Below are 57,671 nucleotides of genomic sequence, written 5' to 3' on the forward strand. Positions count from 1 at the left end.
TCAATAACACCGCGATTAAAAGCAGCACTGAAATGTTTTTGTATATTTTTATCAGCATGAATATCAGGAGTAGAAGAAACATCTTCTGCTAATACACCTTTTGCTTCGAGTATTTCTGGAGTAGTTGGTTTATCACTAATCATACCTACAACGCCATTGGCGTTTGTAAAAATAAATTCGTTATCACTATTTACGCTTCCGATCCAAAAACCAGCTTCACCGATACTTAAATTTAAGTCTTCATTTCTGTACTTAGCCCATACTGCATCTACATACGTTCCAAAATAATCACTATATGCACCACCTTCTTGAAATTCACTGGTTTTAGAAGGTGCTTCAATAATGCCTAAATCTGTATTTAAACAAGCTAAAAACGCATCAGGAACTCTAGCTGTCCATTCATCTAAAATTTCTTGATGTGTTTTTAATTCTCCAACTTTTTTATAGAAACCATCTTCTCCCCAAACTTCTAAGCCCATAGGATATTGATAGGCATCTACTCGAGTCGTATTAGTCCAAAGTCCGTTGTCTCCGTAGGTAAGTTCAATCATTTCGTATCTTATGTTCTGGTTAGGATCCGAGTCATTAGATATTGCAGGAGCAGAATAACCTCCATTTCCGCCAAAAAAATAAAGATATAATTGTTCTTCAAAAGCTATAAAAATACGTACCGCATAAATTTGTGGTATTTGTATGGTTTTGTTAGGAATATCAGATAGTTTTGTAAAGCAATCGGCATACTTAGCATTGTTTCCAGGACCATTGTTTCCATTATAAGATGGTCCGTCAATAGTATTATCTGTAACCAACATTGGATTTATGGTACTGGTAGATAAATCCATCCATACATCCTCTCCATCATTAATTTTACCAACTAAGCCTACATAGATTTCACTATCTTCATAGGTTGAAGAATTTACAATTTCATAAGGTAATGGAAATGTTTGTGCATTTAATTTAGTTATACTTATAAGAATAAAAGAGGATATAAGTATAAACTGTATTGTTTTGTGTAGGTGTTTTGTGTTAATTTTTTTCATAATCTTGTAAGTAGGGTTTGAGGCAGCAATATTTAGTTTATTGCTAAGGTTTTTAATTTATTTTTATAATGTTCAAATTTTTTTAAATCGGCTCGTTAATCTGACTAACCAGATTGGTTTACCAATTAAAAAAGAGCCCAAAGGTAAATAAAAATCTTGAATAAAAAAGACCATTTTTAAAGTTAATAAGTTAGTTTTTCCATTATTGTTTTTTTTAAAATTGGTAGTATGTAAAAAACAAAAAGTGCATGTGGATTTTTTAATCACATGCACTTTCTGTTTAAACCTGAGTTCGACGTAAGGATCGTAGATAAAAGTCAATAAATATGCTAGATTCAACTTATAATTATCATAGACTAGCTAGCTTATGATAATTTAAGGAAGAAGATGGTATATTTATTGATTTTTAGCTTGAAACTAATAGATTTGAATATGTTTCAGATATCTAAAACTCACTTTGTTAATATAAACATTTGATAAACAGTTTTTTGTGAAAACAGCCTCATTTTCCTTACGTCGAACTCAGGTTTTAAAGAAAAAGTAATTACTTTTTAATAAGTTTTTGGACTTTTATGGTTTGTGTATTAGTGTTTATTATTTGTAAGAAGTAAAGCCCTTTAGCTAAGTTGTCAAGGTTATCTAAAGAAGCATTAGAATTTATCGTTTTTTCTTTAATGGTCTTACCAACTAAGTCAACTAGTTTTAAAATAATAGTATCATTCGTATCTGTGGTTATATTAATTGTATTAGAAAAAGGATTCGGATATGCTTTAAATTCTAATACAGCAGGACTGTTAGAAACGATTTTTTTTGTATCAGTTTTAGCAGTACTTGTACCTGCACAAATAATTTCAAAATCAGCAATAGATACCCATGTTCCTGTATAGCTATTAGCGCCTGTAATGGTAAGTTTTACATAACGTGCTTCTTGCGAAGAGAAAGTCTCATTAATAGGACCATCGTCTGTATTATTACTAGCATCCACTAAAGTAGAAAAACCAGAGTTCGCAGAAGTTGTAGAGCCTTCTACAGTAAATTGATAATCTCTATCATTATAAGTTGCTAAGTTAACTTCATTTACACTATAGCTATCTCCTAAATCAATTACGGCGTATTGAGGAAACCCAGAAGCAGACCATCTATTGGTGTCATTCCCATCAATAATATTTAAAACCGTGTTGGTAGTATTTTCTTGTGTACTAAAATCGACGATTGTCGCATTTAAAGATAAGTTTGTTCCAGAACTACAAGATGTAGAACTACCTTCTCCTTCATATACTTCTACTTCTGCTAATGAAAGAGGTGTACTGGTTAAATTATTTACAATTTTAATGGTATTTCCAAAAACTCCACCAGCATTAACAGTTACAGAAGAGTTTGGTGCTTCAGTAATAGTTTGGCTAAAAACTTGATTGTTGCTACTATCGTAAACATAAACAGTGAAATTAGATAATCTGTTTATACAACAAGAATCTGTTCTATTGTAGATCGTGATATCTCCAATATTTGTTTGCGAATTAAGAACCACTTGCCACCAAGAGCCTGTTATAGAAGAAGTGTGAGTTACGGATCCGCTAGAGTAGCTTCCGTTAGTGTTTCCGTCAATAGCACGGGAAGCTACACCATTATAAGCTGTAGTAGATTGTGAAGCCGTTCCATTTATAGCTAAATTATCGGAAGGAGTAACAGTTGTACCGCTTTGAGTAACAGAAACAGTACGAGTAATATTTCCACCCGAAATGGTAATAGAAGCAGATCTAGTTGAAGTGGCTGTGTTAGCACTAGCTGTAACGGAAACAGTACCGTTATTAGAACCGCTAGTTGTGTTTACAGAAATCCAAGAACTACTTTCAGAAACAGTCCAACTTACATTAGAGCTTACTGTAATTGTTTGAGAGCCACCATTAGCAGAAAATTGACTTAGTGAGTTTGTTGTTAGATAGTTTGGTGTAGATCCGTTACAGTCTGTTAAGTTATTTCCTTCTGCGCCTATAAAACAAGCTCCAATACCATTACCTACCATGCTATCAGTAGTAGGTTCATAACCATTCAAATTGGCTCCTTTACCTGATGCACCTGATATATTATAAATTTCTCCATTATTAGAAGCGTTTAAAGAGGCTACCGAAAAACCATTTACTGCCTCAGAACTAGTAGTTCCTAAACTAGCTACATTATAAACATTTCCGCTGTAAGATAGTGCTGTGCCCATGCTTGAATAAGAACTCGTGGTATCACCAGAAATAATGTCTGTTAAATTTGAAGCGCCTTGATCAAAATAAATTAAGTTATTAGAACATGTTCCAGTGACATTAGTTGAACCTTTATCAGTATTATAAAACAAAGGGGCATTTGTGTTAACAATGGTGTTATTTGAAACAACAATATCTTGTGATATTTGATAGCCATTTGAAACACTTGTAGAAGTACAGTTATCTACAGAACTATCGCCACCTCCTATAAAAGTGATACCATTATTCCACTTGGCTTGGTCAACAACTGTAATGCAATCTTGAATATAATTGTTAGTAATTGTATGGTCGCTATCAACAATTCTAATGCCTCCTGTACCATCTACATCTTCACCTAAAAAAATATTTCCATCTACCGTTGCACCAGAACCATGACGTAATACTAAAGAACCTCTACATCTTCTAAATGTATTATTAACATATATATTATTATCACTCTTATTAGTAATAATTTCGTTTTCGCCATCAGCTTCTACAAAGTAATTATTACTTACCGTAGTTGCACAATTTACATTTTGAAATTCACTAGTACCTACTCGAATAGTTTCACTATCTCCAGCATTAGTTAATGAGGTATCAATCTTATCATATTTATAAAAGTAATTATTACTAATTGTATGTCCTACTTCAGTACATCTATTGGCTTCGGCGTTATATTCAAGTTCAACTAAAATCGTAGCTCCAGCGTTAGATTTATTCATGAAGGAACAGTTTATTACATTGTTATAATTTCCATACAACACAACCCACCTGTGTTTAACACTAGTTCCAGACTCCAAATCATCGGGACTAACAGTTAAACCGTTAATGGCACAGTTTTTAATGGTACAATTCTGAGCATATGTTGTCCCATTTCTAAATTGAATAAAGTTACTAGCTCCATATCCACCATTCCAATAAAATCCATCAACAACAAGGTAGCTCCCTGCTATATCCATTTGTAAACCACCAGTAAATATAACGCCACCAGGAGTTTCTGGTTTAAACGTAATTGGGTTATTAGAAGTGCCTGTTCCTAAAAATTGAATTCTTTCATCTGATGAATATGTGCCGTTAGCCAAAATAACTTCATCTCCAGCTGAAAGTGATAAATTTGTAAGATCTTCTGGGTCATTAATATTATGAGTAGTTTGACCTATCATAGGGGTAAACGCGAGTAATATTAAAATTACTAAGTAATTGTGTTTTTTCATAATCTTATAGTATAGTTTAGAGTCAGCAATGTTTAGTTTATTGCTAAGGTTTTATCTATATTATAATGATCAATTTTTTGAAATCGGTTTACCAGATTGATTAATTAAATTGGATAACCAAATTGGTTTACCAATTACACAAAACGAAAATAAACAAAAAAAATGAATAAAAATGATAATTAGTTAGTATTTTGTGTATATGAATATGTATTTGTTATTTAGTAGTGTGTTTTGTTAATATTTTGATATTTGTTAAATAGGCTTGTTTTTGAGAAATTTATACTTTGAATGGGTTATTGTAAAAAACATCATTAAAAACGAAACCTCAAAAATAACATTTTAAAGAAGCCTACAAAAACAAACCTTTAACCTCCTAGTGGCAGAAATTCAATAAACTCATAGACAAAACCACACTATATGGTTATAATGTGGCTTCGCTTTTTCTTACCTACTCGATACGACACTTGGTTACAGCCAAATTGCTAGTACACGAGTAATAGTAGAGGGTAATAGTTGTTTGTACTTATCTATATAATGAGAGATCGGCATAAATATCGTTGTCTCCAGTACCTATCGCATATAAGCCAACGTACCCTTGACTGCCCCATGTTATACTTATGGCATAATATCCATCTACAAGAGCGGTTATATAATATGCTAAAGGATCATCAACATACCAAAAAAAAGGCATAGAACCGTTGCTGTCAGGGCCTACATAATTACCATCAGAGTCCTTCACAACATAGACACGAGTGCCACCTGTACCACTTGAAGTATCTTCAATTTCATAGCTATAGCTTTGAGCAAATAATGTTCCAGCACCCATAAGTAAAACAAAAAGGAGTACTAAAGATGTTTTTGTTTTTATAAAAGATTGTGTTTTCATAATGTTGAATATTTTAATTAAAATTTATTTAATGATATTTTTTAAATGATATTATAGCTTTTACCCTTCCCAAAATGGAAAGATACAATCCTTAACTAAGGAGGTATTAAAGTTGGTAATTCCTGAGCCTTAGCAATTTTAAAAGCGAACACAAGAAATACAAGTGTTAAAAATCGTATATTCATAAGGGGCTATTAAAGATTGTCTTGTGTTTATAAAACTATGAAATATTTTTATAAAAATGCTAAGGTTTTACCTTAGCATTAATAAGGTAAAACCTTAGTTTTTAATGAAGTAATTTTCATTGTAAATCATACATAAACCCTTAATTTTATTAAAAATTCGGCTATTTCTTTTAATTTTTAAGCAGGAAAAAACTTATGAATTTGTCATTTTGTAAAACGCTATAAGTCGCTAAAAAGGGAAATGATTTTTTGGTAATTAAGTTTTATCTCAATTTGGAGCAAACATTAAATTAAGTATATCGGCATGATGCTATCCAAAAAGACAAAATAAGGGCTAAGCTCTGACTTACATTGTTAAGAAAGAGGGGCATTCGCCAGTGCAAATAAGAGAAATTTCCAAAAGTGAAAATATTCTACAAAAATTTTTGGAAAGCATGATGTTTACATTTGGAAACAGTTTAAATTTTATCCTTTAGTTTCTTTTGTCGTCCTAAGCCCTTATTCTGCAGGAAAATTTCTTTAAATAGCAATGCTATTCGCATTTATTTTGAGTTGACTGAGATCGTAATCCACCTAAACTAATTCCAAAAATAAAAACTTAAACAGTTTCTTAGAAAATCAGGTTTTTAGGTTCAAAAAAGGGCAAGCATGGTGGGTATTATTTGCGACAAGAACCTTCAGATATTTTAATGACCGATGTGATGCGTGAACTAAAAGATCCTATTGCTATGGTGCCATGCGTGATTTAAATTACTACGAAAAGTGTAATGACTGTCCAGACGAGTATAAATGCAGCGTGCATAAACTCATGATTCGGGTACGCGATAGTATATTTAAAGCATTTAGAAATGTCTCTTTAGCAGATTTATCTGGTTCTTGAATGTGATGATTTACTAAAATTTCTCGATTTTTTTATTTTTTCTGAAACGATGCTCACAAAAACATGTCATTAATCTAAAAAACTGTTAATTATGTTTGTCATATTGAAAAAAGTATTACTTTTGTAATTCCTATTAAATCGATAGGATTAATATAACACAACAACAAATGATAGCCCAAATGTTATTAAAAAATAAAGAAAAGTCTACATATAAAGAAGATAGTGTTGGTGAAAAACCTATTCGAAGCGTTGCTAAAGCGCTTAGTTGGAGGGTTGTAGGTACTTTGGATACCTTGGCTGTTTCTTTTGTTTTGGCAAAAGATATTAAACTCGCTGCCTCTATAGCTTCTGTAGATTTTATAACAAAATTGGTGTTATATTTTTTCCATGAACGCGTTTGGAATGTTATTAAGTGGGGAAAATAAATAGTATAGAACGATGTTTACAGAAAATCAAATACAAGAATTGAATGAGGCATTTAAAGATGCATCACCAGCAGAAATCATTAAAAAAGCATTTGAGCTTAATAATGAAACGGTAGTGACTACTAATTTTAGGCCTTACGAAGCGGCTATTTTACACGCTGTTAATTCGGTAGAAAATAAGACCCCAGTAGTTTGGTGTGATACAGGTTATAATACACCACAAACTTACAAACATGCAGAACAGGTTATCAAAGATTTAGATTTAAATGTGTTTTTGTATGTGCCAAAACAAACATCGTCTCATAGAGACGTGGTTATGGGAATTCCAAGTGTGGATGCTCCTGACCATGCTTTATTTACAGAACAAGTAAAGTTAGAGCCTTTTAAAAGAGCCATGGAGGAACATAAGCCAAAAGTATGGTTTACAAATTTACGACAGGGACAAACAGCATTTAGAGATAGTATTGGTGTTTTTAGTGTGAGTAAAGATGGTGTGTTAAAAGTGAGTCCATTTTATTATTGGTCTGATGAAAAATTAGATGCCTATTTAGAAGAAAATAATTTACCAAACGAATTTAAATATTTCGATCCAACAAAAGCATTAGAAAATAGAGAATGCGGTTTGCATGGATAATTAGTAAACGATCATTAATATGTAGTTAACAGAAAGTTTTGAAAGTTAATTAAGCATATAGAATAAAATAATAATAACAAAACTCTTAATTCGCCCGAGTAAGAGTTCTCCCTTCGGGGGTTAGCGGGCTAAAAATTATGAACAAAGATACATCACATATCAACTCGTTAGAAAATGAAGCGATATACATCATGAGAGAAGTAGCAGCACAGTTTGAAAAACCAGTGTTGTTATTTTCAGGAGGAAAAGATTCGATCACTTTGGTAAGATTAGCGGTAAAAGCATTCTATCCAGCAAAAGTGCCGTTTCCTTTAATGCATATTGATACAGGTCATAATTTTCCTGAAACGATTGAATTTAGAGACCGTTTGGTTGAAGAATTAGGATTGGAATTGATTGTTAGAAATGTACAAGATTCTATCGATCAAGGAAAAGTAAAAGAAGAATCTGGACGTTATGCAAGCAGAAATATGTTGCAAACAACCACGCTTTTAGATGCTATTGAAGAATTTAAATTTGATGCATGTATTGGAGGAGCGCGTCGTGATGAAGAAAAAGCAAGAGCTAAAGAGCGTATTTTTTCGGTACGTGATGATTTCGGACAATGGGATGAGAAAAACCAACGCCCAGAGTTATTCGATATGCTAAATGGTGATATTGAACATGGACAAAATGTGCGTGTGTTTCCAATTTCTAATTGGACAGAATTAGATGTGTGGTCTTATATAGAAAGAGAGGCTATTGAGATTCCTTCCATCTATTTTGCGCACAAACGTAAAGTGTTTTTAAGAGATGGTATGATATGGTCTGCAGAAGATGGTGTGGTTTATAGGGATGAAAGCGAAGAAGTCATAGAAGAGCTTGTACGTTTTAGAACCGTTGGAGATATGAGTTGTACAGCAGCAGTACTATCTGATGCCGTATCTATTTCTAAGGTTGTACAAGAAATTAGAGAAAGTACGATTTCAGAACGTGGTGCGCGTATTGACGATAAACGATCTGAAGCGGCTATGGAGAAACGTAAACAACAAGGGTATTTCTAGAATACCAATTTTTGTCATTTCCGCGAAGGCGGAAATCTTTTAAAAAGAATACAAATTCAGGCTTGAAGTAAACTAGTAGAAGGCCGACATTACAATATAGAAATGGAAGTATTAAAAATTGCAACAGCAGGAAGTGTAGATGATGGTAAAAGTACCTTGATAGGACGTATTCTATACGATACAAAATCATTAACCACAGATAAGTTAGAAGCTATTGAAAAAACAAGTAAGCAAAGAGGTTACGATTATTTAGATTTTTCTTTAGCAACAGATGGTTTAGTAGCAGAGAGAGAGCAAGGAATCACGATAGATGTCGCCCATATTTACTTCTCAACAGCTAAGAAAAGTTACATTATAGCAGATACTCCAGGTCACGTAGAATATACACGTAACATGGTAACAGGAGCTTCAACATCTCAAGCATCCATCATTTTAATTGATGCCAGAAAAGGTGTTATCGAACAAACGAATCGTCACTTTTTTATCAATAACTTATTGAGAGTTAAAGATGTTGTTGTTGCCATTAATAAAATGGATTTAGTTGATTATTCTGAAGAAACATATAATAAAATCAAAGCTGATTTTTCAGAGTTGATGAGTAAAAGAGATTATCAAGATCAAAAAATAACGTTTATTCCAGTTAGTGCTTTAAAAGGAGATAATGTTGTAAATAAAACAGATAAGATGCCTTGGTACGAAGGTCAGACTTTATTAGAGCATTTAGAGGAAATAGATAAATCAGATATTTTTAATGTTGGGACTCCAAGGTTTCCAGTACAATACGTAATACGCCCAAAAACAGAAGATTTTCACGACTATAGAGGGTATGCAGGAAAAGTGTATGGAGGTAATTTAAGTGTTGGAGATGATATCGTGGTATTGCCGTCGCAAACAAAATCTAAAATAAAAGATATTTATTTCTATGATGAAAAGTATGAAACGGCTTCAAGACGTTCGTCGGTAACCATCACTTTAGAAAATGATATCAATGTGAGCAGAGGAGATATGATTGTAAAAGATGGCGATTTGCCAACTATAGAGAAGCAATTTACGGCCAATGTATGCTGGATGGACTCAAGCCAATTAACACCAGGAGGTAAATATGTAGTACAGCATGGTGTGAATAAAGTACTAGCTAAAGTTGATAGAATTAATCATAAAATTAATCCAGATTATTCTGGAATAGAAGAAAATGTTACTGGTTTAAATGTTAATGATATTGCTTCGGTAACTTTTAAATTAAATAAGCCAATTTTTTACGATCAGTTTAAAAACCACAGAACAAATGGTTCGTTTATCTTAATTGATACACAAAACAATAATACTGTTGGGGCTGGCTTCATTCAATAAATCCCTCTAGTCCCCGAAGAGGGAACTGGCAGGTTTGTGAAAAAAAGAATAAGTTTTTCTATAAGGGTTTTAAAACCTTGTAGGGTATGAGAAAATAAATTAATAACAATATTCTTACTTCACCCGAGTAAGAATGCCTCTCCTTCGGGGAGGTTAGGAGGGACTTGTGTATGCAAAGTTTTAGAACAGAAATAGAAAATCCAATTGTCGAAAATGACATTATAGAATTAGCTAATAAAATTCAGCTTTTTCATAATGGTAAAATAGATGAAGAGAAATTTAGAAGCCTTCGTTTAGCACGTGGTGTTTACGGACAGCGTCAAGAAGGTGTACAAATGATTCGTATAAAATTGCCTTATGGAAAAGTTAAGAGCAATCAATTACGAAGAATTTCTGAGGTGTCCGATGAGTATTCTCGTGGTCGTTTACATATTACCACACGTCAGGATATTCAAATTCACTATGTTGATCTAAACAGAACTCCAGAACTTTGGGCCGAGTTAGAACGTGATGATGTCACCCTTAGAGAAGCTTGTGGTAATACAGTAAGAAATGTAACCGCTTCAGAAACTGCAGGTATAGACGTGAATGAACCGTTTGATGTATCGCCCTATGCAGATGCGCTATTTCGTTTCTTCTTAAGAAACCCTATTTGTCAGGAAATGGGACGTAAGTTTAAGGTGTCTTTTTCATCTTCAGATGAAGATACTGGTTTATCGTACATGCACGATTTAGGTTTTATAGCGAAGATTGAAAATGGTGTACGTGGATTTAAAGTACTCCTTGGTGGTGGATTAGGTTCTCAACCACGTCATGCCGATGTATTATATGATTTTTTAGAAACAGATAAGATCATTCCCGTAATGGAAGGCGTTTTAAGAATCTTTGATCGTCATGGTGAGCGTAAAAGCCGTGCCAAAGCGCGTATGAAATTCTTAATAAAAGATATAGGCTTAGAGGCTTTTAAGGCATTAGTTGAAGAAGAGCAAGATGCTATTGAGTTTAAAACAGTTGCTATTGATGCAGATGCATACGAGGTTTCAAAACCAGTAGATGTTGAGGTACCATTAGTAGACATTAAAGATCAAAAGGCATTCGAAATATGGAAGTCTACAAACCTGATTCCTCAAAAACAAGAAGGTTATGTGGCTATTGGAATTAAAGTGCTTTTAGGCGATTTTTATACAGACAAAGCGAGATTGTTAGCCGATTTAGTTGATAATTATGCAGCTGGTGAAATAAGATTGTCATTACGTCAAAACATTGTAATTCCTTTTGTGAAAAGAGAATTAGTACCGTTTTTCTATAATGAATTAGAAAAATTAGGTTTTGTAGAAGCAGGTTATAATAAAGCTGTTGATATTACCGCATGTCCAGGTACAGATACTTGTAATTTAGGAATTGCAAGTAGTACTGGAATTGCAGATGAATTGGAACGTGTTATTAAATCGGAATACCCACAGTACCTAAGTAACGAAGATTTAGTTATTAAAATTAGTGGTTGTATGAATGCCTGCGGACAACATAATATGGCAAATATTGGTTTCCAGGGCATGTCTGTTCGTACACCAGATAAATTAGTAGCACCTGCATTACAAGTATTATTAGGTGGTGGTAACTTAGGAGGTGGTAATGGTGCCTTTGCTGATAAAGTAGTTAAAGTACCAAGCAAAAGAGGACCAGAAGCATTACGAAGAATTTTAAATGATTTTGAAGCGAATGCAAACGGGAAACAATTTGTTACTTATTATAAAGAAAAAGGAGAGAAGTATTTCTATAATTTTTTAAACGATCTGCAAGATGTTACTAGTTTAACACAAGATGATTTTATCGATTGGGGTGAAGAAGAGAAATATGTTAAAGAAATTGGTATTGGTGAATGCGCTGGTGTTGTTATCGATTTAATTGCAACCTTATTTTTAGAAAGTGAAGAAAAGATTGAAAATGCTAGAAAATCTTTCGATGAAAAAGTGTATTCAAGTGCTATTTATCATGCTTATAGTTCTTTAGTTAATTCGGCTAAAGCCTTATTATTAGCAGAAAATAAGAAAACAAATACCCATGCAGGCATTATAAGTCAATTTGATGAATTGTTTGTAGCAAGCGGAAATATAGATTTAGGAACATCTTTCTCAGAATTGATCTATCAAATTAATAAATTTGCACCAACAGAAGATTTTGCATTAAGGTATATTGATAATGCAAATCTGTTTTTAGATAAAGTAAGAACATTTAGAGAAACAGAAAACCCTGTAACTCCTAAAGGAGGAAAAGTAACAGTTTAAAAACTGTTTTTAGTAAAGAATAATGAATAAAGAAAAAAGTATAGATAATAAAGCTGCGAGTTCAATCCCCTCTTCGGGAAGTAAGGGGCGCTTAACTGTTGTAGGAGCTGGACCAGGCGATGTAGATTTAATAACGCTCAAAGCTATTAAATCTATTGAATCTGCAGATGTTATTCTGTACGATGCTCTTATTAATGAGGCATTACTAAAATATGCATCAAGCAGTGCGGAACTCATTTTTGTGGGTAAACGTAAGGGGTGTTATGCGTTTCAGCAAGAACAAATAAATGAACTTATAGTTAGTAAAGCCAAAAACCACGGGCATGTTGTGAGATTGAAAGGTGGCGATCCATTTATATTTGGAAGAGGCGCAGAAGAGATTGATTATGCAAGGCAATTTGGTTTAGAGACTTTTGTAGTCCCTGGCATATCATCGGCTGTTGCAGTACCAGCATATCTGGGGATTCCTTTAACTAAACGAAATGCTTCAGAAAGTTTTTGGGTGATTACAGGAACAACAAAAAATCATCAGTTATCATCAGATGTTGCTTTGGCTGCAAAATCAACAGCAACTGTAGTTATTTTAATGGGGATGGGTAAGTTGAGCGAAATTGTTCGTATTTTTTCAGAAGAAAACAAACAAGACACAGCTATTGCAATTATTCAAAATGGTACGAAAGAAAATGAAAATGCAGGGATTGGTACTATTGAAACAATTAGCGATATTGTAGCTGAAAAAGAATTAAAAAATCCCGCTATTATCGTTATTGGTGATGTGGTTAAAAAACGTGCTGTATTAACATCCATTTATAAAGAAGTTAATCAGGAATTGTAATATGATAGCCAAGGACGACGATAAAATAAATATATCGAATTCAGTTTCCCCTTCGGAGGCAGAAAGGAATAATTTATATCCTATTTTTTTAAAGACTAAAAACTTAAACGTACTTATTGTAGGTGGCGGTTTTGTAGCTGAAGAAAAATTAACGTTCCTATTAAAATCAAGTCCAGATGCACATGTTACCATGGTGTCGCCTATATTTAGAGATGGCACTGTAGCACTTGCAAATAAAGGTGATGTTACGCTGATTAAAGATGCTTATAATAAAAGTTATTTAAAGGGAAAGCATATTGTTGTAGCTACGACAGATATCCCAGAAGTAAATGTGGAGGTTTGGAAAGATTGTAGAGCAGAAGCTAAATTAGTGAACGTTGCCGATAACCCACCATATTGTGATTTTTATATGGGTGGCATTGTAACAAAAGGTCATGTGAAAGTAGCGATTTCAACAAATGGAAAATCGCCAACAACAGCCAAAAGATTACGTCAGTTTTTCGAGGATGTGATTCCAGAAAACATAGATGATTTGGTTAAAAACTTAAACGAATACAGAAAGACAATAAAAGGTGATTTCGAGGAAAAAGTCGAAAAATTAAACGAATTCACAAAAGGATTAATTGAAAAATAAAAGTAAAGAAGCATATAATGATTAAAACAGATATACTTATAATAGGCGCGGGTCCAACTGGGTTATTCGCGGTTTTTGAAGCAGGTTTATTAAAACTTAAATGTCATTTAATAGATGCATTGCCACAACCAGGCGGACAATGTTCGGAAATTTATCCTAAAAAACCTATTTATGATATTCCTGGTTTTCCTGAAATATTGGCTGGTGATTTAACTAAAAATTTACTAGAACAAGGAAAACAGTTTGAACCAGGGTTTACTTTAGGTGAGCGTGCAGAAACAATAGAAAAACAAGAAGATGGTTCATTTATTGTAACAACTAATAAAGGTACGCAACACCAGGCACCCGTAGTTGCTATTGCTGGAGGATTAGGATCTTTCGAGCCTAGAAAACCAGCTATAGATGGTATTGTAGATTATGAAGATAAAGGAGTTGAATATATTATTAAAGACCCAGAATTTTATAGAGATAAAAAAGTAGTGATTTCTGGTGGAGGTGATTCTGCATTAGATTGGAGTATCTTTTTAACCGATGTCGCTTCAGAAGTGACTTTAATTCATAGAAGAAATGAATTTAGAGGAGCTTTGGATTCTGTTGAAAAAGTTGGAGAATTAACTAAACTTGGTAAAATTAATTTAATTACACCAGCAGAAGTTAAAGGGGTACATGGTAATGGTAAAATAGAAACACTTACTGTTGTTAAAGATGGTGAAACTTCTCAAATTGAAACAGACCACTTTATTCCATTATTTGGATTGTCACCTAAGTTAGGACCTATTGGAAATTGGGGATTAGATATTGAAAAGAATGCTATAAAAGTTGATAATTCATTAAACTATCAAACCAATATTCCTGGTGTTTTTGCTATAGGTGATGTAAATACATATCCAGAGAAATTAAAATTAATTTTGTGTGGATTCCATGAGGCAACATTAATGTGTCAAGCGGCATACAGAATTATCAATCCTGGTAAAAAATATGTTTTAAAATATACAACCGTTAGTGGAATTGATGGCTTTGACGGAACAAGAAAAGAAGCACCTAAAGCAGTTGTTCAAGCTATTAATTAATTTTTAGTTTGATTAATAATAAAACAATCCTGCAAGGTTTAAGCGCTAAACTTTGCAGGGTTTGTTTTTTACAGAAAACATGAATATTAAGCGATATTAGTTTTATTTTTATAAGCTTAATTTCTAATACTATTTAAAACTAAAAGGAGTGATAATTGGGATAAGCCCTGCCAAACAAATAATACATGAAAAGCTATAATGTTTGTTTAAAAGACACAGTCAAAAAATTTACCAAAAGATTGTTTTATGCGTTGTTCGATAGTGAACAGGAAGAAGCTTATGGAGAATATTTAGAGAAAACATTTCTAAAAATAACATCTAAACTAGATATAGATAACGGTAAAGCTATATGGGAAAGTTTTAAATCCGAACTTCCAGAGATTAGAAAAATATTAGATTTGGATGCTATTGCATTCGAAAATAATGATCCAGCATCGCATTGTTTAGATGAGATTTATATGGCATATCCAGGGTTTCATGCTATCTCAATTTATAGATTAAGTCATGCGCTTTATAAGCGAGACGTGTATATTTTACCAAGAATGATGAGTGAATACATTCATGGCATTACAGGTATCGACATTCACCCGGGGGCTACTATTGGTGAATCATTTTATATTGATCATGGTACAGGAATTGTAATAGGAGAGTCTTCAATAATAAAAAGCAATGTTAAAATTTATCAAGGGGTAACCTTAGGGGGAATTCAGGTTTCTAAAGATTTGGCATCAACAAAAAGACATCCAACCATAGATGATAATGTAACAATTTATGCCAATGCCACTATTTTAGGAGGCGATATCGTTATTGGTAAAGACAGTATAATTGGCGCAAATGTTTGGATTACACAATCGGTTCCAGAAAACTCGTTAGTTACTTATCAGACAGAAATTAAAATCAGACCTAAAAAAAATGGGATACGGTAAAAGCATATTAGATGACATTGGTAATACACCAATAGTTGAAGCAAGTCATATTATAAAAAATAAAAAGGTTCGATTATTTTTAAAACTGGAGGGTAATAACCCTGGTGGTAGTGTTAAAGATCGTGCTGCTTTTAATATGATTAATGAAGCATTAAAAAGAGGCGATATAGAAAAAGGAGGTACTTTGGTTGAAGCTACAAGTGGAAACACAGGCATTGCTTTGGCTTTCATTGCGCAATTGTTAGGATTGAATATGGTGTTGATTATGCCAGAGAACTCCACCGAAGAACGCGTTAAAACCATGCGTGCATATGGGGCTGAGGTTATTTTAACACCAGCAGATGTAGGTATTGAAGGTTCCAGAGATCTCGCTTTTAAATTAAGAGACGAAAAAGGGTACACGCTTTTAAATCAGTTTGAAAATAATGATAACTGGAAGGCGCATTATAAAACCACAGGACCAGAAATATGGAGAGATACCGAGGGTGAAATAACACACTTTGTATCTGCCATGGGAACTACGGGAACCATTATGGGAACTTCCACATTTTTAAAGGAGAAAAATAAAAACATACAAATAGTTGGAGCACAACCAGCTGATGGTTCTAGAATACCTGGTATTCGAAAATGGTCGCCCGATTATGTGCCTAAGTTTTTCGATCGTTCAAAAGTAGACCAAGTTATCGATGTAAGTGATGTTCAAGCTAAAGCGATGACGCAACGTTTAGCTAAAGAAGAAGGCATTTTTGCAGGGATGAGTAGTGGTGGCGCTGTGTATTGTGCTTTAAAAATAGCAGAATCTATTGATGAAGGTGTTGTAGTTGCTGTTATTTGTGATAGAGGCGATAGGTATTTATCCTCCACTTTATTCGAATAGTGCAATTTTTATCAATTTAATGTGGATAAAAAAAATATAGTTAGTACTTTTGCTCACTAGTTCATTAACGTATTAATGTTATCAAGAAAGGTAGAGGGAATAGACCCGTTGAAGCCTTGGCAACCCTTTAACTTTAAAGAAGGTGCTACGTTCTACTAATGTTTAAAAAAATATTGGAAAGATAACGAAAAGTGTTTCTTTTACTTTTCTTGATGACATATAGATAAAAAATATCAAAATGTCGAACATAAAACAAGCTTTACAAGACCGTATTTTAGTACTAGATGGTGCTATGGGTACTATGTTGCAGGCCTATAAATTTACAGAAGAAGATTTTAGAGGCGATCGTTTTAAAGATTACCCAACGCCGTTGCAGGGTAATAACGATTTGCTGTCTATCACGCAGCCAAAAGCAATTAAAGAAATACACGCTAAGTATTTTGAAGTAGGTGCAGATATTGTAGAAACGAATACGTTTTCTGGCACAACAATCGCCATGGCAGATTATCAAATGGAAGATTTAGTTTACGAACTTAATTACCAGTCTGCAAAAATAGCAAAGGAAGTAGCCGATGAATTTACAGCCAAAGAACCACATAAACCTCGTTTTGTAGCAGGATCCATTGGACCAACAAACCGTACAGCAAGTATGTCGCCAGATGTAAACGATCCTGGCTATAGGGCTGTAACGTTTGATGAATTACGGATAGCTTATAAGCAGCAAGTAGAAGCTTTAGTTGATGGTGGTTCAGATCTACTTTTAGTAGAAACCGTTTTTGATACCCTGAATGCTAAAGCTGCATTATTTGCTATAGAAGAAGTTAAAGAAGCACGCAATATAGACATTCCTGTTATGCTTAGTGGCACAATTACCGATGCGTCAGGGAGAACACTTTCTGGTCAAACAGCAGAAGCTTTTTTGATCTCAGTATCACATATTCCATTATTATCTGTTGGTTTTAATTGTGCTTTAGGAGCTAATTTATTGCAACCACATTTAGAAGCTATTGCTTCTAAAACAGATTTTGCAATTTCTGCCCATCCCAATGCTGGATTGCCAAATGCCTTTGGTGAGTATGATGAAACACCAGAAGAGATGGGAGAGCAAATAGAAGAATATTTAAAAAAGGATTTAATAAATATTATTGGAGGCTGTTGTGGTACAAGCCCAGAGCATATTAAAGTTATTGCAGATATAGCCGCTAAATATAAACCAAGACATCATTCTGAACTTGTTTCAGAATCACATTAAGTTAAAGTTATGATACTCGAAGTTGCCATCTTAAATATTAAAAAAGGGCTTTCTGCAGATTTTGAAAAAGTTTTTCAAGAAGCGCAACGTATCATTTCCTCTATGAAGGGTTACATATCACACGAATTAAAAAAGTGTGTTGAGCAAGAAGATAAATATATATTATTAGTGAATTGGGAGACGATTGAAGATCATGAGATCGGATTTAGAAAATCGAGTGAATATCAAAAATGGAAAGCATTATTACACCATTTTTATGAGCCATTTCCAATTGTAGAACATTATAAATAATGAAAGCTAACCAAACAAAATATATGAGACTTTCAGGATTAGAACCACTAATCCTAAACGAAAACAGCAATTTTATCAATGTTGGTGAACGTACCAATGTTGCTGGTTCTCGTAAGTTCTTAAGATTAATAAAAGAAGAAAAATTTGATGAGGCCTTAGATATAGCACGACATCAAGTAGACGGAGGTGCGCAAATAATAGATATCAATATGGACGACGGTCTTATTGATGGTAAAGAATCGATGGTTCGTTTCTTAAATTTAATTGCAGCCGAACCAGATATTTGCCGTGTGCCTATTATGATAGATAGTTCTAAATGGGAAATTATTGAGGCAGGACTTCAAGTCGTGCAAGGTAAATGTGTCGTAAATTCTATTTCCTTAAAAGAAGGCGAAGAAAAGTTTATTTGGGAAGCAAAGCAGGTTAAACGATACGGAGCAGCTGTTATTGTGATGGCTTTTGATGAGGTTGGACAAGCAGATAATTACGAAAGACGTATCGAAATAGCAGAACGCTCATACCGTGTTTTAGTTGATAAAGTAGGATTTCCATCAGAAGATATAATTTTCGATCTAAATATATTCCCTGTAGCAACAGGTATGGAAGAACACCGCAAAAATGCGATCGATTTTATTGAAGCCACACGTTGGGTACGGGAAAATCTGCCAAATGTGAGTGTTAGTGGTGGTGTGAGTAATGTGTCGTTTTCATTTAGAGGAAATGATAGGGTTCGTGAAGCGATGCACTCGGTGTTTTTATACTATGCCATTCAAGCAGGGATGAATATGGGGATTGTAAACCCAGCACTTTTAGAGGTGTATGATGACATTCCTAAAGACTTGTTAGAACATGTAGAAGACGTTATTTTAGATAGAAGAGACGATGCTACCGAACGATTATTGGATTTCGCCGAAACAGTTAAAGGTTCTAAAAAAGAAAAAACTGTTGACTTGTCATGGAGAGAAAATTCACTTCAAGAGCGTATAACTCATGCGCTTGTAAAAGGAATTGATGCATACATTATTGAAGATGTAGAACAAGCAAGACAGGAAGCTAAAAAACCAATTGAGGTTATTGAGGGGCATTTAATGATTGGAATGAATGTGGTTGGTGATTTATTTGGTGCTGGTAAAATGTTTCTACCCCAAGTAGTAAAATCAGCAAGGGTTATGAAAAAGGCGGTTGGTTATTTAAACCCTTTTATTGAAGCCGAAAAAGGTGAAAAACAAGAAGCTTTAGGTAAGGTGTTAATGGCTACCGTAAAAGGCGATGTACATGATATTGGTAAAAATATTGTGAGTGTTGTTTTAGGGTGTAATAACTACGAAATTGTTGATCTAGGGGTTATGGTGCCACCTGAAAAAGTTATTTCAGAAGCCAAAGAACATAACGTAGATGCCATTGGTTTGTCTGGTTTAATTACGCCATCTTTAGACGAAATGGTGTATCTGGCTAAAGAAATGGAGCGTCAAAATTTTTCTGTGCCTTTGCTTATTGGTGGAGCAACAACATCGAAAGCGCATACCGCAGTGAAAATTGATCCTCAGTATAAAAATGCTGTAGTTCACGTTAATGACGCTTCCAGAGCGGTGACAGTCGTTGGAGATTTATTAAATAAAAAGACCTCTAATGAGTATGTAGCAAAACTTAAAAAAGATTACGATGAATTTCGTGAGAAGTTTTTAAAACGAGGTAAAGAGAAATCATATATTTCGATAGCAGAAGCGCGTCGTAAAAAATATACTATAGATTGGGAAACATCAGACATTGTAAAACCTAATGAATTAGGAATTCAAAGATTAAAACAATTAAGCTTGAAAGAGTTGTTACCCTTTATAGATTGGAAACCTTTCTTTATTTCGTGGGATTTGCATGGTAAATTCCCAGAGATATTAACAGATGATGTTGTGGGAGAACAAGCAACACAATTGTATGAGGATGCCCAAGAAATGATTAAACAAATTATTGCGAAACAGTTATTAAAACCAAAAGGAGTCTTTGGTTTATTTGAGGCTAATACTATAAATGAAGATGACATTTCTATTCAGAAAAAAGGAAATGAGATTGCTGTGTTTAGGACGTTACGTCAACAATTAAAGAAAAGAGATGGCATTCCAAATATTGCTTTGTCTGATTTTATAGCGCCAAAAGAAACAGGTAAAACCGATTATATGGGGGCATTCTGTGTGGGTATTTTTGGAGCGCAAGAACTAGCAACTTTTTACAAGGACAAAGAAGATGATTATAACTCGATAATGGCACAAGCCATTGCAGATAGATTTGCTGAAGCGTTTGCAGAATACTTACACAAGCAAGTGAGAATGAAGCACTGGGGGTATGCGGCAGATGAAGATTTATCTAATGAAGATTTAATAAAAGAAACCTATAAAGGGATTCGTCCAGCACCTGGTTACCCAGCATGTCCAGATCATTTAGAGAAAGAGACCATTTGGGAGTTGTTGGATGTAGAAGAGTTAATAGGAGTTACCCTTACTGAAAGTTTAGCCATGTGGCCAGCAGCTGCAGTATCAGGATATTATTTTGGAAATCCAGAAGCAAAATATTTTGGCTTAGGTAAAATTACTGATGACCAAGTCACTGATTATGCCACTAGAAAAGGCATTGGAAAAGATAAAGCTAGAAAGTGGTTGCATCCTAATTTGGCAGAGGAGTAATCCCTACCGACCTTCTCTGAAGGGGAGGCACAAGTATTATTGGATGCAATTAAAATTAAAAATAAATTAAATACGACCCATTAAAAACCCTTCTTTGGAGGGATTGGAAAGGCACATGAAAGTAACAGATCATATAAAGAAAGCTAACGGGAAAACATTGTTTTCGTTTGAAATTATTCCACCACAAAAAGGTAGAAACATTCAAGAATTATATAATAATATAGACCCTTTAATGGAGTTTGAACCACCATTTATTGATGTAACAACTTCTAGGGAACAATATATTTATATTGATAAAGGTGAAGGCTTATTAGATAGAAAAATAACACGTATGCGACCAGGTACTGTTGGTATTTGTGCAGCAATAAAACATAAATACAATGTGGATACCGTTCCGCATGTATTATGTGGCGGTTTTACAAAAGAAGAAACAGAATACTTGTTGGTGGATTGCCATTATTTAGGTATCGATAACGTTATGGCGTTACGTGGTGATGCTATGAGCCATCAAAAATATTTTCAACCTTCTAAAGGAGGTAATGCATATGCAACAGACTTAGTAGCTCAAATTCAGAATTTAAATTGTGGAAAGTATTTACACGAAGTTATAGAATCAGATCATAAATCTAATTTTTGTATTGGTGTAGCTGGTTATCCTGAAAAACATATGGAAGCCCCTTCTTTGCAAGCGGATTTAAGACGTCTTAAAGAAAAAGTAGAAGCTGGAGCAGATTATGTAGTCACGCAAATGTTTTTTGATAATGAGAAATACTTTGAGTTTGTAGACCAGGCAAAAAAGGCAGGTATTGATGTGCCTATCATTCCTGGCATAAAACCTTTAGCGGTTAAACGTCATTTACAAGTACTACCTCAGGTCTTTAAAATAGATTTACCAGAAATTTTAGTTAATGAAGTTGAAAAATGCAAAGATAATAAACAGGTAAGGCAAGTAGGTGTTGAGTGGGCTATAAAACAATCTGAAGAGCTTAAAAAAGCAGGTGTACCTGTATTGCATTATTACTCAATGGGTAAAAGTGATAATATAAAAGCCATTGCATCTCATATGTTTTAATATTTCTGTTATTTTTGCCCTTTATTTAGGTAAACCTACTTTAATGAAGTTATTTTTAGTCTGTGTTTTTTGTGCTATTGTCAACTGTTCATTCTCCCAGGAAAAAGAACACACATCTTATATGGATGTTAATTATATTAACGGAAATATAGCTTTACATAATACCGATATTCTGCATTTAATAAAAGGACGCCCAGAAGGTTTTATTTTAAGTTGGAATAAAAAAAACTATGGATTTAAAGATTGGGAGCAACGCTACAACTATCCAGATCATGGTGTGTCTTTTATCTATCAAGACTTAAAAAATGATGTTTTAGGCAACGTTGCTTCATTATATGCGCATTACAATTTTTATTTTTTAAAACGGAATGTGATGTTACGTATAGGTCAAGGTTTAACTTACTCAAATAAACCTTATGATAAAGTAGAGAATTTTAGAAATATAGCCTTTGGTTCCAAAATAATGGGTACTGCTTACTTGATGCTTAATTATAAAAAAGAACATATTATAAATAGGTTTGGTTTACAAGCAGGCCTGTCATTTATTCATTATTCTAATGCTAGTGTAAAATCGCCTAATACAAGTATAAATGTTATAGCCCTAAACGTTGGGATGACTTATAATTTAGATGATAAAGCGCCAGAATTTAAATCTACCTTAGATGAAAATGATGGTAAGTTTACCCAACCTATAAAATATAATATAGCATTTAGAGCAGGGATTAATGAAAGTGATGTTATTGGTAGCGGACAATTCCCTTTTTACATTTTTTCTGCTTATGCAGATAAGCGTATTAATAGAAAAAGTGCATTCCAGTTAGGGACGGATGTTTTCTTTTCAAATTTTTTAAAAGAGTATATTTATTATAGATCGGTTGCTTTTCCAGGAGATAATTTATCTGGAAATGAAGATTATAAGAGAGTCGGTGTTTTTGCTGGTCATGAATTATTTATTAATAAAATGTCAGTTATCACACAGTTAGGATATTATGTTTATTATCCGTTTGATTTTGAAGGACGCACGTATTTTAGAGTAGGTTTAAAACATTATTTTGGTGATAAATGGTTTGGAGCTATAACGCTAAAAACACATGTTGCAAAAGCGGAAGCGGTAGAATTTGGAATAGGCGTTAGATTATAATTCCTATAAAGATGGGAATCTTTTATATTGAAACATAAAAATAATAATAGGTTTATACTTGCGTAATTTGACTGCGCTCAGTGTAACATGCAGGAATAACAACATATGAAAAGAATAGTTCACATATTTGTTTTGTTTTTAATAATAGCTTGTGATAGTGAAAATGCAGGTAATTGTTTTCAAAAAACAGGAGATATTATTCAACAAGAAGTTGTTGTAGATTCTTTTACTAAAATTTTTGTAAATCGCGATATTGAGTTAATAATTAAAGAAGGTGCGACACACAAAGTTATTATTGAAACTGGCGAAAATCTATTAAATGATGTTTCTGCTATTGTTCTTGATGGCAAATTAACGTTGACCGATAATAATACCTGTAATTATGTGCGCGATTATGGGATTACTAAAGTATATGTAACATCCCCAAATATTACAGAAATAAGAAGTTCTACACAGTATGATATAAGTTCCGATGGGATTTTAAGGTACCCAAGTTTAACGATCTTATCAGAAGATTATGGAGAACCAGATACTTTTACAAATGCTGATTTTAGATTAGAGATTGATAATAACTTATTTGTGGTGGTCTTTAATAATATATCTAATTGCTTTATTTCTGGAAAAACAGAAAGCCTGAACCTTACATTTGCATCAGGAGCCTCACGTTTTGAGGGTCGGGATCTTATCGCTCAAAAAGTGCAATTATGGAACCGAGGATCAAACGATATGTTTGTAAACCCGCAACAAGAAATAAAAGGAACTATTTCTGGAACTGGCAACGTGATCTCTGTAAACCAACCGTTAATAGTTGAGGTTGACGAATTATATAAAGGACGTTTGGTTTTTGAATAACCGAACGGCTTGTTTCGCTATTTCTAATTCTTCATTAGTTGGAATCACTAAAATTTTAACCTTAGAATCCTCTTTGCTAATAACATGCAAACCTTTAGACCTCGTATTATTTTTTTCAAAATCTAAATGAATACCTAAAAAGTCAAGATCTTTAGAAACGAGTTCTCTTATTAATTGTGAATTCTCTCCAATACCTGCCGTAAATACTATAGCATCTAATCCGTTCAGAATAGCCGTATAACTACCAATATATTTTTTTATACGGTACACGTTCATTTCTAAAGCCAATTGACAAGCTTTATTACCTTGGGCTGCTTGTTCTTGAATATCTCTTAAATCACTCAAACCTGTTAAACCTAACATACCACTCTTTTTTTGTAGCAAGGTGTTAATTTCGTCTAAACTGAAATTTAATTTGTTTGCTAAATGAAAGATGATAGCAGGATCGATATCCCCGGAACGAGTTCCCATTATTAAACCACTTACAGGAGAAAACCCTAAGGAATGATCGATGCTTTTTCCATTTTTAATAGCTGTCATGCTACAACCATTTCCTAAATGAATGGTGATAATCTTAGACTCTTTTTTGTTTAAATAGTCAATAGCTTTTTCTGAAACATATTTATGACTCGTGCCATGAAAACCGTATAAACGAATATGGTGCTCGTCTAAAAAAATATTAGGAATAGCATATTTATAAGCATGTTCTGGTATAGATTGATGGAAAGCTGTATCAAAAACAGCGACTTGCTTTGCGTTCGAAAATATATCTTCGGCGACCTCGATCCCTTCAAGGTTAGCTGGATTATGCAAAGGAGCTAATGATGCTAGTTCCTTTATTTTTTCTTTTACAAGACCAGTGATTTCTGTAGTTTCTTTAAAATGAATACCACCATGAACCACTCTATGACCCACTATTGAAATGTCTTCAGGTGATTTTATAATTCCTGTATCTTTATCTAAAAGTTGTTTTGATAATAATCTGAGTCCTTCTTTATGGTTTAAAATGGAACTTTCAAATTCAATAGTATCCTTTTGAGTGTTGAATTTAAAAATAGCATCATTAAAACCAATACGCTCAATGAGTCCTGAGCATAAAATACGTTCTTCGGGCATCGAAAATAATTGAAACTTTATAGAGGAACTCCCAGAGTTTAAAACTAATACTTGCATATTTATTATTGGTTTTGAGCTTGAATAGCAGTGATTATAACAGTGCTATAAATATCATCGACAGTGCAACCTCTACTAAGATCGTTCACTGGTTTATTTAATCCTTGTAAAACGGGGCCTATAGCTAATGCTCCTGTTTCACGTTGTACAGCTTTGTATGTGTTGTTTCCTGTATTTAGATCAGGAAAAATTAAAACACTGGCGTGTCCTGCCACCTCAGAATCTGGTAATTTAGTTTTTCCAATACGCATATCTACAGCAGCATCATATTGAATAGGACCTTCAATTTTTAGATCTGGATTTTGAGTTTTTACAATATCGGTAGCTTCTCTAACTTTTTCTACATCGGCTCCTTTTCCAGAAGAACCAGAAGAATAAGAAAGCATAGCAATTTTAGGTTCTATGCCAAATTCTTTGGTCGTTTGAGCTGATGAAATAGCGATCTCTGCCAATTGTTGTGCATTTGGATTTGGATTGATGGCACAATCTCCAAACACAGAAATCCTATCTTCTAAGCACATAAAGAAAATAGACGATACCAGATTAACTCCAGGTTTTGTTTTTATAAATTGTAAAGCAGGTCGTAAAGTATGTTGGGTAGTATGCACCGCTCCAGAGACCATACCATCTGCATGGCCTTTATAGATCATCATCGTGCCAAAATATGACACATCAGACATGGTATCTTTTGCCATTTGTAAAGTTATATTCTTATGCTTTCTAAGTTCGTAAAAGGTCTTAGCGTAATCTTCAAAGTGAGGCGATTTTGTTGGAGATATAATGTTTATCTCATTAATATTTAGAGGGATGTCTAATTTTTCAATGAGTTCTTTAATTTTATCTTCTTCACCTAAAAGCGTTAACTCTACTACATGTGCATTAATTAATTTTGCAGCAGCACGCAAAACACGTTCGTCGTAACCTTCAGGTAAAACAATATGTTTTTTATCATTTAGAGCACGTTGCAATAAATTGTATTGAAACATTCTAGGCGTAAATATATCGGACTCAAAAGTAATGAGTCGTTCAGCTAGCTTGTCTGTGTCTACGTGTTTTTCAAAAGTAGCTATGGATGTGCTTATTTTTTCTATATTTTCGGCATCAATTCTAGATTTAATGTTGCCTATGCTGTTGGTTACATGGTACGTACCACCTTTTACGCTAATAAGCGGAACAATGCTAGAAAGTCCTTCAATGAGTTTTAAAATAGGTGCTTCTGGAATAAGACCACCAGTTAGAATGATCCCTGATACCTTAGGGTAATTTTTAGAGATGTTAGCTTGTAAGGCTCCTAAAATAATATCGGCTCTGTCTCCAGGAGTAATAACCAATGAGTTTTCCTTAAGATGCATTAAATAATTACGTAATTGCATGGCACCTACGCTAAAATGTTCTGTTAGGTTATTTAGCATATCTTGTCCAAAAAGAACCTCCCCACATAAAGCTTTAGAAATTTCTTTTACAGTAGGACTGCTAAGGCTAGGGATTTTTGGTATTACTGTAATATCTGTTCCGTTGGTTATACGTGTTTTTAATTGTTCTTTAAGAGCGGAAAGATCATCAGGGTTTGCTTTGTTAGTTATTATAGAAAGCACATCTACTTCTTGTTTAAAAGTATCGTGTGCTAATTGGACACTATCTACAATCTCTTTAAGTCCTTTCTTGTCTCCTTGAGATACTATAATAACAGGGAGTCCAAGGTTTTTAGATATTAAAATATTAATATCTAGTTCTAAACTCGAGTTTTCATGAGAGAAATCGGTACCTTCTACTAAAATAAAATCAAAACGGTCTTCAAGATTTTTGTATTTTTTGATAATTTCATCGATAAGCTCACCAGACCTCCCTTGGTTATATAAATCAAGTACCTGATTTCTTGTATAAGCATACGTTTTCTTATAGTTAATATCCAATTCAAAATGAGACATCACTGTATTAATGTGGTTGTCCATCTCTCCTGCTTCAAGATCTTCAATTATCGGTCTAAAATATCCAACTTTAGCAGTCTTTCCTAAAAGCATACGCATTAAACCAAGAACAACGACAGATTTACCGCTGTTTGGCTCGATAGTAGCTACATAAATTCCTTTACTCATAGTGTTTATTGTGTTACTAAGATAGTTCTTATTAAAGAACGATGCTTATGATGTAAATATAATTTCACAACAAAATTAATGTCTTCAAATTATCATAAGGATGATATTTATCATACTTTTAATTTAAAACTTGTTGAATATAAGAAGAGGAGGTTATTTTGATGTTAAATCTCTAAAAAGAGATTCTAAACTTGCATTTTTTTGATTGAGTTGTAAAATTTTCAATTGATTATCATGAGCAAAATCAAATACACAGGATCTCATGTCTTCTGAGGTTTTAAAAGTGATCTCATAAACAAAACCATGTGTATTGTTTACGTTTTTTGCTTTTGGAAGTTTTAATAAAAAAGCATCTTCAACACGATAATCAAATTCTACAATAACAATCTGTTCTTTCTCATCTCTTAGTTCACTTAGTTTTTTATCTGCAACAATCTCACCTTTATTAATTATGACCACACGATCGCACATGGCTTCAACTTCTTGCATAATATGTGTGGATAGAAACACGGTTTTGGTTTCTCCAATCGTTTTTATAAGATTTCTAATGTCAACCAATTGGTTGGGGTCTAAGCCTGTGGTTGGTTCATCTAATATTAAAACCTCAGGATCATGTAATAAAGCATTCGCTAAACCTACACGTTGGCGATACCCTTTAGAGAGTTGTCTTATCTTTTTATGAGCCTCTGGAGTTAAGCCAGTAAGTTCTATAACATCATTAATACGTTGTTTGGAGACCTTGTATATAGTTGCGTTAAAGTTTAAATATTCTTTAACGAACATTTCTAAATATAAAGGATTATGTTCGGGTAAATACCCAACATTTCGTTGCACAAATTGTGTGTTTTCTTTTATATCATGTTCGTTTACCTTAGCAGTACCTTCACTCGGGTTAATATAAGTCGTTAAGATTTTCATCATGGTAGATTTCCCCGCACCATTAGGTCCTAAAAATCCAACAATCTCTGGTTTGTTAACTTTAAAGGATATATTGTTTAAAGCTTTTTGTTTACCATAGTATTTTGAAACCCCTATTACTTCAATAGACATAATTAAAATTATTTATTCAAAAATAATAATTATATAATGCAATAGAAGTTTTGTTGTAGAATCTTTAAAACTTTTGAAAATATAAAAAAAAACTAATGTCACAATTTTGATTTCTTAAAATATTATTTACTTTAGCCTCATAATTATGAAAACAACAGTATTTTTTACATATTTCAACAATTGGTTTTATTTCTTTTTTAGCAAAAGGAACGAGATGTTGTATATGTAATTTATAGATATAAATTTAAAATATGAGTCTCGATGAAAATCGGGACTTTTTTTTGTTTAACTTTTAATTAATCAACCTCAATTAAAGATTGGAGGCTTATAAAATAAAACTAAGATTTTGATTAAAACAGTAGCCATACAAGGAGTAAAAGGATCTTTCCATCATATTGTGTCACAGCAGTTTTTTGATAAGCCCGTAGGTGTTATTGAGTGTTTAACATTCGATAAGGTAGTCGATTCTTTAATTACAAAAGAATGTGATGCTGCTATTATGGCCTTAGAAAATTCTATAGTAGGATCCATCATTCCTAATTATGCTTTAATCGATGCATATGGTTTACATATTGTTGGTGAGCATTATTTGGATATTCAGCATAATTTAATGGCAATGCCAGGGCAAAGTATAGAAGCTATTGAAGAAGTGTATTCGCACCCTATGGCATTGTTGCAGTGTAAAGAGTTTTTTAAGCAATACCCTCATATTAAATTAGTAGAAGATAAGGATACTGCCGAGGTTGCTGAACGAATACATGAAAAAAAACTTAAGGGAATAGGTGCTATTGCAAGTGTTATGGCGGCAGATATATTTGAGTTAGATATTCTGGCATCTAGTATTCAAACTATAGAGCATAATGAAACACGATTCGTTATTGTAAAACGAACAAATTCTGAAGTTTCAGAAAATGAGATCAATAAAGCGTCTGTTAAGTTTGAAAGCGACCATAAACGAGGCAGCTTGGCTGCAATCCTTAATGTAATGAGCGATTGTAAATTGAATTTAACAAAAATTCAATCACTACCCATAGCCGAGACACCTTGGAAATATGCTTTTTTTGTTGATGTTACTTTTGAAAAGTATATAGATTTTAAAAAAGCAAAAGCTATCATCGATATTATGGGAGAAGGATTTAAAGTGTTGGGAGAATATAAAAGAGCTAAGTTATGATTGAAGCAGCAAATAGATTACAAACAGTAGAAGAATATTACTTTTCAAAAAAATTAAGAGAAGTAAGTTTACTTATAGCTAGTGGAAAACCGATTATTAACTTAGGTATTGGTAGTCCAGATTTACAACCGCCGCAAAGAGTTGTTGAGGCAATAAAAGAAGGCTTATTAGATCCTAGTGCGCATAAATATCAAAGTTACCAAGGCTTACCAGAATTAAGAGAAGCCATAACGGGATTTTATAAAACTCATTTTTCGGTGTCTTTAAGTTCTTCTACAGAGGTGTTGCCACTCATGGGAAGTAAAGAAGGTATCATGCATATTTCGATGGCATATTTAAATGAAGGTGATGCTGTGTTAATCCCAAATCCAGGATATCCAACATATCAATCTGTTACGAAATTAGTAGGGGCAACACCTGTTTTTTACGAATTGGATGAAGCAAATAATTGGTTGCCAGATTTTAATGCTTTGGAACAATTAGATTTAAGCAAAGTGAAATTGATGTGGGTTAATTATCCGCATATGCCAACAGGAGCGAAATCTAATACTCATTTATTTGAAAAATTAGTAGCATTTGGCAAGCGTCATAATATTTTAATAGTTAACGATAATCCGTATAGTTTTATACTAAATGATGATCCAAAAAGTATTTTAAGTGTTGCTGGAGCAAAAGATGTTTGTTTAGAGCTTAATTCATTAAGTAAGACGTTTAATATGGCTGGATGGCGTGTAGGGATGGTCGTTGGAGACAGTAAGCATATAAACAATATTTTAAAGGTGAAGAGTAATATGGACTCTGGTATGTTTTATGGCATTCAAAAAGGAGCTATTGAAGCTTTAAAATGCTCTGAGATGTGGTTTGTTACTTTAAATAGTGTGTATGCACGACGTCGCGATTTAGTTTGGCAATTAGCAGACGCTTTAAATTGTACGTATGACAAAAATGCCATGGGACTTTTTGTTTGGGCTAAACTACCAGGCGATTTAAAAGCTGAAGCGTATATAGACTCAGTGCTTAAAAATAATCACATATTTATTACTCCAGGAACCATTTTTGGAAGTAAAGGAGAAGGCTATATTCGATTTTCTTTATGTGCATCAAACGAAGTATTAGAAGAAGCTATAAAAAGAATTAAATAAGTAGACAGTACTCAGTAAGCAGTAAAACGGATAAAAAGTAATAATAATTAATAATTCTTCCTTTAGGGAAGATGTCTCAAAAAGAGAGATGGGAATGAAAAATATTTACATTATAGGTGTTGGGTTAATAGGTGGAAGTCTTGCTCTCGATATTAAAAAAAATAAGCCAGAAGTTGTTATTCATGGTATTAGCAGAAAAGAAACAACGCTTGATGAAGCTTTGTCTCTTAAACTAATTGATAAAAAAGCAACCCTAGATGATATTAATAAAGCCGATTTAGTTATTATATCTATTCCTGTAGATGCTACAGTAAAGTTGTTGCCAACGGTATTAGATAAAATATCCGATTCAGGATTGGTTGTAGATGCGGGATCTACTAAAAAGGACATATGCAAGATTGTTGAAGCGCATCCTAAACGTAGAAATTTTTTAGCAATGCATCCTATTGCTGGAACCGAACATTCGGGACCTAGTGCAGCAATTAGCGGCTTGTTTGAAGGGAAGACAAATATTGTATGCGAAGTTGAAAAAACAGCATTTAAACTTCAAGAAAAAGCCTTAAAACTTTTTGTAGATATAGGCATGCGAATTCGTTATATGAACCCAGAGGCTCATGATAAACACATAGCGTATATGTCTCATTTATCGCATATAAGTTCATTTATGTTAGGTAAAACGGTTATTGAAAAAGAAAAAAATGAGCGTGATATTTTTGATATGGCAGGCAGTGGATTCGCTTCTACAGTCCGTCTGGCAAAAAGTTCCCCAGAAATGTGGACACCCATTTTTGAACAAAACAAAGAAAATGTTATTGAAACCTTAAAAGAATACATCAATAATCTAAATCAATTTAAAGATCTTATGGAAAAAGATGATTTTGAGGCAGTTTACAATGAAATGAAAAACACGAATCATATAAAACAAATTTTAAACGGAATAGCCTAAGTAGCTAAATATTAAACAAAATGGAGAATAAAAAAGAAATGAGAAACTGGTTGGATGCATTAAACTTAGATCATCCTTTGGTTATTGCAGGACCTTGTAGTGCTGAAACAGAAGAGCAAGTATTAAAAATTGCACATGAGTTAAAAGATACCGATGTTAGTTATTTTAGAGCAGGTATTTGGAAACCAAGAACAAGACCAGGAATGTTTGAAGGTGTTGGTGCATTAGGCTTAAAGTGGCTACAAAAAGTAAAAGCAGAAACTGGAATGAAAATCTGTACCGAAGTAGCTAATGCTGCTCATGTAAAATTAGCATTAGAGCATGATGTAGATTTATTATGGATTGGTGCACGTTCTACAGTAAGCCCATTTATAATGCAAGAAATTGCAGATGCTTTAGAAGGAACGGATAAGCCTGTATTGATTAAAAACCCTGTAAATCCTGATTTGTCATTATGGTTAGGAGGTATTGAAAGAATATATAAATCTGGTGTAAAAAATATTGGCGCTATTCATAGAGGCTTTTCAACATACCAAAAGACCAAATATAGAAATATTCCAGAGTGGCAATTAGCTATCGAATTTCAGAATAGATTCCCTGATATTCCATTAATTAATGATCCATCTCATATTACTGGTAATAGAGAGATGATTTTTGATGTGTCTCAAACGGCTTTAGATTTAAATTTTGATGGATTAATGATTGAAACACATTATGATCCTGAGAATGCATGGAGTGATGCAGCACAACAAGTAACGCCATCTACATTGGTGCAGATTATGAAAAATTTAAAAATTAGAAAAGAAACTAATGCTGAAGCTGAATACAATAGCGAACTTGATAATTTAAGAGCGCAAATTGATGTTGTAGATAATCAAATTATTAATTTGTTAGGACAACGTATGGAAGCAGCAGATGGTATTGGAGCACTTAAAAAAACAAAAAATGTAGCTGTATTACAATCTAAGCGTTGGAATGAGATTTTAGGGAAAATGGTTTTAGAAGGACAAGATCATGGACTTAGTGAAGAGTTTATCTTAAAGATGTTTAAAGCCATTCACCAAGAATCTATCAATCATCAAGAAAAGATTATCAATGGTTAATAATTAACTGTATAAAAAAAGCCTCGCAATTGCGAGGCTTTTTTGTTTTAATAAAATAAAGTAGTTTTATTTATTTCTTTTAAAAATGTAACGGGTTATAAAAATACCTTGTTTGTCATCTTTACCCCCTTTACTTTCAACGGCACTAGTTACAAAAGCTAATTCCCAGCCTTCTTCTATCATCGTATTGATTTTTGAAGTAATTATGGCATCATTAGCAGCAATATTTTGGAAACGAATTCCTCCTACATTATAAAAGTTTAATAGTTTTGTTTCATCAAAACCTTTAACTCTAATTTCGCCACGTTTAGACTTATTACGTGTGTTGTCTTCTTCTGTTTGAGTAGAAGTGTATTCTTTGTAATCTTTTTCTTCGTTAGCGCTAATAAGTCTAGAACGGCCTAAACCGTTAGGAACAATAGATTCTACACTAGTAATAACTTTGTACTGTACTTGAGCATTTGCGTCGATAAAAGAAAATAACGCGATAGTAAAAATGATAAGTAATTTTTTCATGTTAGATTGGTTTTTTTAAATTAAGGTGCTAATGTATGAAAAATATTTAAAAAAACACGATAAAGTGTTTATTTTGAACGACGAAATGCTTTTTGTGTGACTTAGATGAATTTTCAGTTTAGGTGAAATAGCTTGTGTTTACGCATTCCGAAAAGGATATAATAGCACTCAAAATTTTATATTGAACGCATCCCGTCATTTTATTTTTAATCAAAAATGAGTTGAAAACTTGTTCATATTAAACACTTTTAGAAAGGCAATGGCATTGCACCGTGAAAAAAAGGAGTGATATATAAGACGAATATCAGCCATTTTTTAGGAAATAGAAAAGGCAAGAAGAGTTCATTATTGAAAAAGTAAATGAGGGACTATTCGTTACTAAAAAGTAAATAGAGAGCAAAATTCAATTTAAAAATTGTTATTTTGTGCTATAATATAATGGATGACAGGACTCGTTTATAAATCTACAGGAAGCTGGTACACGGTAAAAACCGATTTGGGCCATACTTATGAATGCCGTATTAAAGGGAGATTTCGTATAAAAGGTATTAAAAGCACAAATCCTATTTCGGTTGGTGATGTGGTCGATTTTGAACTTGAAACCGATAATAATCAGGAGTCAGGTATCATACATAATATTCATGATAGAACGAATTACATTGTTAGGAAATCGGTCAATTTATCTAAACAAACACATATTATTGCTGCTAATTTAGATCAGGTTTTTTTAATGATTACCATTAATAACCCGCCTACATTAACCAGTTTTATAGACCGATTCTTAGTAACAGCCCATGCATACTCTATTAAAACAGTGTTACTATTCAACAAAATAGATGCATACGATGAAGAAACCCTTTTAGAAGTTAAATACCTTGCTCACGTTTACAGGAAAATAGGATATGAGTGTATAGGTGTTTCTGCAAAAACTGGTAAAAATGTAGATAAAGTAAAGGCTTTAATGCGTAATAAAGTTAGTATGTTTTCGGGACATTCTGGAGTTGGTAAATCGACACTTGTAAATGCTATTGAGCCAACTTTAAATATCAAGACAAAAGAAATTTCAACACAGCATATGCAAGGGCAACATACGACAACCTTTGCCGAAATGTTCGATTTAAGTTTTGGAGCAAAAATTATTGATACACCAGGTATAAAAGGTTTTGGAGTTGTTGATATGGATAAGGAGGAAGTCGGGGATTATTTTCCAGAAATATTTAAATTAAAACAAGACTGCAAGTTTAATAATTGCTTACATGTTCAAGAGCCTAAGTGTGCTGTTAAAAAAGCATTAGATAATGATGAGATAGCATTTTCACGTTATAGAAGTTATTTGCAAATTATTGAAGGTGAAGATGCACATTATAGAACAGATAACTGGGATAATAAAGAGTAAGTGGTTACAGTAACTCATTTACAGTAATAATATGCTGAGAATATAATTTTGCAAGGTTTTAAAGTCTTACTAGACGTTGCTTAATAGTTAATAAATAAGATCTCCTTTGGGAGTTTAAAGGAATGAAAATAGTTATTCAAAGAGTTTCAAAAGCTAGTGTAACCATTAATGAGGAGAAAGTAGCATCCATTTCAAAGGGACTTTTAATCTTTTTAGGTATTGTAAATGAAGATACTCAAGAAGATATTAAATGGTTAACTAATAAAATAGTGAATCTTCGTGTTTTTGGTGATGAAAATAATGTTATGAATACTTCTTTATTAGATGTTCAGGGTGATGTTATAGTGGTAAGTCAATTTACTTTACATGCTTCTACAAAAAAGGGAAATAGACCAAGTTATATTAAAGCAGCAAAACCAGATGTAGCTGTTCCGCTTTATGAAAATTTTGTAAAGCAATTAGAAGTTGATTTAGGGAAAAAAGTACAAACTGGACAATTTGGAGCCGATATGAAAGTAGCATTGCTTAACGATGGGCCAGTAACTATAACAATCGATTCTAAAAATAAAGAATAATGGCATCTATCTTTGGACATGCTGTGGTTGGTTTTACATTGGCAAAAGTGATAGACAAACACCATGCTAAATGGCTAATAATATTTGCTGTATTTTCAACCATACTTCCAGATTTTGATGTTATAGGTTTTAAATTGGGAATACCTTATGCACATCCTATGGGACATCGTGGTTTTTCGCATTCCATATTGTTTTCAATAATATGGGGGCTTATTTTAATGTTTACCATAGGTAGGAAAAACAAGCTCATTTGGTTTTGTGTGATTTTTTTATCAACGCTTTCACATGGTGTTTTAGATGCTATGACATCTGGAGGGAAGGGTGTTGGTTTTTTTATCCCTTTTAATAATAGTCGTTTTTTCTTTCCGTTTCGAGGTATCCAAGTCTCACCAATTGGTGTAAAAAACTTTTTTTCAGAATGGGGATTAAAAGTGTTATTTAGCGAGTTTAAATACATTTTTATACCATCTTCTTTTGTGTTAGCCGTAAGATTTTTATCTTGTTGGGCGAAAGATACTTTTTATAGTAAAAACTGATTTTACTCATATAACAATTAGATTTATACAAGTACCTTTAATGTTTAAAACTTTATAATGTATGACTATAAAAAAAATTGTAAGTCTTCTTACTTTACTCCTAACCTTATCTGTTACTTCACAAGAAAATTTATATAGTAGTTATACGATTCCAACAAATCTTAAAGAAAAAGCTAATGCGGTTATTCGATCTAATGATGTTCATATTTCATTAAGATCGTCAAGTGAAATGTATGTTACTAAGAAACGAATTATTACAGTCTTAAATAAAGAAGGAGATGATGCTGTAGGAGCCTATATACACTACGATAATAATGTTAAAATTAAGAGTTTAGAAGTTTTGGTTTTTGATGATTTTGGCAAAGAAATTAAAAAGATCAAAAAGAACGATTTTAAAGATGTTAGTGCAGTTGATGGTGGCACATTATATTCAGATTCTAGAGTTAAATATTTAGAATATACTCCTATTGAGTATCCATACACAATTGAATTTACTAGTGAAGCCGTTAATAATAATACAGCATTTATTCAACCCTTCTCACCTGTTAATGGTTATTTTGTAAGTGTAGAAAAAAGTACTTATACCATAGATTTTCCAGAAGATCTTACAATTAGAACAAAAGAGAAGAATTTTGAAACTTTAGATTTATTAAAAGAGGAGACTCTCGGAAAAATCACATACGAAGTGAAAAATATTGAAGCCGTAAAACCCGAAGCATATAGTCCTGCATCTGTTAATATGGCTCCTAAAGTTTTAATTACTTCAAAACAATTCACATTAGAGGGCGTACATACACAGGTAGAAAATTGGAATGATTTTGGAAAATGGATGTATCACGATTTGATAAAAGATACGTATGATTTACCTGCAAGTACTATTAGCATGATTCAAAACTTGGTAAAAGAGGAACCTGATGATGTAGCAAAAGCAAAGAAAATATACCAGTATGTGCAAGATAAAACGCGTTATATAAGTGTACAAGTAGGTATTGGAGGTTGGAAACCTTTTAAAGCTTCACAGGTAGATGAATTAGGTTACGGAGATTGCAAAGCTTTAACAAACTATACCATGTCACTTTTAAAAGCAGTAGGAATTGAGTCTAATTATGCAATAGTATATGCTGGTAAATCACAAAGAAGTTTAGAGAAAGACTTTGCCGCTATGCAAGGAAACCATGCTATTCTTAATATTCCACAACAAAATAAAGAAGATATCTGGCTAGAGTGTACAAGTCAAAAATTACCTTTCGGTTTTATTGGAGATTTCACAGACGATAGAGACGTATTGGTAATAACACCAGAAGGAGGTGAAATTCAACATACAAAAAAATACAACACAGAAGAGAGTACCCAACGAATTAAAGGGAGCTACACCATTTCTAACGAAGGGGCTATTAATGCTGATGTAAATATAAATTCTAAAGGCATACAATATGACGATAAATATTGGTTAGAAACCGAAACAGAAAGAGATTTAGATAAACATTATAAAAAACGTTGGAAATATATCAATACCATCACGATTAACAACATGCATATTACAAATGATAAAAATGCTATTGAATTTGTTGAAGATGTTAGTTTTCAAGCTACTAATTATTCTAAAATATTAGGCGATAGAATGTTACTTGCTTTAAATGTTTTAAATAGAAATACAGAAATACCAGATCGTTACAGAAATAGAAAATACCCCCTTAAAATTAGAAGAGGATTTACAGATATTGATGAGGTTGAAATTAAATTGCCATCAGATTATAAAGTGGAATCTAAACCTAATAATAAGAATATTGAAAACAAATTTGGGAGTTATAAAGCAGAGGTAATCGTAAAAGATGAAAATACACTTATATACAAAAGAGAATTTGTAGTTAATGATGGCGAATTTCCTAAAGAAGACTATGATGCCTTTAGAAATTTTTATAAAGAAGTGAATAAACAAGATAATGCAAAAGTGGCATTAATTAAAAAAGAATAAAATGTGGCCTACAATAATTTTATTTAGCTTATGCTTTACTATAACGGTATTTGCTCAAGATTACAAATTTGGAAAAATTTCTAAAGAAGAATTAGAAGAAAAGTTTAATCCGTTAGATTCATCTGCTAATGCAACATACTTGTATAAGAATAGAAAAACTTTTTATGAATACAGAGAAGGAGTAGGCTTTGAGTTAATAACTGAAATACATGAGCGGATAAAAATATATAACAAAGAAGGGTTCAACTATGCTACCAATCGGGTAGGTTTACATAAAAGCGGAAGTGATAATGAGGAGATGAGTAGCATAAAAGCTTATACCTATAATTTATTAGAAGGAAAGATTAAAGAAACTAAACTGACTAAAGAGGGGATTTTTAAAACAGAAAAATCTAAATATTTTGATGAAACAAAGTTTACCATGCCAGACATTAAAGAGGGAAGTGTGGTTGAATTTAAGTATAGGATTTCATCACCTTTTTATTGGAGTGTAGATGATTTTGATTTTCAGTATGATATTCCTGTAAAAAAATTAGACGCCAGATTTGAAGCACCAGAATATTTTGTTTTTAAGGCTAATACTAAAGGGTTTTTGTCTGTAGTTCCTATAAAGGAACAAAAAAGAGATCGGATTATTTTTAATAATAAAACAAGAAGTGGCCAAGGCTTATCTGGAACAAGAACGTCATTTAGTTCATCGAATTTAGAATTCACCAAAAATATTTCATCCTATAATCTTAAAAATATCCCCGCACTAAAAGAAGAGTCCTATGTAAACAGTATAAACAATTATAGATCGTCTGTAAACTATGAGTTGTCTTATACAAAGTTTCCAGAATCTACTGTTAAGTATTATTCTACGACTTGGGAAGATGTTGTTAAGACCATTTATAAAAGTCCTGCTTTTGGAACAGAATTAAATAAAACAGGGTATTATGAAGATGACTTGGATGCCATAATAAGTTCTATATCGGACCCAATGAAACGTATAGCCTTAATTTTTGATTTTGTAAAATCTAAGGTGAAGTGGAATGGGTATTATAGTAAGTATACCAGTGAAGGTGTAAAAAAAGCATTTAAAAATCATGTAGGTAATGTTGCAGAAATAAATTTAATGTTAACTTCTATGTTAAAATATGCAGGTTTAAATGCCTATCCTGTTTTGGTAAGTACAAGGCAGAATGGTGTTCCATTGTTTCCAACAAGAGAGGGTTACGATTATGTGGTTAGTTATGTTAAGCTTTTTGACGGATATATGTTGTTAGATGCTACAAATAAATATAGTATACCCAATGTTTTACCTTTTAGAGCATTAAATTGGCAGGGACGCGTAATTGCAGAAAAAGGAGGATCTACATTAGTAGATTTATATCCCAAGGAAAAATCGAAAAATATGATCTCTATCCTGGTAGATTTAAATGAAGCTGGTAGTTTAAGTGGCGGTTTTAGAAGTGTTAAAACAAACCATAATGCCTTGTCATACAGAGCGCGTTATAACGACGTTGATGAAGACGATTTTATAGAGAAATTAGAGAATAAATATAATGGTTTGGAAATTTCTGATTTTAAGGTGGTTAATGATAAGGACTTGTCAAAACCAGTAATAGAATCTTATAAATTTGTAAAAGAAAGCCAAGCAGATGTAATTGGCGATAAAATTTACTTTTCTCCAATGTTTTTTTTAAAAACAACAGAGAACCCTTTTAAATTAGAAAAAAGAGAATTTCCAGTCGATTTTGGATATCCTTCTATCACTAAATATAGAATTTTAATAAATTTGCCTGAAGGATATAAAATAGAGTCAATACCAGAAACAATAGGGTATAGTTTACCTGATAAATTAGGAATGTTCAAGTACAAGATATCTATGACCAATAATACAGTACAACTATTAGTAGAATCACAAATTAATCAACCTATCATTTCTTCCTTATATTACGATGCTTTAAAAGAATATTTTAAGCAAATGATAGAAAAAGAAAATGAACAAATAGTATTAACTAAAGTATAAGATGGATATAAAAAATGCACAAATAATAGTTGACGATTGGATAAATGATCATGGTGTGCGCTATTTTAACGAGCTTACTAATATGGCTCAACTTACCGAAGAAGTAGGAGAAGTAGCTCGTATTATTGCCAGACGCTATGGTGAACAAAGCGAAAAAGAAAGTGATAAAGGGAAAGACCTTGGAGAAGAATTAGCAGATGTTTTATTTGTGGTATTATGTTTGGCAAACCAAACGGGTGTTGATTTACAAAAGGCATTTGATAAAAGAATGGATAAGAAAGCAAAACGAGATCACGATAGACATCATAATAACGAAAAATTAAAGTAAATTTGCTGCTTGTTTAAAAGAGAATTTATAAGCATGCATATTACACTTCAAAAATCGACAATTGCTAAGCAATCTTCAATTCAAATAACAGGATCTAAAAGTGAATCCAATAGATTATTACTTTTAAAAGCCCTGTACCCAGAAATTAGTCTGGATAATGTATCAAACTCTGATGATAGTAACTTAATGACTAATGCCTTGAGTTCTAATACAGGTTTAGTTGATATTTATCATGCAGGAACTGCTATGCGTTTTTTAACAGCCTATTTTTCTGTTCAAGAAGGGAGAGAAGTCGTGCTTACGGGTTCTAAACGGATGAAAGAACGCCCCATAGAGGTTTTGGTAGAAGCACTTCAAGAGCTTGGTGCAGATATTAGTTATGTTGAAAATGAAGGGTTTCCGCCGATAAAAATAAAAGGAAAAAAACTAATTAAAAATAAAGTATCGCTAAAAGCAAATGTAAGTAGTCAATATATTTCTGCATTACTGCTTATAGCTTCAAAACTTGAAAACGGATTAGAGCTAACCTTAGTAGGAGACATAACCTCGGTTCCATACATAAAAATGACACTTAGTCTATTAGATGAAATAGGAGTAGACGCCACATTTAATGGACATGTTATTACAGTAAAACCAAAAGTTAATGCGCAAACTCCAAAAACATTAACTGTAGAATCAGATTGGTCATCAGCATCTTATTATTTTAGCATTGCTGCTATTAGTGAGGTTGGAACAGAAATTAGACTGTCTTCATATAAAGAAAACTCATTACAAGGCGATTCGGTTTTAGTAGATATTTATAAGCATTTTGGGGTAAGTGCTGTTTTTAATGATCATGGCGTAATTCTAAAAAAAGAGTTTTCAAATTTAGAGCCATTAACTTTAGATTTAAAAAATGCTCCAGATATTGCTCAAACTATTGCAGTAACATGTTTTGCTTTAGGGATATCTTGTGATTTAACAGGGCTACACACACTCAAAATTAAAGAAACAGACAGATTGGTTGCTTTAAAAAATGAAATCGAAAAATTAGGAGGTCAGGTTGACATTACTGATAAATCTCTGCATTTATCAACTTCTACTATTATAAATGAGTTCGTGCCAATAGAGACGTATCACGATCATAGAATGGCCATGGCATTTGCACCACTAGCACTTAAAACGGCAATAATTATTAAGGATGCAGAAGTGGTTTCAAAGTCGTATCCAACATTTTGGGATGACTTAAAATCTATTGGATTTAAAATAACTGAATAATAATCATTCATTTACTTGACAATCGCTATTCGCAGATTGTATATTTGCAGCTTTCAAAAAAACAGACTATATATGAAATTATCAAACTTTGGCTTCAATTTACCAGAAGAACTATTAGCGGAATACCCATCAGAAAATAGAGATGAGTCACGTTTAATGGTTTTAAATAGAAAAGAGCAAACCATAGAGCATAAGTTGTTTAAAGATATTATTGACTACTTTGAAGAAGATGATGTTTTAATTCTTAATAATACCAAAGTGTTTCCCGCAAGATTATACGGTAACAAGGAAAAAACAGGAGCGAGAATAGAAGTGTTTTTGTTAAGAGAATTAAACGAAGAACAACGTCTTTGGGATGTTTTGGTCGATCCAGCTCGTAAAATAAGAATTGGTAATAAATTATATTTCGGCGATGATGATACATTAGTAGCTGAGGTTATAGATAACACAACATCTAGAGGACGTACATTACGTTTTTTATATGATGGATCGTATACTGAGTTCCGTAGAAAACTAAACGAACTTGGAGAAACACCACTTCCAAAATATATAAAAAGAGATGTAGAGCCAGATGATGAAGAGCGTTATCAAACGATATATGCAAAAACCGAAGGTGCTGTAGCAGCTCCAACTGCGGGGCTTCACTTTTCTAAACACTTATTAAAAAGATTAGAAATTAAAGGTGTTGATTTTGCAGAAGTGACTTTACATGTTGGGTTAGGTACTTTTAATCCAGTTGAAGTGGAAGATTTGTCGAAACACAAAATGGATAGTGAAGAGTTGAGGATTGAAGAAAAAGCAGCAACTATTGTAAACAATGGTATAGAGAGTAAAAGACGTATTTGTGCTGTAGGTACTACAGCCATGCGTGCTATAGAAAGTGCTGTGTCGTCGAATGGTAGACTAAATGAAATTGAAGGGTGGACCAACAAATTTATTTTCCCCCCATACGAATTTAGTATTGCTAATAGTATGATTACTAACTTCCATACTCCAAAATCAACATTGTTAATGATGGTTTCTGCATTTGCAGGACACGATTTTATAAAAAGAGCTTACGAAGAAGCAGTAAAAGAAAAATACAAATTTTATAGCTATGGCGATGCCATGTTAATCATTTAATTCTAGACGTGTTTCAGTATCTTATTTAAATATAAGGAAAGCCTTGTTTTAGCAAGGCTTTTTTTTAGGGCATTATCTATAACTTTCAATTAATAAATCAAAAATCGTTAATAGTAAAACCTTTCACTATTTTTGTAACACTTATGGCAACAGGTAAAAAAGACATTCGAGCGTTAACCAAAGACGATTTAAGAGAATTCTTTGTAAAACAAGGAGATAAAGCTTTTCGTGGAAATCAGGTTTACGAATGGCTTTGGCAGAAATCGGCACATACTTTTAAGGATATGACTAATGTTTCAAAAGAAACACGTCAAATGCTAGAAGATAACTTTGTTATTAACCATATCGAAGTCGATACCATGCAACGTAGTAAAGATGGAACAGTAAAAAATGCGGTTCGATTACATGATGGTTTAATAGTAGAGTCCGTTTTAATACCAACAGCAACAAGAACAACCGCTTGTGTTTCCAGTCAAGTGGGATGTAGTTTAGACTGTAAGTTTTGTGCAACGGCACGTTTAAAGCGTATGCGCAATTTAAATCCAGATGAGATTTACGATCAGGTTGTCTCTATAGACAAAGAAAGTCGTTTATATCATAATCGCCCGCTAAGTAATATTGTTTTTATGGGGATGGGAGAGCCTCTCATGAATTATAACAATGTTATTAAGGCTATTGATAAGATTACGTCGCCCGAAGGGCTTGGCATGTCTGCAAAGCGAATTACAGTATCGACATCGGGTGTTCCTAAAATGATTAAAAAAATGGCAGACGATGAAGTGAAATTCAATTTAGCTGTGTCTCTACACTCGGCTATTGATGACGTTCGTACGTCCATCATGCCCTTTAATGAAACGTTTCCTTTAGTAGATTTAAAAGAAGCATTAGAATATTGGTATGATAAAACCCAGCGTACCATTAGTTATGAATATGTGGTTTGGAAAGGGATAAATGATACTCAAAAAGATATAGATGCTTTTGTTAAGTTCTGCAAGTATGTACCATGTAAAGTAAATATAATTGAATACAACCCTATTGATGATGGTCAATTTCAACAAGCTACGAATGTAGCTTTAGAAAATTATATCAATACCTTAGAAAAGAATAGAATAGTTGTGAATGTGCGTCGCAGCAGAGGAAAAGATATTGATGCCGCTTGCGGACAGTTAGCCAATAAAAGTTAGAAACAAAAAAGCTGTATAGGGTAGCTTTTTTGTTTCCAGATAGGAGAAAACCTAATCTTTTATAATTTTTAACGTTTGCGATTTTTTATTTGCATTTACTGTTATCAAATAAATCCCTTTGTTTAGAGGGCTTAAATCGATGGAGTTCCCAGAAATACCTTCTTTGTTTATTTCTACAATACGCTGACCTAATTGATTTGATATTAGTATTTTATCAATAGTTTCTGTGGTTTCAATATTCAAAAAGTCCTTAACGGGGTTTGGATAAGCGTTTGTAATTTTTAATTGATTATTGTCAATAGAAAGCGCAGGGTTTGATCCAGTAGTAAAAGACCAAACTGACGTTCCTGTTGCACCTCCAGTAATATTGTATGATACAGCAGCCCAGTAATAGGTTGTTGAATATTCTAAGCCAAAAAGAGTAAAACTTGTATTGCTAATATCAGCTAATGCCGTTGGAGGGTTCGATGTTCCGAAATAGAAAATATACCCATCAGGAGCCTCTCCTGTTAAGGCATTTTCCCATGAAAAGGTGTAAGCGGCATCGCTGGCATCAATAACCAAATCTTCATTATAATCGGTGTCTAATGCTAAAGCAACATCTGTGGCACTATCAATAGGGTTTGGAGTTATTGCTGGATTTGGAATTGGTATAGTTGGTTGTTGAACAGTAATATTATCAATTCCCCAATAATATGAAAAGTCTCCAACCCACCTAAATCTAACTTGGGCATTTGTAATATCTTTCAATTCTGCTGTGACATCTAAAATAATTGAACCACTTATAAAGGTGTTGGCGGTAATTGTCGCTTCGGTGTATGACATAATTTCAACCCAAGAAGCACCATTATAGACTTCAACATAAGCTTCACCTCCAAAACCACTAACGAAGAGGTGATTAAAAGTCAGTTTTATGTTTGTTAAACCACTACAGTCAAACGCTGGACTTTCTAATGCAGTCTCCTCTGGTCCTCCTCCATACGCATCACTATTAAGAATGGCATAATTCCCTGAAAAACCACCTTCTGTGTAAAAAGAAGTATTAAAATCACCAAGGAAAGGTGCAAATCCACCAGTTTCAAAAGTCCAAATATTTCCCGTTGATGTCACTTCATTATTAGTCCATCCAGTAGGAAGAGTTAGGTCTGTTTCAAAGTCTTGAGAAATTAAAATTTGCCCGAAAGTAAATGAAACGGAAAAGAGGAAGAAAGATAATAAGGTAATTTTATTCATAAGCTATTTAATTAGTTATTAATATAATTAACATATAAAATATTTCTTACAAAACACTATTTTGTCGATCAAGTGTTTTTTTTAAAGATTAATAGTACAAGTATTTAGAAAAGGAACTTTCGAGGATCTATTGTAGTAATATTTTAACTTTATTAGTAATTTCGCGAAGAATAAGTTTTGAATATTGAAAATAGTAGAGCAAATAAAGCAACCCATAGACTATGAAATGGATCTTTTCGAGCAAAAGTTCCAACTATCTATGTCGAGTAAAGTAGCTTTGCTTAACAGGATTACGCATTATATTGTAAACAGAAAGGGAAAACAAATGCGCCCTATGTTTGTTTTTCTGGTTTCTAAAATGGTGTCTAATGGAGAAGTTAGTGAACGAACTTATAGAGGCGCCTCGGTAATTGAACTTATTCATACAGCAACTTTAGTACATGATGATGTTGTTGATGATAGTAATCGCAGACGTGGATTTTTCTCTGTTAATGCTCTTTGGAAAAATAAAATAGCCGTTTTAATAGGTGATTATTTATTGTCTAAAGGATTGCTTTTAAGTATAGATAATAATGATTTCGATTTACTCAAAATTATTTCTATTGCCGTTCGAGAAATGAGTGAAGGTGAATTGCTTCAAATTGAAAAAGCCAGAAAGCTTGATATAACAGAAGCTGTTTACTATGAAATTATCCGTCAGAAAACCGCAACGTTAATTGCGGCTTGCTGTAGTTTGGGAGCTGCATCTGTAAAACCAGAATCGCAGCATGTTGAGACTATGCGAAAGTTTGGAGAACTTATTGGTATGGCATTTCAAATAAAAGATGATCTATTTGATTATGGCGATACCCAAATAGGTAAACCTACAGGTATAGATATTAAAGAACAAAAAATGACATTGCCTTTAATTTATGTGCTTAATCAATCTTCAAAAAAGGATAAAAAATGGCTTATTAATTCCATTAAAAATCACAATAAAGAAACCAAACGTGTTAAAGAGGTTATTGCTTTTGTTAAAACTAAAGGTGGTTTAGATTACGCTGTAAAGAAGATGAAAGCATTTCAAGAAGAAGCATTACAAATACTAAAAACATATCCTGAATCAAATTATAAAAATTCACTAGAACTTATGGTTAATTATGTGATTGATAGGAAGAAATAGTTTTTTAGCTTATTAACAGGTAGGTTTAACATGTATTTAAAAAAAGCATACTTATGCATTGCAATCTTCTGAAGGGAAATCGGAAAGAAGCATAAGGGGGCTAAAACATTATTGGTTAAGAAAAAATGGGGTTTTTAATTTACCGTTACTTTTAGTTCATAAATATTACTTTTCTTATCTCTTTTTACAACACTTACTGTTCGCTTACAGCCTTTATTATCGAATATGTCATCATAAGAAGGGCTTTTGCCGTAATCATATATAAATTGGTTAACACTGTTTTTGTCGTGTTTTTTTATAAAATCAAGAAGATCCCAAAAAGAATTATGATCATCTCCTATATCCATATATATTTTATACCCGATTAACTTATCAGCTCTAAATCGGAGAATAAATTTTGTCTTAGAAACATAACCATTAGGTAAAGTGATATTTTTACTTCCGTTATATGCCTCAATTTTTCTTGCTGCATATCTTGGATCATCATTTTTAACTGATTCGTCTAAATAATTTAGAATAACAGATTTTTTATTGTTACCTATAGTTAAATCAGTATTTATGATTGGTTCTAAAAAGACCTTGCATCCTGTATTTTCTTGAGAATTGACTTTCATACATAAGATAAATGTCAGAAATGTTAATATGAATAATTTTATTTTCATTGGAGTGGTTTTTTTAAATTGCTTAGAATGACTTTTTGATATGAAAACGAAAGTAACTGAAAATTTTCATAAAGTCCAAATAAAGTCAAAAGTTTTAATTTTTCATTATGTTTTTCAATTACATTTATAGAGATATTTTAACACTTGGGCAACCATTTATGTAATATTTACGTCTTTAAAAATAGAAGATTAAATCAATCACTCTTGAAAGTAATACATCTGTATAAAAACGAAACGTCCCTCATAAAAAAAGCGATTAAAAGTAATCGAGAAGCGCAGCATGTATTATTTGAATTACATGCTCCAAAAATGTTAAGTGTCTGTCGGTACTATATAAAAGATTTACAACAAGCAGAAGAGGTTATGCTTAATGGGTTTTTTAAAGTGTTTTCTAATTTAAAAAGTTTTAAAAATGAAGGAAGCTTTGAAGGTTGGATAAGGCGCATTATGATAAGAGAATCTATTTCGTTTTTAAGGCAAAAAAAACAAATAGCGTTTTCTGTTGAATATTTTGAGAATAACAACGAGCATACAAATAATATTAACACGAATATAGAAGTTGCCGAAATACAGCAACTTATTGATGAGCTTCCAGAAGGTTATAAAATGGTATTTGTTATGTATGCTATTGAAGGGTATAAACATTACGAAATAGCAGAGATTCTAAATATAACAGAGGGCACATCAAAATCTCAATTATTTAAAGCACGAAAATTGCTTCAAGAAAAAATTAAAGTATTAAACAATACAACAGGCTATGGAACCAAATAAATTTGAAGATAACATAAAAGATAAGCTTGAAAAGAGAACGTTACAACCATCTAATGATGCTTGGGACAAACTTTCAGAACGTTTAGATAATCAAGGAAAAAATAAAAATATAAAACCAGTTTTATGGTTAGGGGTGGCTGCAAGCATTGTTGGAATTTTGTTAGTAATATCCCAGTTTTTTAATCATAGAACTAGAATAAATAATGCCCCTGAAACAGTGGTAGTTCCTGAGATTTTGGAGCAGAAAAAAAATAATGCCATCGTAATTGAAAAGCATATTAATATTGAACACCTGCAAGTAGATGAAGAAGAAGCAATTGTAGAACCTATAAAAAAGGTGGTCCCAGTTGAAATAACAAAAAAACAAACAATTATTGTTCAAGAAAACAACCTAAAAAAATTAAAGAAAGAGTCTGTTAACCCTGTTGAAGTGAAACTCGAATCTCTAACTTTCGAACAAGAAAAAATACAAGTAGTTGCAAATAAGATAAAAGCATTAAAAGATAATAACGAAGTTACTGATGATGCTATTGATGCTCTGTTATTTGAAGCTCAAAAAGAAATCAGGTTAAACCAGTTATATAATAAAACAACAGGGGTGGTTGATGCTAATTTATTACTTCAAGACGTTGAAGCAGATTTAGATCAATCCTTTAGAAGCAAGGTTTTTGAAACCATAAAATTAAGTTACGGTACAGTAAAATCGGCTATTGCCCAACGTAACGATTAATTGTGGTTTCTGTGACCTGTATTAAACTTGTTTCAGTAAGGAAGAACCTTATTGAATTGCAACTATAAATAAACATCAAATCAATTATCAATAGATGTTGAAATATCTATTTGGCTAAGTCCAGGATAATATTTCAACATAAAAAACGAACAGTTATGCAAATTATTACTAAGTATTTAGCACTTGCAGTGCTATGTGTAAGTGTGCAATTAATCAATGCACAAGACACGATTCCAGCTATTAAAAATGAGAAGAATATTAAAATGCTTAGGCATTTGAAAACAGTTATTGAAAAGGAAGAAAAAGATTTTTTAAAAATAGAAGTAGAAGCTATTAACAAGCGTTTAAACAACGGAGAAATTACAGCCGAAGAAGCTCAAGAATTAAAAATGAAAGCGGCAAAATTAGCAGCTTTGAATATTGAAAATCGTATAGGGATTATAGATAATAAGATTGCTCTTCTTGAACGGAATGATTATGGATTACATAGGGAAGCAAAAGATGTTAAATTTGGTATTGCAATAGATGGAGATGAGGTTCTTTCTGTGCGAGGAAAGAAGAAGCCAAAGAAATACGATTTACGAACTTCTAGCGATTTTGTATTGGCTTTTGGTTTAAATAATGCCATTATTGAGGGGGAAAAGCTAGACGATTCGCCATATAAGTTTGGTGGGTCTCGGTTTTTAGAATTAGGTTGGGCGTGGAAAACACGTGTGTTTAAAAATACTAATTTTTTACGTTTTAAATACGGATATTCTTTTCAAATAAACGGACTAAAGCCTGATGATAATAAGTATTTTGTTCAGCAAGGAAATCAAACGGTATTACAAGAATTTCCAGAAAACCTTAAAAAGTCTAAACTGTCTATTACCAATTTGGTATTCCCTGTTCATTTTGAGTTTGGTCCTTCAAAAAGGATTGACAATGATACTTATTTTAGATATGTTACTCGAAATCAATTTAAAATAGGTTTAGGAGGATACGCAGGTATTAATATTGGCACACGTCAAAAACTAAAGTATAAATTGAACGGCGAGCATATTAAAGACAAACAAAAACGTGGTTTTAATACCAGTAACTTGGTATATGGATTAAGCGGTTATATTGCTATTAGTGAAATGGCCTTGTATGTTAAATATGATCTGTCTCCTATTTTTAAAAATCAGATTGTCGATCACAATAATATTTCAATAGGCGTTAGGTTTGATGTGGATTAAAATTAAAGACAAAGGTTTTATCAACAGTTTTTATAGATTCTATGCACTTTTGTCTTAATTATAAAGATTCTTCGCTGCGCTCTGATGACAAACAATTGAAAGTTAGTTAGTTATAAAACACGTCAATGGTAGCGAAGCGAAGAATCTGTTTTGATTTAAGTAAATAAAAATTAAATAATCAAAACATTAAAATTTTAAAAGATTCTTCACAGCTTTGCTGCTACCTTCAAAGCAAAATATATTTTGTTTCTTGGTAATATTCAAAATGACACTTTTTAATTATTTTTATCTTTAAAGGCGTCAAATTCAGATGGTATTTCAACTTTAGGGAATGAGTTGTTCTTCATATCGGTATCGGCATACTCAAAATTAGGATCTAAATTTACTTTCTTTACCTCTTTTTCTTTTATAAAAGTTTTTCGAATTTCGTATTCATTTCTACGCCAGATTTCTGAAGGAATTATGTCGATCTCTTTAGAGTCATCAGTAAATATCCACTCAATAGTAACAGGCATAACAAGTCCACCTACATTTTTGATGGTGATTTCGTAAATGTTTTTACCAGAAAGTTGTTTGCGTAATTCGGGTTCATTAATTCTTGATAAAAACTGACCATAAGCAGCATCGGGTGTTGTGTTCATAATAATTGTTTCTGGACCACTAGAGAAATCTTTTGGTTGCGTTTGGATGTTTTTACCAGAGGCTTCAAGTTTTACTTTAGATGTGTTATTTTGATCTTCAATATTCGAATTTTCTTCATATACTTTAAACCATTTTACATTACTTAATTCCATGTCTACATGATCGGTAGTAAAAAACCAACCTCTGTAAAACCAATCTAAATCGGTAGCAGTGGCATCTTCAAGGGTTCTAAACAAATCGGCAGGGTTGGGATGTTTGTATTTCCAGCGGTTAGCATATTCTTTAAAGGCCTCATCAAATAGTTCTTTTCCGATAATAGAGTTACGTAACATTTGCAACCCAACGGTAGGTTTTAAATAAAAATTGGCACCAAATTGAGACATAAGTTCGCTATCTGAAGTCGTCATAATAGGACGCAAAATATTTTTATCACCACTCATAAATGGTACAATACTTTTGGGTGTTACACTATTAAAATCAGGGTAACGTTCTGCAACGGTTCTTTGATGTAAAAAAGTATTTAAACCTTCATCCATCCACATCCATTTACGCTCATCTGAACTAACAATCATAGGAAACCAGTTATGCCCCACTTCATGAATAATAGTTCCTATCATACCTTGTTTAGCACCATCACTTATTTTACCATTTTTTGGTCGCCCACCATTAAAACTAATCATTGGAAATTCCATACCAATATTTGAGGTGTTTACAGAAATAGCTACTGGGTAAGGATAATCGAAAGTAGCTTCAGAATAAACTTCTAAAGCATGTATTATTGCTTTAGTAGATTCTTCTTGCCATACAGGTAGGCCTTCTTTTGGGTAAAAAGACATGGCCATTACAGTGTTGGTTGGTAATTTTACAGCTTGTGCATCCCACATAAATTTACGAGAGGATGCAAATGCAAAATCACGAACATTTTTAGCACTAAATTTCCAGGTTTTTTGCTTCTTTGTTTTTTGTTTTTCATTGATTAGGGCTTCTTCTTGTGTAATAATCATTACAGGTTTATCAAAAGACTTTTGTGCTTTATCTAGCCTCTTACGCTGTGTTTTAGTTAACACAGATTCACTATTTTGAAGCAAGCCAGTAGATGCAATAATATGATCTTCGGGGACAGTAATTTCAACGTCATAATCACCAAACTCCAAAGCGAATTCTCCAAGTTTTTGAAATTGTTGATTTTGCCAACCTTCAGTATCGTTATAAACAGCCATTCTTGGAAACCAATGAGCAATGAGGTAAACAGTATTATCGTCGGAAGGAAAGTATTCATAGCCTTCACGAGATAATAAATACATGCTTCTATCGGTAATAGGGTAAGACCATGCTATTGAAAAACTTGTAGATTCCCCCGATTTAAGAAGCGTGTTTAATTTAACCTTCATCATGGTGTTATTAACCATGGTTTTTAAGTTGTTTTTATCAGAATCTTTTACATATTTAATAGAATAACCGGCAGGAAAATCGATAGCTCTGGTAAGGAACTGCATTTGTCTGGTAGTCATACCGTTTTTCATATTATTATTTATGGATCCAAAATCTTCATTTTCTTTTTTGTTAACGTTTTGTTCTAGCTGTATCCATAAATAACTTAAATCATCTGGCGAATTATTATAATAAGTAATAGTTTCCTTGCCAGAAATAGTGTTGTTCGATTCGTTTAATTCAACTTTTATGTTATAATTAGCACGTTGTTGCCAGTAGTCTCTTCCAGGAGCTCCGCTAGCAGTTCTGTAAGTATTAGGAGGTTTAAGCATATTATCAATAGGTTCAAACTTGCCTTGCCAAGGCTGTGTTTGTGCCTTGCTAATTGATGAATAAAATAAAGTCAGGAATAAAATAAAGAAAAGTCTCATAGATTTTAAAAAATTATTTGAATTAGTCAAGGAGCAAGATAGGAATATTAATATAAATCAAGCTAATTTTTTGTTGCTTAAAGACTAAGTGTTCAGTACATTTGCCTCCCTAAAATATTTGTAAAATATGAGTAAGAAAAAAGATTTAACATTTGATGTGTTAATAGAAATACCTAAAGGAAGTAGGAATAAATATGAATACGATTTTACATTACAAAAAATTCGTTTCGACCGTATGCTGTTTTCATCTATGATGTATCCTGGGGATTATGGGTTTATTCCAGAAACCTTGGCTCTAGATCAAGATCCATTAGATGTATTGGTTATGGGAACAGAACCAACATATCCTATGGTGGTTATGGAGGTAAGACCTATAGGGGTATTCCATATGACGGATGAAAAAGGACCTGATGAAAAAATTATTTGTGTACCCGTTTCAGATCCTATTTGGAATAAAAATAAAGATATATTAGATTTAAATCCTCATAGGTTAAAAGAAATAGAACATTTTTTTCAAGTATATAAAGATTTAGAAGAGAAGAAAGTTGATACAGGTGGATGGGGTAATGCTGAAGAAGCTGTTAAAATTTATCATGAATGTGTACTGAGGTATGACAATAGTGAACACAAGAAAAAACGGACATTTACTATTTAGTTGAAATTTTATATAAAAAGTTTAAACTTTTTCAAAATTTAAAGAAACCATCCTAATTCTAGGGTGGTTTTTTTGTTTTCCAATTTTTGATGTAAGAAGAATTCTGGATATAATTAAAGGACTATAATTTTTATAGAAGTGTATTAAATTATACTTTAAGGTTTATAGTTTTTTTCTTTTTTTGAAGTGCATAGTTATAATAATAAATTTTTAGCCTTGAACTTCTAAACGAAATTTTATCTAAATAGACTAAAAAAAACTAACATATATCATAGTATTAAAGATAATATATTTAAATGGGGATTTAAATGTGTCATCTTTAATTAAATGCGGCTTTTTTTATCACTTATATTTTCCTATTTTTAGCTTCGTTAAAAAAAAACAATTAATTTAAACTAATTAACTAATATGGATTTAATAGTAAATTTTTTACCGCTTTTTGGTATTGTAGCTTTAATTTTCGTTTTTCTAAAAAGTGGATGGGTTTCAAAACAAGAAGTAGGTGATGAAAGAATGTCTCGTATAGCTAAGAATATTGCAGACGGAGCCATGGCATTTTTAAAAGCCGAATACAAGGTTTTAGCAATTTTCGTGATAGCAGTAGCTGTCTTGTTATATTTTAAAGGGTCTTCAGAAGTGGGTTCTAGCGGGATGGTTTCAATATCATTCATCGTAGGTGCTATTTGTTCTGCCTTAGCAGGATTTATTGGGATGAAAGTTGCAACCAAAGCGAATGTTAGAACAACACAAGCAGCAAGAACATCTTTAGGACGCGCATTAGAAGTGGCGTTTGCTGGTGGCGCTGTAATGGGCTTAGGTGTTGTAGGCTTAGGTATTTTAGGGTTAAGTGGTTTATTTATTATATATCAAGGCTTATGGCCTGGAGCTGAAAATTTAATATTGGTATTAAATGTTCTTTCAGGGTTTTCTTTAGGAGCTTCATCTATTGCTTTATTTGCTCGTGTTGGTGGTGGTATTTATACTAAAGCTGCTGATGTTGGAGCTGATTTAGTTGGTAAAGTTGAAGCTGGTATTCCAGAAGATCATCCTTTAAATCCTGCTACTATTGCAGATAATGTAGGTGATAATGTAGGAGATGTAGCTGGTATGGGAGCAGATTTATTCGAATCGTATGTAGGTTCTATTATTGGAACCATGGTATTAGGTGCTTTTATTTTAACACCTAATTTTGGTGGTTTAGGAGCTGTGTACTTGCCTTTAGTTCTTGGTGCTGTAGGTATAATAATGTCTATATTAGGTTCCTTTTTTGTAAAAGTAAAAGATGGTGGAAATCCACAAACAGCATTAAATATTGGTGAATTTGGTTCTGCAGGATTAATGATTGTGGCGTCTTATTTTATTATCAATGCTCTAATTCCTGAATCTGTTGAAGGTTTACCTTTCGGAGCCATGGGTGTATTCTGGGCAACAATTGCTGGTTTAGTAGCTGGTTTAGGTGTTGGTAAAATAACAGAGTATTATACAGCTACAGGGAAAAAGCCTGTAATGTCAATTGTTAAACAATCAGAAACTGGAGCTGCCACAAATATTATTGCTGGCTTAGGTGTTGGTATGATGTCAACAATGATTCCTATTCTTTTGATTGCTGCTGCTATTATGGTATCACATCATTTTGCAGGTTTATACGGTATTGCTATTGCAGCGGTAGGAATGTTAGCAAATACAGGGATTCAATTAGCAGTTGATGCTTACGGACCAATTTGTGATAATGCAGGTGGGATTGCTGAAATGGCAGAATTACCAAGCGAGGTTCGCGAACGTACAGATAAATTAGATGCTGTTGGTAATACAACTGCAGCTGTTGGTAAAGGTTTTGCTATTGCTTCTGCTGCCTTAACAGCTTTAGCTTTATTTGCAGCTTTTATGAAAACTGCTGGGGTAACGACAATTGATGTATCTCAGCCTAAAATTATGGCTGGATTATTAATTGGAGGTATGTTGCCATTTGTGTTTTCTGCATTATCTATGAATGCCGTTGGTCGTGCTGCCATGGCAATGATTGAAGAAGTTAGACGTCAATTTAGAGATATTCCGCAATTAAAAGCAGCTTTAGAAGTGATGCGTAAATATGATTCTGATATGACTAAAGCTAATGAAGCTGACAGAGGAATATTTGATGCTGCCGACGGTGTTGCAGATTATGGAAAATGTATTGATATTTCAACTAAAGCTTCTATTAGAGAAATGGTTTTGCCAGGGTTGTTAGCTATTGTAGTGCCTGTTGCTGTTGGTTTTATTGGTGGCGCCGAAATGTTAGGTGGATTGCTTGCGGGTGTTACAACTTGTGGCGTGCTTATGGCAATCTTTCAATCGAACGCAGGTGGTGCTTGGGATAATGCTAAAAAAACAATTGAAGAACAAGGTAAAAAAGGTACAGATGAGCATAAAGCTGCTGTAGTTGGTGATACTGTTGGAGATCCTTTTAAAGATACTTCAGGCCCTTCTTTAAATATCTTATTAAAATTAATGTCGGTTGTAGCATTGGTTATTGCGCCTAGTTTAATTGAAGTTGAAACTGCCATGGCTTATGTTTCTGATACTAATGCTATAGAGCATGTAGAGACTTCTAAAGAAGTTAAAGTGAAAATGACTAATAATAATGATGGTACTGTTAAGGCTATTGTAACTACAGTAACTACTAAAGGTGAAGAAGAAGCTATTAGCTATGAAACTTTTAATGGAAGTGAATCTGAAGTAAAAGCTAATATTGAAGCTTTAAAAGAAAGTGACGAAATAGCTGGAGTGAGTCCATAAAGAGATTTAGAAAGAAATTTTATAAAACTAAAAGACCATGTTAATAACATGGTCTTTTAGTTTTATAGACAGTTATTATTTTTAGGTTTATTTCTATTGTCTATCGTCTGCTTTCTCCTAAAAGGCTTAGGAAATTTGTATTCTATTGCAAAAGGGAATTATATTTTAATTTAGTAGTTATACAATTTGCCGTATAAATTAATCTATGATTTTTTAAAACCTAGTTTATGTCCCCAAAAGGAATAATATAGAATAATGATATAGCAAGGGAGTAAAATCCAATATCCACTAGATGCCGATTCTGCCATGGCAGAAACCTCTTCGACACCACTTGCAAGTAATTGCTCCTTTTTTGCATCGACTATGGCTCCGTACAATGGAGGTATTATAGCGCCCCCAGAGATCGCCATAATTAATAATGCCGAGGCCGTTTTAGTAAATTTCCCTAACCCGTTTAAAGTAAGTGGCCATATGGCAGGCCAAACTAAAGCATTTGCTATACCTAACGCTGCTACAAAAAGAACAGAAGTAAATCCAGTTGAGAACACAATACAAAATGATAATATAATTCCTAAAAAAGCACTGGCTTTTAAGGCGAATGACTGACTCATGTATTTAGGAATTAAAATCACCCCTAAAGCATATGTTGCAACCATAGCTAATAATGTAAATAATGTAAAGAATTTTGCCTGACTAACAGGGAGATTTAAAGAAATCCCATAAGATATTATAGTGTCTCCAGCAACAACCTCTACGCCTACATAAACAAACAATGCTAAAACACCTAACCACAAATGAGGAAACTGAAAAATACTTGTTTTTGTTGTCCCTCCTTCTTTAGGTGCTTCAATAGGTTCTGCTTCAACATGTGGCAAAGGCGCTTTTCTAATTAAAACACCCAAGACGAATAGTACAATAGCCATTATAATATATGGTGTAACGACACTATCTGCCATAACATTTAATAATTCTGCTTTTTCAGTATTTGAAACAGAGCCTAATTTGTCCTTTATTTCATCAATTCCAGATAATAAAAGTGCGCTAAAAATTAGAGAGCCTAATCCTCCTGCAACTTTATTAGCAATTCCCATAATGGATATACGCTTAGCAGCACTTTCAATTGGCCCTAAAATAGTGATGTATGGATTAGATGCTGTTTGTAAGAGCGTCATGCCTGCTCCTTGAATAAAAATTCCTGTTAAAAACATCCAATAGGTTCTAGCCTCAGCAGCTGGGATAAAAACTAAGGCTCCTAAGCCCATAATAACTAATCCTAAAGACATCCCTTTTTTATAACCAATTTTATTGATTATATAAGATGCTGGTAAAGCCATAATAACAAAAGAAATGTAAGATGCAGAAGCTACTAAATAAGATTGCGCATCTGTTAATTCGTTAATGGTTTTCATAAAAGGAATTAAAGCACCATTAATCCATGTTACAAATCCAAAAATAAAGAATAGCCCAGCTATAATCATTATTGGAATTAATGTGCTGTTCTTTGATGTTGATAATTGGTTAGTATTGGGCATAATTATTGATTTCTATTAATTATTTAATAATATTTTATAAGTAAGATTACTTTAATCTTAAGAATCCATCGGGGCTTGCCTTGGGGTAAAAGTGGAAAGTTTGAAAACCTTAGGTTTTCATCAATCTAAAAATATTTTTCCGCTTGATACCTCGTCAGCTTGCTGCGGGGTCATTCATTTGCATAAATATATTATTAGATAATCATCTAGCCAAAGTATTCTACAAGAAACATTCGTTATATAAAAAGTGTTAATGCCTAAAATATCCATTTTTCTGTACAGAAAAAGGTTGTTTACATAGCGTTTTTATTTGTTAACACCAGGAATAAAACTTACATTTAGAAAGTTGAAAGTTTAATTGGAATAAAATATAAGATATATGGACGGGTACTGTGTAAAGTGTAAAGTCAAAAAAGAAATAAAAGATGCTAGTGAAGTGACTATGAAGAATGGAAGAAAGGCAATGAAAGGAAGTTGCCCAACTTGCGGTACTGGTATGTTTAGAATATTGGGTAAGTCCTAAGCTGTATAAACTTACAAAGGCTTTAGTTTTTCAAACTATATAAATTAAATCAAAGATATACTAAAAATATAACTCCTATTAGGTTGGTCTGAATATTAGTATGTTTTTTATTTATAATATTTACACTTTTTATTTTAAATTTATTCTTCCAAAGTAATATTAATTTTAAAGTATCGATTCTACCTATATTGATATTAAAAATATCCTATCTTCTTAATTAGACCATTTGCATAGAGTAATTTTGTAAATTGCGATACTTATAAATTTATATGTAAAAAAGTATGGTTACTTTAAAACAATTAGCAAAAGAGTTAAACGTTTCTATTTCTACGGTTTCAAAAGCTTTAAATAATAGCGAAGAAATTGGAGAGGATACGGTAAAACGAGTTAAAGAACTTGCTGAATTGTATAATTATACACCTAATAAAGTAGCCCTAAGTTTAAAGCAAAATAAGACTAGAACAATAGGAGTTATTATACCTAATATACTTAACCATTTTTTAGCTAAAGTGCTTTTTGGTATAG

General features: G+C 32.8%; 48 protein-coding genes, 1 pseudogene and 1 riboswitch (2 of these 50 only partly in view). Of the genes and pseudogenes, 38 read left to right on the forward strand and 11 right to left on the reverse strand.

Annotation, left to right across the window (positions count from 1 at the left end; genetic code table 11):
- From Q4Q40_RS02530 to Q4Q40_RS02540, 3 genes are all read right to left on the reverse strand, one after another.
- Positions 1–1,040, reverse strand: partial view of a beta-1,3-glucanase family protein gene (locus Q4Q40_RS02530; protein WP_303300106.1) — the 5' portion only. The gene continues 1,345 nt to the left of window position 1, outside the view; 1,040 of the gene's 2,385 nt are visible here — the first part of the coding sequence; its start codon is at positions 1,038–1,040; its stop codon lies beyond the left edge, outside the window.
- Positions 1,041–1,584: 544 nt separating this feature from the next.
- Positions 1,585–4,485 (reverse strand): chondroitinase-B domain-containing protein, encoded by a 2,901-nt coding sequence (locus tag Q4Q40_RS02535; protein WP_303300107.1) that lies wholly within the window; start codon positions 4,483–4,485, stop codon positions 1,585–1,587.
- 523 nt (positions 4,486–5,008) lie between these two features.
- Positions 5,009–5,371, reverse strand: coding sequence for a hypothetical protein (locus tag Q4Q40_RS02540; RefSeq protein ID WP_303300108.1), 363 nt, complete (start codon positions 5,369–5,371; stop codon positions 5,009–5,011).
- A gap of 808 nt (positions 5,372–6,179) precedes the next feature.
- Between Q4Q40_RS02540 and Q4Q40_RS02550 the strand changes: the two are divergent.
- From Q4Q40_RS02550 to Q4Q40_RS02630, 17 genes and pseudogenes are all read left to right on the forward strand, one after another.
- Positions 6,180–6,436, forward strand: a pseudogene (locus Q4Q40_RS02550) (RrF2 family transcriptional regulator); the annotation flags it as partial.
- A 167-nt stretch (positions 6,437–6,603) separates the two neighbouring features.
- Positions 6,604–6,861 (forward strand): DUF2061 domain-containing protein, encoded by a 258-nt coding sequence (locus Q4Q40_RS02555; protein ID WP_303300109.1) that lies wholly within the window; start codon positions 6,604–6,606, stop codon positions 6,859–6,861.
- Between the two features lie 13 nt (positions 6,862–6,874).
- On the forward strand, positions 6,875–7,495 hold the full coding sequence (locus Q4Q40_RS02560) for a phosphoadenosine phosphosulfate reductase domain-containing protein (RefSeq protein ID WP_303300110.1): 621 nt from the start codon (positions 6,875–6,877) through the stop codon (positions 7,493–7,495).
- Between the two features lie 137 nt (positions 7,496–7,632).
- A complete protein-coding gene (gene cysD, locus Q4Q40_RS02565; protein ID WP_303300111.1) occupies positions 7,633–8,538 on the forward strand; it encodes a sulfate adenylyltransferase subunit CysD in 906 nt (301 codons plus the stop codon).
- 102 nt (positions 8,539–8,640) lie between these two features.
- On the forward strand, positions 8,641–9,888 hold the full coding sequence (locus tag Q4Q40_RS02570; protein WP_303300112.1) for a sulfate adenylyltransferase subunit 1: 1,248 nt from the start codon (positions 8,641–8,643) through the stop codon (positions 9,886–9,888).
- A gap of 170 nt (positions 9,889–10,058) precedes the next feature.
- Entirely contained in the window at positions 10,059–12,173 is a 2,115-nt protein-coding gene (locus Q4Q40_RS02575) for a ferredoxin-like domain-containing protein (RefSeq protein WP_303300113.1), read from the forward strand.
- 22 nt (positions 12,174–12,195) lie between these two features.
- Complete coding sequence (cobA, locus tag Q4Q40_RS02580) at positions 12,196–13,008, forward strand: uroporphyrinogen-III C-methyltransferase (protein WP_303300114.1); 813 nt, start codon at positions 12,196–12,198, stop codon at positions 13,006–13,008.
- Position 13,009: 1 nt separating this feature from the next.
- Complete coding sequence (locus Q4Q40_RS02585; protein ID WP_303300115.1) at positions 13,010–13,642, forward strand: precorrin-2 dehydrogenase/sirohydrochlorin ferrochelatase family protein; 633 nt, start codon at positions 13,010–13,012, stop codon at positions 13,640–13,642.
- A 17-nt stretch (positions 13,643–13,659) separates the two neighbouring features.
- Positions 13,660–14,712: an NAD(P)/FAD-dependent oxidoreductase gene (locus tag Q4Q40_RS02590; RefSeq protein ID WP_303300116.1), complete on the forward strand. Its 1,053-nt coding sequence runs from the start codon at positions 13,660–13,662 to the stop codon at positions 14,710–14,712.
- Between the two features lie 185 nt (positions 14,713–14,897).
- The gene (epsC, locus tag Q4Q40_RS02595; protein WP_303300117.1) at positions 14,898–15,638 is read left to right on the forward strand and encodes a serine O-acetyltransferase EpsC; all 741 of its coding nucleotides are present in this window, start codon (positions 14,898–14,900) and stop codon (positions 15,636–15,638) included.
- Entirely contained in the window at positions 15,625–16,515 is an 891-nt protein-coding gene (cysM, locus tag Q4Q40_RS02600; protein ID WP_303300118.1) for a cysteine synthase CysM, read from the forward strand. The genes epsC and cysM overlap by 14 nt, the downstream gene beginning before the upstream one ends.
- Before the next feature lie 75 nt (positions 16,516–16,590).
- A riboswitch (SAM riboswitch) is annotated at positions 16,591–16,703 on the forward strand.
- Between the two features lie 50 nt (positions 16,704–16,753).
- Positions 16,754–17,767, forward strand: coding sequence for a homocysteine S-methyltransferase family protein (locus Q4Q40_RS02605; protein WP_303300119.1), 1,014 nt, complete (start codon positions 16,754–16,756; stop codon positions 17,765–17,767).
- 9 nt (positions 17,768–17,776) lie between these two features.
- Positions 17,777–18,058: an antibiotic biosynthesis monooxygenase family protein gene (locus tag Q4Q40_RS02610; RefSeq protein WP_303300120.1), complete on the forward strand. Its 282-nt coding sequence runs from the start codon at positions 17,777–17,779 to the stop codon at positions 18,056–18,058.
- Positions 18,058–20,733: a methionine synthase gene (metH, locus tag Q4Q40_RS02615; RefSeq protein WP_303300122.1), complete on the forward strand. Its 2,676-nt coding sequence runs from the start codon at positions 18,058–18,060 to the stop codon at positions 20,731–20,733. Before Q4Q40_RS02610 ends, metH begins: the two co-directional genes overlap by 1 nt.
- A gap of 115 nt (positions 20,734–20,848) precedes the next feature.
- Entirely contained in the window at positions 20,849–21,805 is a 957-nt protein-coding gene (metF, locus tag Q4Q40_RS02620; protein WP_303300123.1) for a methylenetetrahydrofolate reductase [NAD(P)H], read from the forward strand.
- 43 nt (positions 21,806–21,848) lie between these two features.
- A complete protein-coding gene (locus tag Q4Q40_RS02625) occupies positions 21,849–22,946 on the forward strand; it encodes an acyloxyacyl hydrolase (protein WP_303300124.1) in 1,098 nt (365 codons plus the stop codon).
- A 105-nt stretch (positions 22,947–23,051) separates the two neighbouring features.
- Entirely contained in the window at positions 23,052–23,798 is a 747-nt protein-coding gene (locus Q4Q40_RS02630) for a head GIN domain-containing protein (RefSeq protein WP_303300125.1), read from the forward strand.
- On the opposite strand, the gene Q4Q40_RS02635 is transcribed toward Q4Q40_RS02630, so the two are convergent.
- From Q4Q40_RS02635 to gldA, 3 genes are all read right to left on the reverse strand, one after another.
- Positions 23,769–24,971 carry an acetate/propionate family kinase gene (locus Q4Q40_RS02635; protein ID WP_303300127.1) on the reverse strand — a complete coding sequence of 401 codons (1,203 nt, stop codon included), beginning with the start codon at positions 24,969–24,971 and terminating at the stop codon, positions 23,769–23,771. The genes Q4Q40_RS02630 and Q4Q40_RS02635 overlap by 30 nt on opposite strands.
- Positions 24,972–24,976: 5 nt before the next feature.
- Positions 24,977–27,067 carry a phosphate acetyltransferase gene (gene pta, locus Q4Q40_RS02640; RefSeq protein WP_303300128.1) on the reverse strand — a complete coding sequence of 697 codons (2,091 nt, stop codon included), beginning with the start codon at positions 27,065–27,067 and terminating at the stop codon, positions 24,977–24,979.
- Positions 27,068–27,220: 153 nt separating this feature from the next.
- Complete coding sequence (gldA, locus tag Q4Q40_RS02645) at positions 27,221–28,117, reverse strand: gliding motility-associated ABC transporter ATP-binding subunit GldA (protein WP_303300129.1); 897 nt, start codon at positions 28,115–28,117, stop codon at positions 27,221–27,223.
- A gap of 346 nt (positions 28,118–28,463) precedes the next feature.
- Here gldA and Q4Q40_RS02650 point away from each other — a divergent pair, with 346 nt between their 5' ends.
- From Q4Q40_RS02650 to Q4Q40_RS02665, 4 genes are all read left to right on the forward strand, one after another.
- On the forward strand, positions 28,464–29,291 hold the full coding sequence (locus tag Q4Q40_RS02650) for a prephenate dehydratase (protein WP_303300131.1): 828 nt from the start codon (positions 28,464–28,466) through the stop codon (positions 29,289–29,291).
- Entirely contained in the window at positions 29,288–30,433 is a 1,146-nt protein-coding gene (locus tag Q4Q40_RS02655; RefSeq protein WP_303300132.1) for a pyridoxal phosphate-dependent aminotransferase, read from the forward strand. Before Q4Q40_RS02650 ends, Q4Q40_RS02655 begins: the two co-directional genes overlap by 4 nt.
- A 94-nt stretch (positions 30,434–30,527) precedes the next feature.
- Entirely contained in the window at positions 30,528–31,379 is an 852-nt protein-coding gene (locus tag Q4Q40_RS02660) for a prephenate dehydrogenase (protein WP_303300133.1), read from the forward strand.
- Positions 31,380–31,399: 20 nt separating this feature from the next.
- Positions 31,400–32,482 (forward strand): bifunctional 3-deoxy-7-phosphoheptulonate synthase/chorismate mutase type II, encoded by a 1,083-nt coding sequence (locus Q4Q40_RS02665; RefSeq protein ID WP_303300135.1) that lies wholly within the window; start codon positions 31,400–31,402, stop codon positions 32,480–32,482.
- Positions 32,483–32,548: 66 nt separating this feature from the next.
- Here Q4Q40_RS02665 and Q4Q40_RS02670 read toward each other — a convergent pair whose 3' ends face one another.
- Positions 32,549–32,998 (reverse strand): hypothetical protein, encoded by a 450-nt coding sequence (locus Q4Q40_RS02670; protein WP_303300137.1) that lies wholly within the window; start codon positions 32,996–32,998, stop codon positions 32,549–32,551.
- A 442-nt stretch (positions 32,999–33,440) separates the two neighbouring features.
- Between Q4Q40_RS02670 and rsgA the strand changes: the two genes are divergently transcribed.
- The 9 genes from rsgA to rlmN all read left to right on the forward strand — a co-directional run bounded on the left by rsgA (position 33,441) and on the right by rlmN (position 43,382).
- On the forward strand, positions 33,441–34,394 hold the full coding sequence (gene rsgA, locus Q4Q40_RS02675) for a ribosome small subunit-dependent GTPase A (RefSeq protein WP_303300138.1): 954 nt from the start codon (positions 33,441–33,443) through the stop codon (positions 34,392–34,394).
- A 122-nt stretch (positions 34,395–34,516) separates the two neighbouring features.
- Entirely contained in the window at positions 34,517–34,969 is a 453-nt protein-coding gene (dtd, locus tag Q4Q40_RS02680) for a D-aminoacyl-tRNA deacylase (RefSeq protein ID WP_303300140.1), read from the forward strand.
- Positions 34,969–35,505 (forward strand): metal-dependent hydrolase, encoded by a 537-nt coding sequence (locus Q4Q40_RS02685; RefSeq protein ID WP_303300141.1) that lies wholly within the window; start codon positions 34,969–34,971, stop codon positions 35,503–35,505. Before dtd ends, Q4Q40_RS02685 begins: the two co-directional genes overlap by 1 nt.
- A gap of 61 nt (positions 35,506–35,566) precedes the next feature.
- On the forward strand, positions 35,567–37,480 hold the full coding sequence (locus tag Q4Q40_RS02690; protein WP_303300142.1) for a DUF3858 domain-containing protein: 1,914 nt from the start codon (positions 35,567–35,569) through the stop codon (positions 37,478–37,480).
- 1 nt (position 37,481) lies between these two features.
- On the forward strand, positions 37,482–39,491 hold the full coding sequence (locus Q4Q40_RS02695) for a DUF3858 domain-containing protein (protein WP_303300143.1): 2,010 nt from the start codon (positions 37,482–37,484) through the stop codon (positions 39,489–39,491).
- A 1-nt stretch (position 39,492) separates the two neighbouring features.
- Positions 39,493–39,819, forward strand: coding sequence for a nucleotide pyrophosphohydrolase (locus Q4Q40_RS02700; protein WP_303300144.1), 327 nt, complete (start codon positions 39,493–39,495; stop codon positions 39,817–39,819).
- Positions 39,820–39,852: 33 nt separating this feature from the next.
- Positions 39,853–41,076, forward strand: coding sequence for a 3-phosphoshikimate 1-carboxyvinyltransferase (locus Q4Q40_RS02705; protein ID WP_303300145.1), 1,224 nt, complete (start codon positions 39,853–39,855; stop codon positions 41,074–41,076).
- Positions 41,077–41,148: 72 nt separating this feature from the next.
- Positions 41,149–42,198 (forward strand): tRNA preQ1(34) S-adenosylmethionine ribosyltransferase-isomerase QueA, encoded by a 1,050-nt coding sequence (gene queA / locus Q4Q40_RS02710; RefSeq protein ID WP_303300146.1) that lies wholly within the window; start codon positions 41,149–41,151, stop codon positions 42,196–42,198.
- Between the two features lie 143 nt (positions 42,199–42,341).
- Positions 42,342–43,382 carry a dual-specificity RNA methyltransferase RlmN gene (gene rlmN, locus Q4Q40_RS02715; protein ID WP_303300147.1) on the forward strand — a complete coding sequence of 347 codons (1,041 nt, stop codon included), beginning with the start codon at positions 42,342–42,344 and terminating at the stop codon, positions 43,380–43,382.
- A gap of 51 nt (positions 43,383–43,433) precedes the next feature.
- On the opposite strand, the gene Q4Q40_RS02720 is transcribed toward rlmN, so the two are convergent.
- The gene (locus Q4Q40_RS02720; protein WP_303300148.1) at positions 43,434–44,615 is read right to left on the reverse strand and encodes a T9SS type A sorting domain-containing protein; all 1,182 of its coding nucleotides are present in this window, start codon (positions 44,613–44,615) and stop codon (positions 43,434–43,436) included.
- A gap of 184 nt (positions 44,616–44,799) precedes the next feature.
- Here Q4Q40_RS02720 and Q4Q40_RS02725 point away from each other — a divergent pair, with 184 nt between their 5' ends.
- On the forward strand, positions 44,800–45,777 hold the full coding sequence (locus tag Q4Q40_RS02725; RefSeq protein WP_303300149.1) for a polyprenyl synthetase family protein: 978 nt from the start codon (positions 44,800–44,802) through the stop codon (positions 45,775–45,777).
- Positions 45,778–45,911: 134 nt separating this feature from the next.
- Here Q4Q40_RS02725 and Q4Q40_RS02730 read toward each other — a convergent pair whose 3' ends face one another.
- Positions 45,912–46,391, reverse strand: a complete 480-nt coding sequence (locus tag Q4Q40_RS02730) for a hypothetical protein (protein ID WP_303300150.1) — start codon at positions 46,389–46,391, stop codon at positions 45,912–45,914.
- A gap of 252 nt (positions 46,392–46,643) precedes the next feature.
- Here Q4Q40_RS02730 and Q4Q40_RS02735 point away from each other — a divergent pair, with 252 nt between their 5' ends.
- The 3 genes from Q4Q40_RS02735 (at position 46,644) to Q4Q40_RS02745 (ending at position 49,157) form a co-directional block, all read left to right on the forward strand.
- Positions 46,644–47,210: an RNA polymerase sigma factor gene (locus Q4Q40_RS02735; protein ID WP_303300151.1), complete on the forward strand. Its 567-nt coding sequence runs from the start codon at positions 46,644–46,646 to the stop codon at positions 47,208–47,210.
- Positions 47,197–47,940 (forward strand): hypothetical protein, encoded by a 744-nt coding sequence (locus Q4Q40_RS02740; protein ID WP_303300152.1) that lies wholly within the window; start codon positions 47,197–47,199, stop codon positions 47,938–47,940. Before Q4Q40_RS02735 ends, Q4Q40_RS02740 begins: the two co-directional genes overlap by 14 nt.
- A gap of 155 nt (positions 47,941–48,095) precedes the next feature.
- Positions 48,096–49,157 (forward strand): hypothetical protein, encoded by a 1,062-nt coding sequence (locus Q4Q40_RS02745; RefSeq protein WP_303300153.1) that lies wholly within the window; start codon positions 48,096–48,098, stop codon positions 49,155–49,157.
- A gap of 275 nt (positions 49,158–49,432) precedes the next feature.
- On the opposite strand, the gene Q4Q40_RS02750 is transcribed toward Q4Q40_RS02745, so the two are convergent.
- A complete protein-coding gene (locus Q4Q40_RS02750) occupies positions 49,433–51,661 on the reverse strand; it encodes a M1 family metallopeptidase (RefSeq protein WP_303300154.1) in 2,229 nt (742 codons plus the stop codon).
- 127 nt (positions 51,662–51,788) lie between these two features.
- Between Q4Q40_RS02750 and Q4Q40_RS02755 the strand changes: the two genes are divergently transcribed.
- Together Q4Q40_RS02755 and Q4Q40_RS02760 are read left to right on the forward strand one after the other, a co-directional pair.
- Positions 51,789–52,316: an inorganic diphosphatase gene (locus Q4Q40_RS02755; protein WP_303300155.1), complete on the forward strand. Its 528-nt coding sequence runs from the start codon at positions 51,789–51,791 to the stop codon at positions 52,314–52,316.
- Between the two features lie 408 nt (positions 52,317–52,724).
- Positions 52,725–55,091 carry a sodium-translocating pyrophosphatase gene (locus tag Q4Q40_RS02760; RefSeq protein WP_303300156.1) on the forward strand — a complete coding sequence of 789 codons (2,367 nt, stop codon included), beginning with the start codon at positions 52,725–52,727 and terminating at the stop codon, positions 55,089–55,091.
- Between the two features lie 203 nt (positions 55,092–55,294).
- Here Q4Q40_RS02760 and Q4Q40_RS02765 read toward each other — a convergent pair whose 3' ends face one another.
- The gene (locus tag Q4Q40_RS02765) at positions 55,295–56,623 is read right to left on the reverse strand and encodes a sugar MFS transporter (protein ID WP_303300157.1); all 1,329 of its coding nucleotides are present in this window, start codon (positions 56,621–56,623) and stop codon (positions 55,295–55,297) included.
- A 379-nt stretch (positions 56,624–57,002) separates the two neighbouring features.
- On the opposite strand from Q4Q40_RS02765, the gene Q4Q40_RS02770 reads away from it, so the two are divergent.
- Both Q4Q40_RS02770 and Q4Q40_RS02775 read left to right on the forward strand, forming a co-directional pair.
- Positions 57,003–57,146 (forward strand): DUF5679 domain-containing protein, encoded by a 144-nt coding sequence (locus Q4Q40_RS02770; RefSeq protein ID WP_303300158.1) that lies wholly within the window; start codon positions 57,003–57,005, stop codon positions 57,144–57,146.
- A 281-nt stretch (positions 57,147–57,427) separates the two neighbouring features.
- Positions 57,428–57,671, forward strand: partial view of a LacI family DNA-binding transcriptional regulator gene (locus Q4Q40_RS02775; protein ID WP_303300159.1) — the start only. Its footprint extends 764 nt past the window's final position; the window shows 244 of its 1,008 coding nt (coding positions 1–244); its start codon is at positions 57,428–57,430; the stop codon falls past the right edge of the window.

The sequence above is a fragment of the Flavivirga jejuensis genome, from assembly GCF_030540765.1.
GTDB lineage: Bacteria > Bacteroidota > Bacteroidia > Flavobacteriales > Flavobacteriaceae > Flavivirga > Flavivirga jejuensis.

What these genes read in the sequence shown, in the direction of transcription:
- Q4Q40_RS02535 (WP_303300107.1), bottom strand. Translation starts at nt 4,485, where the DNA reads ATGAAAAAACACAATTACTTAGTAATTTTAATATTACTCGCGTTTACC.
- Q4Q40_RS02540 (WP_303300108.1), bottom strand. Translation starts at nt 5,371, where the DNA reads ATGAAAACACAATCTTTTATAAAAACAAAAACATCTTTAGTACTCCTT.
- Q4Q40_RS02555 (WP_303300109.1), top strand. Translation starts at nt 6,604, where the DNA reads ATGATAGCCCAAATGTTATTAAAAAATAAAGAAAAGTCTACATATAAA.
- Q4Q40_RS02560 (WP_303300110.1), top strand. Translation starts at nt 6,875, where the DNA reads ATGTTTACAGAAAATCAAATACAAGAATTGAATGAGGCATTTAAAGAT.
- cysD (WP_303300111.1), top strand. Translation starts at nt 7,633, where the DNA reads ATGAACAAAGATACATCACATATCAACTCGTTAGAAAATGAAGCGATA.
- Q4Q40_RS02570 (WP_303300112.1), top strand. Translation starts at nt 8,641, where the DNA reads ATGGAAGTATTAAAAATTGCAACAGCAGGAAGTGTAGATGATGGTAAA.
- Q4Q40_RS02575 (WP_303300113.1), top strand. Translation starts at nt 10,059, where the DNA reads ATGCAAAGTTTTAGAACAGAAATAGAAAATCCAATTGTCGAAAATGAC.
- cobA (WP_303300114.1), top strand. Translation starts at nt 12,196, where the DNA reads ATGAATAAAGAAAAAAGTATAGATAATAAAGCTGCGAGTTCAATCCCC.
- Q4Q40_RS02585 (WP_303300115.1), top strand. Translation starts at nt 13,010, where the DNA reads ATGATAGCCAAGGACGACGATAAAATAAATATATCGAATTCAGTTTCC.
- Q4Q40_RS02590 (WP_303300116.1), top strand. Translation starts at nt 13,660, where the DNA reads ATGATTAAAACAGATATACTTATAATAGGCGCGGGTCCAACTGGGTTA.
- epsC (WP_303300117.1), top strand. Translation starts at nt 14,898, where the DNA reads ATGAAAAGCTATAATGTTTGTTTAAAAGACACAGTCAAAAAATTTACC.
- cysM (WP_303300118.1), top strand. Translation starts at nt 15,625, where the DNA reads ATGGGATACGGTAAAAGCATATTAGATGACATTGGTAATACACCAATA.
- Q4Q40_RS02605 (WP_303300119.1), top strand. Translation starts at nt 16,754, where the DNA reads ATGTCGAACATAAAACAAGCTTTACAAGACCGTATTTTAGTACTAGAT.
- Q4Q40_RS02610 (WP_303300120.1), top strand. Translation starts at nt 17,777, where the DNA reads ATGATACTCGAAGTTGCCATCTTAAATATTAAAAAAGGGCTTTCTGCA.
- metH (WP_303300122.1), top strand. Translation starts at nt 18,058, where the DNA reads ATGAAAGCTAACCAAACAAAATATATGAGACTTTCAGGATTAGAACCA.
- metF (WP_303300123.1), top strand. Translation starts at nt 20,849, where the DNA reads ATGAAAGTAACAGATCATATAAAGAAAGCTAACGGGAAAACATTGTTT.
- Q4Q40_RS02625 (WP_303300124.1), top strand. Translation starts at nt 21,849, where the DNA reads ATGAAGTTATTTTTAGTCTGTGTTTTTTGTGCTATTGTCAACTGTTCA.
- Q4Q40_RS02630 (WP_303300125.1), top strand. Translation starts at nt 23,052, where the DNA reads ATGAAAAGAATAGTTCACATATTTGTTTTGTTTTTAATAATAGCTTGT.
- Q4Q40_RS02635 (WP_303300127.1), bottom strand. Translation starts at nt 24,971, where the DNA reads ATGCAAGTATTAGTTTTAAACTCTGGGAGTTCCTCTATAAAGTTTCAA.
- pta (WP_303300128.1), bottom strand. Translation starts at nt 27,067, where the DNA reads ATGAGTAAAGGAATTTATGTAGCTACTATCGAGCCAAACAGCGGTAAA.
- gldA (WP_303300129.1), bottom strand. Translation starts at nt 28,117, where the DNA reads ATGTCTATTGAAGTAATAGGGGTTTCAAAATACTATGGTAAACAAAAA.
- Q4Q40_RS02655 (WP_303300132.1), top strand. Translation starts at nt 29,288, where the DNA reads ATGATTGAAGCAGCAAATAGATTACAAACAGTAGAAGAATATTACTTT.
- Q4Q40_RS02660 (WP_303300133.1), top strand. Translation starts at nt 30,528, where the DNA reads ATGAAAAATATTTACATTATAGGTGTTGGGTTAATAGGTGGAAGTCTT.
- Q4Q40_RS02665 (WP_303300135.1), top strand. Translation starts at nt 31,400, where the DNA reads ATGGAGAATAAAAAAGAAATGAGAAACTGGTTGGATGCATTAAACTTA.
- Q4Q40_RS02670 (WP_303300137.1), bottom strand. Translation starts at nt 32,998, where the DNA reads ATGAAAAAATTACTTATCATTTTTACTATCGCGTTATTTTCTTTTATC.
- rsgA (WP_303300138.1), top strand. Translation starts at nt 33,441, where the DNA reads ATGACAGGACTCGTTTATAAATCTACAGGAAGCTGGTACACGGTAAAA.
- dtd (WP_303300140.1), top strand. Translation starts at nt 34,517, where the DNA reads ATGAAAATAGTTATTCAAAGAGTTTCAAAAGCTAGTGTAACCATTAAT.
- Q4Q40_RS02685 (WP_303300141.1), top strand. Translation starts at nt 34,969, where the DNA reads ATGGCATCTATCTTTGGACATGCTGTGGTTGGTTTTACATTGGCAAAA.
- Q4Q40_RS02690 (WP_303300142.1), top strand. Translation starts at nt 35,567, where the DNA reads ATGACTATAAAAAAAATTGTAAGTCTTCTTACTTTACTCCTAACCTTA.
- Q4Q40_RS02695 (WP_303300143.1), top strand. Translation starts at nt 37,482, where the DNA reads ATGTGGCCTACAATAATTTTATTTAGCTTATGCTTTACTATAACGGTA.
- Q4Q40_RS02700 (WP_303300144.1), top strand. Translation starts at nt 39,493, where the DNA reads ATGGATATAAAAAATGCACAAATAATAGTTGACGATTGGATAAATGAT.
- Q4Q40_RS02705 (WP_303300145.1), top strand. Translation starts at nt 39,853, where the DNA reads ATGCATATTACACTTCAAAAATCGACAATTGCTAAGCAATCTTCAATT.
- queA (WP_303300146.1), top strand. Translation starts at nt 41,149, where the DNA reads ATGAAATTATCAAACTTTGGCTTCAATTTACCAGAAGAACTATTAGCG.
- rlmN (WP_303300147.1), top strand. Translation starts at nt 42,342, where the DNA reads ATGGCAACAGGTAAAAAAGACATTCGAGCGTTAACCAAAGACGATTTA.
- Q4Q40_RS02720 (WP_303300148.1), bottom strand. Translation starts at nt 44,615, where the DNA reads ATGAATAAAATTACCTTATTATCTTTCTTCCTCTTTTCCGTTTCATTT.
- Q4Q40_RS02730 (WP_303300150.1), bottom strand. Translation starts at nt 46,391, where the DNA reads ATGAAAGTCAATTCTCAAGAAAATACAGGATGCAAGGTCTTTTTAGAA.
- Q4Q40_RS02740 (WP_303300152.1), top strand. Translation starts at nt 47,197, where the DNA reads ATGGAACCAAATAAATTTGAAGATAACATAAAAGATAAGCTTGAAAAG.
- Q4Q40_RS02745 (WP_303300153.1), top strand. Translation starts at nt 48,096, where the DNA reads ATGCAAATTATTACTAAGTATTTAGCACTTGCAGTGCTATGTGTAAGT.
- Q4Q40_RS02750 (WP_303300154.1), bottom strand. Translation starts at nt 51,661, where the DNA reads ATGAGACTTTTCTTTATTTTATTCCTGACTTTATTTTATTCATCAATT.
- Q4Q40_RS02755 (WP_303300155.1), top strand. Translation starts at nt 51,789, where the DNA reads ATGAGTAAGAAAAAAGATTTAACATTTGATGTGTTAATAGAAATACCT.
- Q4Q40_RS02760 (WP_303300156.1), top strand. Translation starts at nt 52,725, where the DNA reads ATGGATTTAATAGTAAATTTTTTACCGCTTTTTGGTATTGTAGCTTTA.
- Q4Q40_RS02765 (WP_303300157.1), bottom strand. Translation starts at nt 56,623, where the DNA reads ATGCCCAATACTAACCAATTATCAACATCAAAGAACAGCACATTAATT.
- Q4Q40_RS02770 (WP_303300158.1), top strand. Translation starts at nt 57,003, where the DNA reads ATGGACGGGTACTGTGTAAAGTGTAAAGTCAAAAAAGAAATAAAAGAT.